This window comes from Shewanella colwelliana ATCC 39565 (assembly GCF_000518705.1).
In the GTDB taxonomy this organism is placed as follows: Bacteria; Pseudomonadota; Gammaproteobacteria; order Enterobacterales; family Shewanellaceae; genus Shewanella; species Shewanella colwelliana.
Genome location: NZ_JAEC01000008.1, coordinates 115,344 through 173,014 on the forward strand (window position 1 = coordinate 115,344; position 57,671 = coordinate 173,014).

The 57,671-nt window shown below is 44.6% G+C and carries 51 protein-coding genes and 1 pseudogene (2 of these 52 cut by a window edge); 25 read left to right on the plus strand and 27 right to left on the minus strand.

All coding sequences use genetic code 11. The features are described 5' to 3' along the window. The 3 genes in view from spoT to gmk are tightly spaced (at most 59 nt apart) and all read right to left on the minus strand, a layout consistent with a single transcriptional unit that may run on beyond the window. Positions 1-1,421 carry the 5' portion of a bifunctional GTP diphosphokinase/guanosine-3',5'-bis pyrophosphate 3'-pyrophosphohydrolase gene (gene spoT, locus L876_RS0106210; protein ID WP_028763008.1) on the minus strand. Its footprint begins 685 nt before the window's first position, so 1,421 of the gene's 2,106 nt are visible here — the first part of the coding sequence; its start codon is at positions 1,419-1,421; its stop codon lies beyond the left edge, outside the window. A gap of 13 nt (positions 1,422-1,434) precedes the next feature. Continuing rightward, a complete protein-coding gene (gene rpoZ / locus L876_RS0106215; protein WP_028763009.1) occupies positions 1,435-1,716 on the minus strand; it encodes a DNA-directed RNA polymerase subunit omega in 282 nt (93 codons plus the stop codon). A 59-nt stretch (positions 1,717-1,775) separates the two neighbouring features. Further along, positions 1,776-2,399, minus strand: coding sequence for a guanylate kinase (gene gmk, locus L876_RS0106220; RefSeq protein WP_028763010.1), 624 nt, complete (start codon positions 2,397-2,399; stop codon positions 1,776-1,778). A 215-nt stretch (positions 2,400-2,614) separates the two neighbouring features. Between gmk and L876_RS0106225 the strand changes: the two genes are divergently transcribed. From L876_RS0106225 to L876_RS0106235, 3 genes are all read left to right on the plus strand, one after another. After that, positions 2,615-3,697, plus strand: coding sequence for a hypothetical protein (locus tag L876_RS0106225; RefSeq protein WP_028763011.1), 1,083 nt, complete (start codon positions 2,615-2,617; stop codon positions 3,695-3,697). Positions 3,698-3,789: 92 nt separating this feature from the next. Further along, the gene (locus L876_RS0106230; RefSeq protein WP_051412967.1) at positions 3,790-4,725 is read left to right on the plus strand and encodes an NTP transferase domain-containing protein; all 936 of its coding nucleotides are present in this window, start codon (positions 3,790-3,792) and stop codon (positions 4,723-4,725) included. Further along, the gene (locus tag L876_RS0106235; RefSeq protein WP_028763013.1) at positions 4,718-5,782 is read left to right on the plus strand and encodes a phosphotransferase enzyme family protein; all 1,065 of its coding nucleotides are present in this window, start codon (positions 4,718-4,720) and stop codon (positions 5,780-5,782) included. The genes L876_RS0106230 and L876_RS0106235 overlap by 8 nt, the downstream gene beginning before the upstream one ends. Before the next feature lie 103 nt (positions 5,783-5,885). Here L876_RS0106235 and L876_RS0106240 read toward each other — a convergent pair whose 3' ends face one another. The 6 genes from L876_RS0106240 to L876_RS0106265 all read right to left on the minus strand — a co-directional run bounded on the left by L876_RS0106240 (position 5,886) and on the right by L876_RS0106265 (position 13,203). Then, positions 5,886-6,338, minus strand: coding sequence for a hypothetical protein (locus L876_RS0106240; protein WP_028763014.1), 453 nt, complete (start codon positions 6,336-6,338; stop codon positions 5,886-5,888). A 30-nt stretch (positions 6,339-6,368) separates the two neighbouring features. Continuing rightward, on the minus strand, positions 6,369-7,028 hold the full coding sequence (locus L876_RS0106245) for a TorD/DmsD family molecular chaperone (protein WP_028763015.1): 660 nt from the start codon (positions 7,026-7,028) through the stop codon (positions 6,369-6,371). Between the two features lie 81 nt (positions 7,029-7,109). Beyond that, entirely contained in the window at positions 7,110-7,745 is a 636-nt protein-coding gene (locus L876_RS0106250; protein ID WP_028763016.1) for a DMSO/selenate family reductase complex B subunit, read from the minus strand. A 12-nt stretch (positions 7,746-7,757) separates the two neighbouring features. Further along, complete coding sequence (locus L876_RS0106255) at positions 7,758-10,187, minus strand: DMSO/selenate family reductase complex A subunit (protein WP_028763017.1); 2,430 nt, start codon at positions 10,185-10,187, stop codon at positions 7,758-7,760. A gap of 40 nt (positions 10,188-10,227) precedes the next feature. After that, entirely contained in the window at positions 10,228-12,234 is a 2,007-nt protein-coding gene (locus tag L876_RS0106260; RefSeq protein WP_028763018.1) for an MtrB/PioB family decaheme-associated outer membrane protein, read from the minus strand. A gap of 15 nt (positions 12,235-12,249) precedes the next feature. Continuing rightward, positions 12,250-13,203 carry a DmsE family decaheme c-type cytochrome gene (locus tag L876_RS0106265; RefSeq protein ID WP_028763019.1) on the minus strand — a complete coding sequence of 318 codons (954 nt, stop codon included), beginning with the start codon at positions 13,201-13,203 and terminating at the stop codon, positions 12,250-12,252. Positions 13,204-14,008: 805 nt separating this feature from the next. Between L876_RS0106265 and L876_RS0106270 the strand changes: the two genes are divergently transcribed. Next, positions 14,009-15,295, plus strand: a complete 1,287-nt coding sequence (locus L876_RS0106270; RefSeq protein WP_028763020.1) for an acetyl-CoA hydrolase/transferase family protein — start codon at positions 14,009-14,011, stop codon at positions 15,293-15,295. Positions 15,296-15,472: 177 nt separating this feature from the next. On the opposite strand, the gene L876_RS22705 is transcribed toward L876_RS0106270, so the two are convergent. Beyond that, positions 15,473-16,807: an HNH endonuclease gene (locus tag L876_RS22705; protein WP_028763021.1), complete on the minus strand. Its 1,335-nt coding sequence runs from the start codon at positions 16,805-16,807 to the stop codon at positions 15,473-15,475. 209 nt (positions 16,808-17,016) lie between these two features. Here L876_RS22705 and L876_RS0106280 point away from each other — a divergent pair, with 209 nt between their 5' ends. Beyond that, entirely contained in the window at positions 17,017-17,403 is a 387-nt protein-coding gene (locus L876_RS0106280; RefSeq protein ID WP_028763022.1) for a hypothetical protein, read from the plus strand. 40 nt (positions 17,404-17,443) lie between these two features. Here L876_RS0106280 and L876_RS0106285 read toward each other — a convergent pair whose 3' ends face one another. Together L876_RS0106285 and L876_RS22890 are read right to left on the minus strand one after the other, a co-directional pair. Then, positions 17,444-19,030, minus strand: coding sequence for a hypothetical protein (locus tag L876_RS0106285; RefSeq protein ID WP_028763023.1), 1,587 nt, complete (start codon positions 19,028-19,030; stop codon positions 17,444-17,446). A 62-nt stretch (positions 19,031-19,092) separates the two neighbouring features. Continuing rightward, entirely contained in the window at positions 19,093-19,248 is a 156-nt protein-coding gene (locus tag L876_RS22890) for a hypothetical protein (RefSeq protein WP_169731090.1), read from the minus strand. Positions 19,249-19,852: 604 nt separating this feature from the next. On the opposite strand from L876_RS22890, the gene L876_RS0106295 reads away from it, so the two are divergent. From L876_RS0106295 to darG, 9 genes are all read left to right on the plus strand, one after another. After that, complete coding sequence (locus L876_RS0106295; RefSeq protein ID WP_028763024.1) at positions 19,853-20,290, plus strand: hypothetical protein; 438 nt, start codon at positions 19,853-19,855, stop codon at positions 20,288-20,290. 108 nt (positions 20,291-20,398) lie between these two features. Further along, positions 20,399-21,898, plus strand: a complete 1,500-nt coding sequence (locus tag L876_RS0106300) for a type I restriction-modification system subunit M (RefSeq protein ID WP_028763025.1) — start codon at positions 20,399-20,401, stop codon at positions 21,896-21,898. Continuing rightward, the gene (locus L876_RS0106305) at positions 21,895-22,782 is read left to right on the plus strand and encodes a hypothetical protein (protein WP_028763026.1); all 888 of its coding nucleotides are present in this window, start codon (positions 21,895-21,897) and stop codon (positions 22,780-22,782) included. Before L876_RS0106300 ends, L876_RS0106305 begins: the two co-directional genes overlap by 4 nt. Beyond that, complete coding sequence (locus tag L876_RS0106310) at positions 22,770-24,269, plus strand: type I restriction-modification system subunit M (RefSeq protein WP_037428107.1); 1,500 nt, start codon at positions 22,770-22,772, stop codon at positions 24,267-24,269. Before L876_RS0106305 ends, L876_RS0106310 begins: the two co-directional genes overlap by 13 nt. Then, on the plus strand, positions 24,270-25,415 hold the full coding sequence (locus tag L876_RS22280) for a restriction endonuclease subunit S (RefSeq protein WP_051412969.1): 1,146 nt from the start codon (positions 24,270-24,272) through the stop codon (positions 25,413-25,415). 2 nt (positions 25,416-25,417) lie between these two features. Beyond that, positions 25,418-28,480: a type I restriction endonuclease subunit R gene (locus L876_RS0106320; protein WP_028763028.1), complete on the plus strand. Its 3,063-nt coding sequence runs from the start codon at positions 25,418-25,420 to the stop codon at positions 28,478-28,480. 10 nt (positions 28,481-28,490) lie between these two features. Beyond that, the gene (locus L876_RS0106325) at positions 28,491-29,084 is read left to right on the plus strand and encodes a DarT ssDNA thymidine ADP-ribosyltransferase family protein (RefSeq protein WP_028763029.1); all 594 of its coding nucleotides are present in this window, start codon (positions 28,491-28,493) and stop codon (positions 29,082-29,084) included. Positions 29,085-29,087: 3 nt separating this feature from the next. Beyond that, positions 29,088-29,738, plus strand: a complete 651-nt coding sequence (darT, locus tag L876_RS0106330; protein WP_028763030.1) for a type II toxin-antitoxin system toxin DNA ADP-ribosyl transferase DarT — start codon at positions 29,088-29,090, stop codon at positions 29,736-29,738. Next, positions 29,735-30,796 (plus strand): type II toxin-antitoxin system antitoxin DNA ADP-ribosyl glycohydrolase DarG, encoded by a 1,062-nt coding sequence (gene darG, locus L876_RS0106335; RefSeq protein WP_028763031.1) that lies wholly within the window; start codon positions 29,735-29,737, stop codon positions 30,794-30,796. The genes darT and darG overlap by 4 nt, the downstream gene beginning before the upstream one ends. A 78-nt stretch (positions 30,797-30,874) precedes the next feature. On the opposite strand, the gene L876_RS0106340 is transcribed toward darG, so the two are convergent. From L876_RS0106340 to L876_RS21250, 4 genes are all read right to left on the minus strand, one after another. Then, the gene (locus L876_RS0106340) at positions 30,875-32,362 is read right to left on the minus strand and encodes a hypothetical protein (RefSeq protein ID WP_028763032.1); all 1,488 of its coding nucleotides are present in this window, start codon (positions 32,360-32,362) and stop codon (positions 30,875-30,877) included. Continuing rightward, entirely contained in the window at positions 32,359-33,054 is a 696-nt protein-coding gene (locus L876_RS0106345) for a hypothetical protein (protein ID WP_028763033.1), read from the minus strand. The genes L876_RS0106340 and L876_RS0106345 overlap by 4 nt, the downstream gene beginning before the upstream one ends. A 45-nt stretch (positions 33,055-33,099) precedes the next feature. Further along, complete coding sequence (locus L876_RS21245; protein WP_051412970.1) at positions 33,100-33,924, minus strand: YagK/YfjJ domain-containing protein; 825 nt, start codon at positions 33,922-33,924, stop codon at positions 33,100-33,102. 476 nt (positions 33,925-34,400) lie between these two features. Next, a complete protein-coding gene (locus L876_RS21250; protein ID WP_037428109.1) occupies positions 34,401-34,646 on the minus strand; it encodes a helix-turn-helix transcriptional regulator in 246 nt (81 codons plus the stop codon). A gap of 783 nt (positions 34,647-35,429) precedes the next feature. On the opposite strand from L876_RS21250, the gene L876_RS0106370 reads away from it, so the two are divergent. Together L876_RS0106370 and L876_RS0106375 are read left to right on the plus strand one after the other, a co-directional pair. After that, entirely contained in the window at positions 35,430-35,843 is a 414-nt protein-coding gene (locus tag L876_RS0106370) for a hypothetical protein (protein ID WP_028763035.1), read from the plus strand. A 113-nt stretch (positions 35,844-35,956) separates the two neighbouring features. Then, positions 35,957-36,532, plus strand: coding sequence for a hypothetical protein (locus L876_RS0106375; RefSeq protein WP_037428110.1), 576 nt, complete (start codon positions 35,957-35,959; stop codon positions 36,530-36,532). Positions 36,533-36,730: 198 nt separating this feature from the next. On the opposite strand, the gene L876_RS0106380 is transcribed toward L876_RS0106375, so the two are convergent. The 3 genes from L876_RS0106380 to L876_RS0106390 form a co-directional block, all read right to left on the minus strand. Further along, entirely contained in the window at positions 36,731-37,456 is a 726-nt protein-coding gene (locus L876_RS0106380; RefSeq protein WP_028763037.1) for a hypothetical protein, read from the minus strand. 17 nt (positions 37,457-37,473) lie between these two features. Next, entirely contained in the window at positions 37,474-38,754 is a 1,281-nt protein-coding gene (locus tag L876_RS0106385) for a tyrosine-type recombinase/integrase (RefSeq protein WP_028763038.1), read from the minus strand. Positions 38,755-38,957: 203 nt separating this feature from the next. Then, a complete protein-coding gene (locus L876_RS0106390; RefSeq protein ID WP_028763039.1) occupies positions 38,958-39,821 on the minus strand; it encodes a YicC/YloC family endoribonuclease in 864 nt (287 codons plus the stop codon). A gap of 181 nt (positions 39,822-40,002) precedes the next feature. On the opposite strand from L876_RS0106390, the gene rph reads away from it, so the two are divergent. Continuing rightward, complete coding sequence (rph, locus tag L876_RS0106395; protein WP_028763040.1) at positions 40,003-40,716, plus strand: ribonuclease PH; 714 nt, start codon at positions 40,003-40,005, stop codon at positions 40,714-40,716. A 94-nt stretch (positions 40,717-40,810) separates the two neighbouring features. Then, positions 40,811-41,452, plus strand: a complete 642-nt coding sequence (pyrE, locus tag L876_RS0106400; RefSeq protein ID WP_028763041.1) for an orotate phosphoribosyltransferase — start codon at positions 40,811-40,813, stop codon at positions 41,450-41,452. Positions 41,453-41,791: 339 nt separating this feature from the next. Here the strand turns inward: pyrE and folE are convergent, their stop codons facing one another. The 5 genes from folE to coaBC form a co-directional block, all read right to left on the minus strand. Then, positions 41,792-42,436 (minus strand): GTP cyclohydrolase I FolE, encoded by a 645-nt coding sequence (folE, locus tag L876_RS0106405; RefSeq protein ID WP_028763042.1) that lies wholly within the window; start codon positions 42,434-42,436, stop codon positions 41,792-41,794. A gap of 222 nt (positions 42,437-42,658) precedes the next feature. Continuing rightward, the gene (locus L876_RS0106410) at positions 42,659-44,623 is read right to left on the minus strand and encodes an alpha/beta hydrolase family protein (protein WP_028763043.1); all 1,965 of its coding nucleotides are present in this window, start codon (positions 44,621-44,623) and stop codon (positions 42,659-42,661) included. 140 nt (positions 44,624-44,763) lie between these two features. Next, positions 44,764-45,357, minus strand: coding sequence for a nucleoid occlusion factor SlmA (gene slmA / locus L876_RS0106415; RefSeq protein ID WP_028763044.1), 594 nt, complete (start codon positions 45,355-45,357; stop codon positions 44,764-44,766). A gap of 81 nt (positions 45,358-45,438) precedes the next feature. Further along, positions 45,439-45,897: a dUTP diphosphatase gene (gene dut, locus L876_RS0106420; RefSeq protein ID WP_028763045.1), complete on the minus strand. Its 459-nt coding sequence runs from the start codon at positions 45,895-45,897 to the stop codon at positions 45,439-45,441. Continuing rightward, positions 45,894-47,090, minus strand: a complete 1,197-nt coding sequence (gene coaBC, locus L876_RS0106425; RefSeq protein WP_028763046.1) for a bifunctional phosphopantothenoylcysteine decarboxylase/phosphopantothenate--cysteine ligase CoaBC — start codon at positions 47,088-47,090, stop codon at positions 45,894-45,896. Before coaBC ends, dut begins: the two co-directional genes overlap by 4 nt. Positions 47,091-47,234: 144 nt before the next feature. On the opposite strand from coaBC, the gene radC reads away from it, so the two are divergent. The 5 genes from radC to L876_RS0106450 all read left to right on the plus strand — a co-directional run bounded on the left by radC (position 47,235) and on the right by L876_RS0106450 (position 50,827). Then, positions 47,235-47,912 carry a RadC family protein gene (radC, locus tag L876_RS0106430; RefSeq protein ID WP_028763047.1) on the plus strand — a complete coding sequence of 226 codons (678 nt, stop codon included), beginning with the start codon at positions 47,235-47,237 and terminating at the stop codon, positions 47,910-47,912. Positions 47,913-48,035: 123 nt separating this feature from the next. Beyond that, positions 48,036-48,272 carry a 50S ribosomal protein L28 gene (gene rpmB, locus L876_RS0106435; protein WP_028763048.1) on the plus strand — a complete coding sequence of 79 codons (237 nt, stop codon included), beginning with the start codon at positions 48,036-48,038 and terminating at the stop codon, positions 48,270-48,272. A 6-nt stretch (positions 48,273-48,278) separates the two neighbouring features. Beyond that, complete coding sequence (gene rpmG / locus L876_RS0106440) at positions 48,279-48,452, plus strand: 50S ribosomal protein L33 (protein ID WP_028763049.1); 174 nt, start codon at positions 48,279-48,281, stop codon at positions 48,450-48,452. Between the two features lie 327 nt (positions 48,453-48,779). Next, the gene (argA, locus tag L876_RS0106445) at positions 48,780-50,099 is read left to right on the plus strand and encodes an amino-acid N-acetyltransferase (protein ID WP_028763050.1); all 1,320 of its coding nucleotides are present in this window, start codon (positions 48,780-48,782) and stop codon (positions 50,097-50,099) included. A gap of 188 nt (positions 50,100-50,287) precedes the next feature. Then, positions 50,288-50,827 carry a hypothetical protein gene (locus L876_RS0106450; protein WP_028763051.1) on the plus strand — a complete coding sequence of 180 codons (540 nt, stop codon included), beginning with the start codon at positions 50,288-50,290 and terminating at the stop codon, positions 50,825-50,827. Here L876_RS0106450 and rarD read toward each other — a convergent pair. Both rarD and L876_RS0106460 read right to left on the minus strand, forming a co-directional pair. Continuing rightward, positions 50,798-51,691, minus strand: coding sequence for an EamA family transporter RarD (gene rarD / locus L876_RS0106455; protein ID WP_028763052.1), 894 nt, complete (start codon positions 51,689-51,691; stop codon positions 50,798-50,800). The genes L876_RS0106450 and rarD overlap by 30 nt on opposite strands. An 87-nt stretch (positions 51,692-51,778) precedes the next feature. After that, positions 51,779-52,243 (minus strand): thioesterase family protein, encoded by a 465-nt coding sequence (locus L876_RS0106460; protein WP_028763053.1) that lies wholly within the window; start codon positions 52,241-52,243, stop codon positions 51,779-51,781. 197 nt (positions 52,244-52,440) lie between these two features. Here L876_RS0106460 and recQ point away from each other — a divergent pair. Next, positions 52,441-54,276 (plus strand): annotated as a pseudogene (gene recQ, locus L876_RS21255) (DNA helicase RecQ). A gap of 126 nt (positions 54,277-54,402) precedes the next feature. Here recQ and L876_RS0106475 read toward each other — a convergent pair. Then, positions 54,403-56,025: a tetratricopeptide repeat protein gene (locus L876_RS0106475; protein WP_028763054.1), complete on the minus strand. Its 1,623-nt coding sequence runs from the start codon at positions 56,023-56,025 to the stop codon at positions 54,403-54,405. A gap of 518 nt (positions 56,026-56,543) precedes the next feature. Between L876_RS0106475 and leuA the strand changes: the two genes are divergently transcribed. Beyond that, positions 56,544-57,671, plus strand: the 5' portion of a protein-coding gene (gene leuA, locus L876_RS0106480; protein ID WP_028763055.1) for a 2-isopropylmalate synthase. Its footprint extends 444 nt past the window's final position; the window shows 1,128 of its 1,572 coding nt (coding positions 1-1,128); the start codon lies at positions 56,544-56,546; the stop codon falls past the right edge of the window.

Consider the following 57,671-nt stretch of genomic DNA (forward strand, 5'->3'; position numbering starts at 1 on the left):
TGTCTGATTTTTGAACGTGCCTTACCTGTTACCACAAAGTTGAGCCAAGCCGCGTTAGGTCTTGCGCCTTTCGCTGTGATAATTTCAATGGTTTGCCCTGAGATCAGCGGTTGGCTGAGAGGGTATGCTTGACGATTGACGCGTGCGCCAACACAGGTGTTACCTACGTCAGTATGCACCTCATAGGCAAAGTCGACGGCCGTGGCGCCAACTGGCAGTTCAAGAATACGTCCTTCAGGCGTGAAGACGTAAATCTCTTCAGGGAATAGTTCGGTTTTAAAGTTCTCAACAAATTCGAAAGAGGTACTGGCACTTTGTTGCAATTCGAGCAAGCTTTGCATCCACTTGCGCGCCCGCACTTGAGTGGTCGTTCCCTGTTGTTGAGTCCCTGCACCTTTATAGAGCCAGTGTGCTGCAACCCCTTTATCAGCCATTTGATCCATATCCTCAGTACGGATTTGGATCTCGACGGGGACTCCGTGTGGACCAAATAGTGAGGTATGCAAAGACTGATAGCCGTTAGCTTTGGGGATGGCAATATAATCTTTAAAGCGACCTGGGCGAGGCTTATAAAGGCCATGCATGGCGCCCATGACACGATAACAGGTATCAATGGAGTCAACGATAACGCGGAAGGCGTAAATATCCATGACTTCTTGAAATTGGAGCTCTTTATTGCGCATCTTGTTGTAGATGGAATAAAGATTTTTTTCGCGGCCTTTTACAGTGCCTTTCAGCCCTGTATCTTCCAAGCGAGTTTCAACGGCAGCTTCGATGCTTTGAATGAGCTCTTTGCGATTACCGCGAGCAGCCTTGACTACCTCTTTAAGTACGCGATAGCGCATCGGGTAATAGGCTTGAAAACCTAAGTCTTCAAGTTCTATCTTAATATTATGGATACCAAGACGGTTCGCAATTGGAGCGTAAATTTCTAGCGTTTCGCGAGCAATACGACGACGTTTATCTGGTCGTAACGCACCAAGCGTACGCATATTATGGGTACGATCGGCAAGCTTGATAAGAATGACACGAATATCCTGGGTCATCGCCATCATCATCTTGCGGAAGTTTTCGGCTTGGGCTTCTTTTTTGTCGCGGAATTTGAGCTTGTCGAGTTTAGAGACACCTTCGACGAGTTCACCAATGGATTCACTGAATAACTCAGTAAGCTCCTCTTTGGTCACGGGGGTATCTTCAATCGTATCGTGCAGCAAAGCCGCCATAAGCGTCTCATGATCGAGACGCATATCGGCCAGGATGCGGGCAACCGCAACCGGATGGGTAATATAAGGTTCGCCACTGGTACGCATTTGCCCTTCATGGGCGTCGCGCGCCACCTGATAGGCCTGCTTGAGTAATTCTACTTGCGCCGGTTCTAAATAACTGGACGCAGACTCCTTGAGACCTTCAAACAGATACAAGTGGCAATACTCCTTATAGTGCGTTGCGGCCTTCAGCGATGGCAGCAACAGCAGCAATTTCAGCTGCTTCACGTTCGCGAACAGTTTGACGCTCATCGGCGTCTAACGTGTCAGCGGTGACTAGGCCTAGTTCGATTTCGCGCAATGCGATAACGGTTGGCTTGTCGTTCTCTTCTTCAACCATAGGGTCTTTGCCCTGCACAGCGATTTGGCGAGCACGACGCGCTGCAACCAGGATCATATCAAAACGGTTGCCGATTTGGTTTACGGCGTCTTCTACAGTTACGCGAGCCATGTGTTGAAACTCCAGTGATTATGGGTGAAAAAATGACGCAAAATTATACATTATGACAGTTAGTCTGCCAACAGATCATTAAGCATATCATTTTGAGCATGAATTTGACCAGCGCGAGTAAGGCGTTGGCTACGAATAATTGCTTTTAAATCGATTTGAGCTTGCTCAAAGTCGTCATTCACTATGATGAAGTCATATTCACCATAGTGAGAAATTTCTGATGTTGCTTGTGCCATACGTCCAGCGATGACTTCGGCACTGTCTTGACCGCGGCCAGTTAAGCGGCGCTCAAGCTCCGCTTTTGATGGCGGTAAAATAAACACACCAATAGCTTCAGGCATCATCTGTTTAACTTGCTGAGCCCCTTGCCAATCGATGTCGAGAAATACATCGATACCTTTCTCTAGCATCACTTCAATGGCTTCGCGAGAGGTGCCATAATAATTGCCAAATACTTCCGCCCATTCGAAAAAGGCTTGTTTTTCAATTAGCGCTTTAAACTCATCAACAGCAACAAAGTGATAATGCTCACCGTTTACTTCGCCTACACGTGGTTGGCGAGTCGTGTGCGACACTGACACCTTCATATCGGCGGGGTTATCCTGCAAAATAGCAGAAAGAAGAGAAGATTTGCCGGCACCACTAGGCGCTGAAATGATAAATAGGTTTCCGCGAGCGGTCATTTGTTTGCTATCCAAAGGCTAAATTGATTCAGGTAGCCAGCCATTATACAACCTAGTGTTAAATTTAGGCTAGCGGTTTACGCTTGTGGAGCGATAACTGGGCGATTAAGGCGACTTTTTATGGCTTTAAGGGTCTAATTTAAGGTCTGTCTCGTAGGCATGAGATAGACTATGGCCATGTTTTTGAGTTACTCGTTGCTTTGTGGGAATTTGTTATGCCGTTGAAACCCCTTTTTTGCCGCCAAGGCGTAGACAGTAGTTATCGACTTTTAGGGCTGACTGCGGCCGCTTTTTTTGCCGTGTTTCTTTTGTATCTGCTCATTGGTAGTCATCTCTTTGTCGTTATCGTGTCATTAATATTAGCCGCCATCGTTGGCCTAAGTGGTTATCGTCGACTACAAGGCCAAAAAGCTATGTTATCAGTGCTTCCCGCTGCGAGTGTGGCACTGTTTGCGCTAGGGTTAAATTATCTAGAGGGAGTCTGGCTGCCAACCTTAGCTATAGTCCTTGCTGTGGCAGGAACGATAGCCGTAGTGATTCGGCCTCAGGTTAAAGTGGCCAACTTTGACGCCTTTGGCTACAGTGGGCCTTTGGCTGCGGTGTCTTCAAAACGTCGGCGGGTTGAACCTATTTTGGTCGATGGCGCACTGGATGATGATGTGCAGTGGCGGCAAGAACCGCTCGATGAGCAAGGGGACGCACAAGTTCATCACCAAGAGGCCGCTGTAAGTCCAGCGTTGATAATTAATGAGCGTTTGAAGCAGATTGCGCTGTGGGGTAGACCTATTATCACGCAGTTACAAGGTCGTCCTAAAGCAGTAATGTTACTGGTGCTGAGTACATTGTTAGTGGTGGGAATCGCTGTTTTTTGGCCTGTATCGAGTGAACTAGATGTTGAAGACAGTTTGGCGAGTGCGGCCGCAGAGCCTGTAATAGCACCTCAGTATCTTGAGGCGCAGATGCCAGATGGCTTTAAAGTGATGCTTGATGGTGATGCGCTGTTAATCAGTTGGTTAGGAGAGCGCGGTGAGCCTGAATTAATTTGGTCTATCGCTACCGCCAAAGGAGATGTGAGTTGTCGCAATATCACATTTAACAACGGTGCACAGTACCGGCCTCTTGAAGTACATTTAATGGCAGACTCATCGACATTGGCGCGTTTTTCTCCGCTCGATACACAAGCCATAGTGAACGATATAGCCATGAGGGGAAGTTTAACCTTGTGTGGCTATGAGTTTAGCCTAAAAGGCAGCCAAGCTGCACTGAGCAAACAGGCGGCGTTTCGGCCTTATCTCTAGCTTAACGCTGGTATTCGTTTTATTTTCTCATTAGACTGCTTTTTTGCGAATTTAGGCCGTGCTAGCGCGGCCTTGCGACTGTTTATTTGAAAATGCCAACACTCCTAAATTGTAATAATACTGACGAGTCACCTTTTAGCCTTACCTTGGTCATTATGGCTGCGGGGTTAGGTAGCCGTTTTGGCGGTGACAAACAACTTGCTGAGCTTGGGCCGCAGGGTGAAACCATGCTGGAACTCTCGCTGGCTAGTGCGATTAAAGCGGGGTTTACTGCTGCGGTTATCATCACCCGTGACAATCTAATCGAGCCACTTGAGGCTTTGTTAGCCGACAAACTACCTTGTGGTTTTAAGCTCGATTTATGTATTCAGCAGATGGATGATTTACCCAGTGGCTGGCAAACTGTCATCGCTAATACGGATCATCGCGTTAAACCTTGGGGAACGGCTCATGCGCTATGGAGCGCAAGAGCGCTGGTTAAGGGCCCCATGGTGGTGATCAATGCCGATGATTATTACGGTGATAGTGCCTTTCAACTAATGGCTGATGGGTTTGAACAGGTCAATAGTCGTTGGCAGATGGTGGCGTATCCATTGAAAGAGACGCTATCAGAGAATGGCGGGGTTAACCGCGGTATTTGTTTGGTGCAGGACGATTTACTCCACTCGGTTGTCGAATGGACCGATATAGGCTGGCGTGATGGTCAGTTAATGGGGTATTGTGGAGGGCTATTAGCGCCCGTCAGCGCAAGAGTCCCGGTCTCGATGACATGTTGGGGCTTTTGCCCCGATATTTTTGAGATCCTGGAGCAGGCGTTAAATCGATTTATTGCAACACAGGGAAGCGATGCCAAGAGTGAGTGCTATTTGCCAACTGTTGTGCAATCGGTATTAGATTCAGAAAACTCGGCATCAACAATAAGAAAAACAGTTTATGTCAGCACCGCATATGAGCCATGGCTTGGGGTGACTTACCCGCAAGATAGTACGTGGGTAAAACAGAAATTAATGGAGTTATTGGGTGATTGATTTAATTCGGCAGCAGGTGCTGCCACACTTTGGTATTGTAAGTTCAGCCAAAGTGACTCCCCTTGGGAATGGTCATATTAATGATACCTTTTTGGTGCGTTGGGAAAACGGTGAACTGGTATTACAGCGTATCAACACAGACGTATTTAACACACCTAACGCATTAGTTCATAACGCCGATAAAATTGCTCAGCATCTGCATAAGAAAGTGGCTCAGGGGGAATATCAACTCAGTGTTGTCGAGCCTGTGAAGACCTTGGATAACGCTCTTGCACTGGATTTAGGCGAACAGGGCTATTGGCGAGCCATCAACTATCTGGCTCACAGCCACAGCATCGAAGTGGTGACCAGTGAGCATGAGGCCGAATCCGCAGCGAAGGCTTTTGGTCATTTCTCCTGTGCATTAAGTGATTTAGATGCCACAGATTTAGAGGATGTTATTCCACAGTTTCACTACCTTCCAGGGCGTATTAAACAGCTCAAAGCCGCGGCTGCCGAAGATGCCGCCGGGCGACTATCTGAGTGCAGTGTGTGGGTCGACTTTGCACTAACCCAGCAGAGTCTGTTGCAAGAACTTGAGCAAGCCTCAACCCAGTTGCCACTACGAACTTGCCACAATGATACCAAAATCAATAACATGCTTTATGATAAGCGAGATATGAGTAGCCTGGCTATTATCGACTTAGATACCTGTATGAAAGGGCATTTGATGTATGATTTTGGCGATATGGTACGCACGTTTACCTCGCCAGAAGAGGAAGATTCTACCAATCTCGATAAGGTTGAAGTACGCGAGTCGATATTTGCTGCTATCTGTCGTGGTTACTTAGCTGAACTAGGGGATGTATTGACCCTTGATGAGAAGCAAAGTCTGTGGCTTGGGGCACGAGTGATCTGCCTAATGATTGGTGTACGCTTTTTGACGGATCATCTTAATGGCGATGTCTATTTCCATGTACACCATGAAAATCATAATCTACAACGTGCCGCCAATCAGTTTACCTTGTACCAAAGCCTTTTAGCGCAGCAAGATAAGTTGTTAGCCTACCTTAAGTGATTAAAAGGTGCTTGAGTGGTGACTGAAAACGTCCGACGCTTTTAAAGCCTCGGGCGTTTTTATTTTGTTTACCGCATCGGTATTGAGTGCTGTTAACTTACCGTCACATATTGCGTTTCTGATATCGTCTTTGTTCATCGAGCTCATCGACTTGTGCGGCCAGTTTTAGGAGCTGATTTTGTAGCCGCTGATATTGAGCAATATCTGGCTGTTCTTCATGTGTCGTGTGCCACGCTTTTTTTGCCCAAATTTTCGCAAGCGCAATGATCAGGTGCTCTGCCTGGTTCAGGTTGTCATGCTCAATCTGTTTGATCATCAGTAACCGAAAGCAGTCGAACAAAATGGTGAGCATAAACTCATTGGAGAGCGGTTGCGTTTGTGCTTGATTTTCGGGCTCACGAAAGCCGATGGCTGCAATCAGGTTCGAGACGGTGGCAACTGTGGTGGCACCAACAAAGAGGGAGTGAATTTCGCTTTCTTGCAACAATGTCTGCTCAAGTTGTTGGGCCAATTTGCCTTTATTCCACTGTGCCCCAAGCGCTTTGATAAATGTCATGAGAATCCACCCATTCTTGAACCTTGTCTGTTAACGATATAGGCGTGCCGTCATCGGTACTAGATTTAACCTTTGGATTAGCCCTGCTAAGAAGGCTTGTGTTAGCTGTGCGATACCGCGATAAAAGTCGGTTTTGGCGTGTTCAGTCATGAGTTCGAGGCAGCGCCCCGACCATGGCAGCAAGTGCTGCTGTAGCAGTATCATGCAGCTGCGCTCTATCGCTTCGCTATCTTCAGTCTTAGCCCATTGGGTAAGCATCTGATCCAATACGGCGAAAATCAGGCCGATATGATCGACAGGCTGATTAGTATCGAGCTCAAAGCTGATCCCTTGTTCCTGATAAAATGCTTTCAGTGCCAGTGTCGTTTTGTCATTGAGGAGCTGTCTCTCGCTCAGGTAGACCGAACCCCAAGGCACAGCGTTTGGCTCACCCGGACCATAGAAGAGTTGGGCATAGTCTAGTTTTAAGCTTTGTTGTTGTTTATTAGTCCACTGGCCAAGATAATTAGACAGCAACTCGCGACCACTCGACTCTTGGGCTGACCCGGTAAACTCAGGCCAACTTTGAGCCACATTGTGTTCGATAAACTTTTGGATCAACTCGGGTGTCGGATCGTTAAAGAGTACATTGTGAAGAATTCGCGCAATACCTTGATATTCGATGAGTTCATGTTCGGTAAGGGATGACATACTGACCTCGTTTGTTGAACTAAGCGCTTCGCAATTAACAGGAAAAAGGTGCCATTCAAAAGGAATGGCACCAAACAGGGGCTAAACTTCTGAGTAGTTCAACACTTCGCCGTCGGTAGCGCCGCTTGGGCGAGAGTGACGGTTAGGCGTGATGAGTAAGTTTGGCGTCGTTACACTGCTTTCTGGCAGCGGGGCAACATCGGGTGAGATAGCCCCTGGGTACTTAGCCTTTAACTCATCCATTGGGCCGAAATCGATGGCACGCATAGGGCAAGACTCGACACATGAGGGCTGTTTACCTTCGGCCAAGCGCTCATAACAACCATCACACTTGGTCATCACCTTACGATCTTTATCTATTTGAGGTGCATCGTATGGACAGGCTCTTGCACAGCTTTCACAACCGATACAGAGATCTGCCGCTACATGGACTAAGCCATCTTCGCGGCGCTTGTGCATCGCGCCAGTTGGACAGGCTTTTACACATACAGGCTCCGAACAGTGGTTACAGCCGATAGACATGTAGTAGGCGAATACATTTTGGCTTACTGTGCCATCGCCATTTTCTGTCCACTGTCCGCCACCATATTCATAGACTCGGCGCCAGTTGATGCCAACTGGAAGGTCTTTACGATCCTTACACGATACCTGACAGGTTTTGCAGCCAGTACATTTGCTTGCGTCGACATGAAAGCCGTATTGGATATTATTGCTCATTGTTAACTCCTATCAGACCTTACGGATTTCAACCAGGTTAGTGTGCTGAGGATTACCCTTAGTTACAGGTGTCGTGCGTTGTGTGGTGAGGACGTTCAAACAGCCGCCCTTATCCACATCGCCGCCAGGTTGGAACCATGCGCCCTGACCCAGTGCTGTTACGCCGACCATGATGCGTGGCGTTACCTTAACTTCAACTTCGATGGTGCCTCGGTCGTTAAAGATATGGACCTTATCGCCAGTCTTGAGTCCGCGCTGGTTAGCGTCGAGCGGGTTCATCCATACGGCATCTTGTACGACTTCACGTAGCCAAGGGACGTTGTGATAACTCGAATGCGCGCGGCCTTTGGTGTGGTAGCCAGTAAGTTGCAGTGGATACTTCTTTTTGGTCTCAGTATCTTCATAACCTTCCCAGGTCGGCACATATTTAGGCAGTGCAGAGATCACATCACCCTCTTTGAGCTTCCAGGTGCGGGCTTTGTCTGCCAGACGTGAAGAGTAGATTTCGATCTTGCCCGATGGCGTGCCCAGTGGATTGGCGTCAGGATCGGTACGGAAATCTTCCAGTACGATATAGCCCCCGTCAGGCAAGTATTTACGATAGATACCTTGCTTGAGCATCACTTCTTTATCCGGTAGTCCAGGCGTTGCGGCTTTAGACTCGGCATAGAACTGATCCAGCCAGTCTTTGCGGCTCTTACCTTCGGTAAACTCGGCTTCGACGCCCATACGTTTAGCAAGGTCAACACAGACCTCATAGATAGGACGGCTCTCGAACATAGGATCGACGCCGCTACTCATTTGCACTAAGGTGGCGGTGTCGCCAGCAGCATAGCTTTGATAGATAAGATCTTCCGATTCTAACCAAGTCACATCTGGCAACAAGATATCGGCAAACTTGGCACTTGGTGTCATCCAATTGTCGACGACCAGAATAAACTCACACTTAGATTCATCTTGCAGGAGTTTCTCTGTCTTACGCACTTCAGAGTGTTGGTTAATCAGGGCATTACCACCGTAGTTGATGATCGCCTTGATGTCTGTGTCCAGCTTTCCGTCACCGTCATCATCAAGGTCGACGCCCTGCACACCATCGGCCAGTACTGTCATATTTTTACCGTCTTCAATGGCTTGAGTGAAGGTAAAGAATGAGATGGCTTTTTTAACTGGGTTTGCCCCTGTTGGCATAAAGGGCGCGTGTAGGAATGATCCCTTACACAGGCCACCACAGTTAGTACCTGGCAGACCCAGTTGACCTAACAGGATAGGTAACATGTAGCCTGCGCGGGTGTTGTTTTCCCCTGCGGCTTGACGGTTCAGCGAGGCGGCAATTTGAATAAATGGCGCTCGAGCGGCTGCCAGCTCTCGAGCTAACTCGACAATAATGTGAGCTTCGATACCTGTGATGCGTGCGGCCCACTCAGGCGTTTTAGCATTAACACCAGGGGTAGGGTCACCAACCGTAGCGTTATCGAGAATATAAGCTTTGTAGCTTTCTTCGTAGCCAACGCCGGCAGGCATAGTTTTTTCATCATAGCCAACGCAGTATTTATCTAGGAAGGCTTGATTGACCTTATTGGTCGTGATCCACTCATAGGCAAGGGCTTCGAACAGTGCCGCATCGGTACCTGGGCGGATAGCGATCCACTGATCTTCTTTGCCTACGGCTGAGTCGGTATAGCGTGGGTCGATTAAAATGGTCTTAAAATTGTTCTTTTGCTTTTGCATCAGGAAGTCATAGGCTTCGCCAGACCCGCTCATGCGGATCTCGGATGGGTTGTAACCGACCATCAGCACTAAGTCTGAGTTTTGCATCTCTGACACGCTACTGCCTTGCCAGCCAGGGCCTGCTGAGCCGTAGGTTTGTCCCGCTGCTTCATAAATTTGTGACCAGCTATAGTCGCCATAGGCGTTAAGGTAACCGCCTTTAAGGTTCATTAAGCGATAAAGACACTGCTTACCCGAGAAGTGGTAACGCGCACCTGAGTTATAGGTGAAGTGAATCGATTCGTTACCGTATTGGTCTATAGTGCCCTGCAGTTTTTCGGCGACGAGATCCAAGGCTTCGTCCCAAGTGATACGTTCAAACTGGCCGCTACCGCGAGGGCCCACACGTTTCATTGGGTATTTCAGGCGATCGGGCGCATAGACGCGCTTTCTCAATGATCGGCCACGAAGACAGGCCCGCACATCATGGTCGCCATATTTATCGGTTGTCGTAAACTCTGATTCTACGCGGGTGATCACCCCATCAGTGGAGTAGACCTGTACTGGGCAGTTAGAGCCACAGTTAACCAGGCAAGCCGACCAGTTAAGGTTTTCACCAGCAACAGGTGGCTTAGGCGGTACCACTTCAACATCTTTTGAGCTTGAGTTACAGCCGGAAACCGTCGCTGCGCAACTAAGTGCGGCACTCATTTTTAAGAAACTTCTGCGTTCCATTATTTTATCCTCATTGCAGTTATGGTTAGCACTGTTTGCATTAGCGCAGTTGGTAGCTAAACGACAACATCACTTGGTGCGCGTTATAGTTATGGTTCAGGTCGCCTAAGGTGGTGAGTCCCGGAACGGTATCGACATCAATTTGCGCGTGATCGGTGTCGTAGTAGCGCTCATACTGGTAAGCCAGTTTTAACGCCATCTCTTCACTCAATGCATACTTCGCATGTAGCTTGAGGCTATGGTTGAAAGAGGTGTAATCCCCCTGCGGCGTGGTGACGTCGTAGATGATTAACGTGTCGCTGGTGGAGTTTGCGAACAGATAGTCACCGCCCAAGCTGAGCTTGTCTTCCATTAGCCCGGTATAGGTGAAACCAGCGCCAAGGTTGATAAACTCATCTTGGATATCGGCGGACCAATCTGGGGTTGAGAAGCTCTGACTGCCAGCTTGGTTGGAGTCGATCCACTGCTGACCAGCAAAGGCATAACCTGACAGATGCTCATTGAACTGAAGCCCAAGGTTGATGTCATAGCCGTAATCTTCTGATTCGGTCAGACCCAGTTGCGTTTCGTCATAATCATCTTTGGCGTAGCGAGCGGTCATATCTAGACTGAGCCACGAAGTTGGAGTGTGATTAAACTTGGCTTCGAAGGCGGTACGCTTTCTGTCAGCCAGATAATATTTCCGTAGCAAGGGGTTAGATTCAGATGACGTCAGTTCGCTGGTTTGATATTCGCTGCCGCCACGATTACCCAGGCTGGCTTTAAACTTAAGCTTGATATCATCCAATGCACGCACATTGAGTTTCGCCCATAAGACGTCATCATGGGTCTGCTCTCGGTCGCCATGACTGCGCTCTATCTCTTTGCGGTCAAAGCCGGCTTGCAGGCGATAGTCGCTGTTGAAGCGATAACTGGCATTAACTTTGACGCCGCGACGCTCGGTGTCCAGAGGTACATTTTGCTTAAATGCGCCCGTGATGCCGTTAACTTCAAATTGTGCGAACTCCCATACCGAGCCTTTGTTGTCGCGCTTGCTGTAATCGACACTGCCGCCGAGTCTAAACTTGTTACTCAACAGCGAGGTGACTGACAGCTTGCCATCTAAAGTCTCGACCTCTCCATCCCAGTTTTGTATTGGATTACCAGACATCTGGATCAAATCATCGTCCTGTATCATCTTACCTGATGCCAGACGGCCACTTACGACGGTGCGGCTCACCTGATATTGACTCGACAGGCTAATTTGATGAGCCTGATTGTCAGGCGCTGGCGAAAAGACGTCATACAGATAGGGAAGGCTCAAAGCAGCGATATCGTTTTTGTACTGACTGACGAAATAATTCAGGTTTGTAGTCCAACTATCGCCTGAGAATGACAGCCCCGCGGTGAGGTTATCTGTGTTGGCATCGACAGGCAGACCGAAATTAACTGGACGCGGCGTGACCATACTGCTGCTCTGATAACCGGTTTTATTCTCGTGGTCATAACGCACATAAGCTTGATAGAAATCCCGGCCATAACTCAGACCCAAGCCAGCTTTGTTTCTCTGCAGGGAGAGCTCCTGGGTCTGAGTATGTTCACTCGGTGTTAGTACGCCATCTTGGTACCATAACTGACTGAGTGCATCGCCTGACTGATAACTGGTCAGTTGTTGATAATCGGCTGTTATCTCATAGCGGCCGGATTTGCCCGCTTCTAGGTGAGCGAAGCCGTTATCCAGACCTAGCTGGTGTGCCTGAAACTTAGCCTTATAGCCTGCTCCATCTTGATAATTGAGGTCGGCATCCACACTGGCATTAGCGCCGTCGTTGTCGGTACCGAACGCATTACCGGAGTGAATGTCATCGCTTTCGATATAGGCGGCGTTGAATCCGATTGTGCCGGTATAGCCCTCGACTTGCGGGCAGCGCTTGCACTGAAATACTTCCAGTCTAACGGTACTGGTATTGGCCTTGTTCACGCCAAAGTCAGCCGCCACTGCAGTGCCTGTTACCGCGCCTGATATCGCGAGAAGTGATAACGTGATGAGGTTAAATTTGAATCTCATTTGAATTACTCCTTGTTAGCGCTGCAGCTTGCTGCCAGCTGGATGATTGGAGCCATGGATCTGGCTATGGCAGTTGAGACAACTCTTACCGCCGCCAAAGGCGTCACTTCCACCTTGCTGCACGACACGACTTGCATGGCCATCATCCATATGGCATTGCTGACACAGCTGCGGCGCTCTATGGGTAAGCATGGCTTCATTCACGCTGCCATGGGGGTTATGGCAGTTAGCACAATTTTCAGTGACTGGGGCATGCTCCCATAAAACAGGGCCGCGCTTCTCACCATGGCAGCTATAGCAGGTGTCATTGACAGTGGTGTGATTCAGCGCGCTTTCACTCATAGAGCCATGTGGGTTATGGCAATCTATACAGGTCATTCGATCCCATTTCATCGGATGAGATGAGCGCTTATTCATGTCAGATTTTTGCTGAGAGTGACAGGCGGTGCAGGTGTCGTTGACCGTGAGTCGATTCATGACTGGATCTTTGCCTGCGTGGATATTATGACAATCGCTGCAGGCCACTTCGTCTAAATTATGGCTACTGCTATGCCATGCTATCTGCTTAGAATCGTTATGACACCCAAGACAGACGCTGTTCTGACTCTGGGCGGGCAGCTTGCTCTCTTGACCAAAGGCGATCATCGGTTCCTTGCCGCCTTTATTGTGTTTACCTAGCGGGCCATGACAGGCTTCGCACTGCAAGCCCGCCATAGGCGAATCCGGTTGGCTGGGATTGCCGTGTGCACCATCGAATATTGCCATGACCTTGTCATTTTTCTTATGACACATCAGGCAGGAGTCGGCCCCTTTTTTGGAGTATTGACCCTGGGCAAATTTCTCCGCCAGTTGCTGCTCCAGTTGCTCACCAGTGAGTTGGTTCCAGGGGGCCGCCTGAACTGAGAGAGATAGGCACGCGAAAGCGAATATCCCACAAAGTAACTTAGTGATAATACATTTGTTCATCATCTTGGCCTTACGGTTATTTATTTTATGGTTCGGTGGTATTTGTGTTAATTAATTCACCTTTAAATTGTAGGGTGATAATTGGAATGTAGAAAGGTATTACTAAAGAGGTATTTGTGGAATTGTGGTTGTTATTTTAAAAAAAAGTTAAATGTGATCGAGATCTTTGTTTTTAGCCTACTTATTTAGTTGGCTTTAATGTATTTTGTAACCTGCTTGTGTTTGCGTAATTAATTGTTTTTGTTTGGTTTGTTTTTTGTTTTTTCTGGTGGGTATAATTGGATTTATTATTTTTAGGTATAAATGATAACCTTTTGAGTTTGTGGTTTTTTATTAACGTATTCTATGGCTATTAATATTTATTAATTGCTTTATCGCTCCCGTTAATATATTTTCACTTTTTGTTAATTAAATTGTTTATTTTTTCATGTTCTTTAATATATATTTTAATTAGTTTTTTAATTTCAGGTTTAAATTGCTGTTATGTTAGTTGGTCGCCAATGAACCATTATAGCTATCGCGGCTCTAAACCTGAGTTGTAAACGCGCTATGATAGTTAGCCAGGGCTAGTGCGAAGCTGCTCAGCAGATGCATGCCCTTGTTAACTAGCCATAACTGCACGGAAAAAAGCAATGGCAAGCAGAATAATTACGTGACGGAGGCGTTGGTTGAGCTGTGGTTGTCTGTAGCGGCAAGGGGCGAGGTTTGCTCAAGATCAACTTAGGGGCTACTCATCTTCGCTACCGCTATCAAAGCGTTGCAATAGCCCTTACACTGCTTACAGATTCATTACATTGGATAACCTTTGATGGCACCCATTATCTGTAACACGGCTCTAGAAGCTGTGTCGTTAATCGAAAGTGGCGAGACCTTATGGACTCACTCTATGGGCGCGACGCCTAAGCTGTTGCTCGATGCGTTAGCCCAACATGCCTTAACTATTCAAGATTTGACCCTGTTACAACTGCATACTGAGTGTGCAGAGTCTCTGAGTGATCCAAGATTAAAAGGTCACATTCGTCACCGTTGTTTCTTCGGCGGCTTACCCACACGCCTTCTGCTACAGCAAGGTGATGCCGACTACGTACCAATATTCCTATCTGAGGTGCCAAAGTTGTTTCGGTCTGGCGAGCAACCAATCGATACCGCGATCGTCCAAGTCTCACCACCTGACAAGCATGGTATTTGTTCATTAGGGATCTCAGTTGAGGCCACTTTAGCCGCGTGCCAGATGGCGAAAAAGATCATCGCTCACATCAACCCTATGATGCCGCGCACCCATGGTGATGGTTTTATTCATTACAACAAGTTTGCTGCGGTTTATGAGCAGAGTATGCCGTTGCCACAACATCCACTCGCTGCGAGCGATGCCACTAGTCTGGCGATAGGTCAAAATGTGGCAAAACTAGTGCGTGATGGCGACTGTCTACAGATGGGAATAGGTGCGATTCCCGACGCCGTGCTTTCTTGTTTAACTGAGCATAAAGATCTTGGTATTCATACAGAGCTGTTTTCCGATGGCGTATTGAATCTGGTCGAACTTGGGGTGATCAACAATAGCCGCAAGAAAGTGCATCCAGGCAAGTTGGTCACTGGGTTCGCGCTAGGAAGTCAGCGTCTTTATGACTATGTGGATGACAACCCATCGGTGATATTTATGGATATTGAACAGGTTAATGACACCTCGATTATCCGAAAAAACCCCAATGTGATGGCAATTAACTCGGCGCTGCAAGTGGACATCTCTGGGCAGATCTGTGCCGACTCGCTCGGTACGCGCATCTATTCTGGCGTGGGGGGCCAAATGGACTTTATTCGTGGTGCAGGCCTCTCTGAAGGCGGCCGCTCGGTGATTGCACTGCCAAGCACCGCTGCGCGGGGAAGTGTCTCACGTATCACAACCGTCTTATCACCCGGTGCCGGCGTGGTGACCACAAGGGTCCATGTGCATTACATCGTCACCGAATATGGCATCGCCAACTTGCGTGGTAAATCACTGCGAGAGCGTGCCCGCGCGCTAATCGACATCGCACACCCTGATTTCAGAGAGCAGCTTTGCCAAGAGACCTTCGATATGTGGGGGCTCACGGTGTAGCTTTACTGCATCTAAAACGAAAAAAGCCTCAATATGAGGCTTTTTTACTAAGAGTAGAGGGTTACTCAACGTTCTGGATCTGAATGTTGGTGTAAATGCTATTACCCTATTAAATTAGTATCTTATGGTGTATGTCAGTGGCCTGGCATTTAGTTTGGTCACCAATTTGGTCACCACTTAGTCTGTGTCTTTAACCTGCTTCTTATGGAATATCTGTCTATGGTGTTCCATATAAGTCTGCTGTCTATTAGTTAGGTAGTAAGTCTTCTTGATATCGATCCCCCATGACTCTATAACGGAGTCGCTCAAAGAGGCAGATACTAAGATTTTTCCCTGCTTAGAAAAAGTAATAAGGTGACGATCAAATAACTTATCGATATGGGGTGATAGCAGTAAGCCATTATGGCCATCAAGTTTTTCATCATCATTAGACTCTTTCCAGGACTTGGTATGGCTTGCTATCAGTATCTTTGGCTCATGATCTTCGACACCGGTTACAACACACTTACCGCCGCAAACTTTTGAGAGCTGGTCTCTGTAATATGATTGGCCATACCTAACTTCAGTTGTTGCTGTTCCAGTTGTCTTTGATGGTTTATTTCGGTAACCAGGACCAGGTTTTGGATATACAGCTAACTTCTCGTTGGACGTCATTGTCGATAAAATAAAATGACCTTTTTCATCTGCAATTTTTTCGAACCAAAGAGTATCTTCATCGACTGATAACTTCTTAAGTGCCAGGGCAGCCTTAACTGTGTAAAGCTGTAATACATGCCTGCCGTCGGGCTTATGCTTTAAAGTACCAGATTCCAGCTTACCGTTTATATGGATGGTTATAGGTTTACTTTCACCTTTTGGAATTTTATCTTCTGAAAAGAACCCGGTGATCTCTTTCGGTATCCCAGTTGAAGCTTCTAACTGCAATGTCTTATCAACTGTTTTTATAGCGACATCGTCACTTCTACATTCCCAGCTATTGCCTGCCAAAAATGGGTAATCATTAGTAGTGCTGCTATCGGGTGTTGCTTGAGGCTTGGTTAATTCTCTGCCTTGCTCCATGCCTGGAAGGCTAAGCAGGAATTTACCTGCATCACTAGGAAGTGAAATAGCATATTGCTGACAAAAATCTAGATTCTTGTTAAGAAGTTTTGGGGTACAGTTACTATTGAACTGTTCAAAAAATTCATGCTTGAAGCTGCTTGCCGGTATATTCTTTGAGAGTTTGATAACATCAACCTCTACGAGGTTTCCTTTGTTCTTCCATTGATCAAACTTACGGCTCTTAGGGCGAGGTGATGGTGATGCGTCTGATGTTGCTATAGCAATGTATATGATATTTTGGTTTCGATTGCAGAAAATGATATCTCCGCGCTTTATATTTGGTACTTCAAGCCAGCCTGCACTTTTTTTGAGAGTGCCTTGCTCGTCATGGTACGGTTGTGGCGCCCACAAGATCCCTTGCTCAAGGACTTCTTTGTAAGAAATACCCACATTCACCCAATAAAAACTCATTCTTACCTCCCTTTATGTCCTTATAAACCTGTCCATGAATACATGACGATGAACCGGACAGGTAAGATGGCTATAACATGATATCTGTGTTATTAAAAAGACTATAACATCCCTTTTAAAGTAATTTCATCAAGTGGTTAGTTGTATTGAGTGTTATTGGGGTTTTTGTGTCATTCATTGGGGCATACTAGGTTGAGGAGCTTTTTTAGGTGGAAATTATTAAAGTATCAATGTTTGCTAAGGGTGGGTTTGAAGTATTTGAAGTGACGTTAGAATCAATAGCGCCTGTTCTTGCTTTTGAAAAGCGGTTGCAAGCTCCTTGTATCGTAAGAGTTACCCCTGAAGAACTTTATGAATCTCTTAAACTGGTCTGTAATGGACAAACTCTCTTTGGGCATATTCCCTACTGCGCAAACTCTATGGATATGATTGCCACTCCGGTAAATATGCTTAACTTTCTACAAAGCCAAGGATATGAAGTGCGTGTATCGCCAGAATATGAGCAATGTAAAGTTGCAGATGAAATGCCCTTAACACAAGAACAAAAACGTGAAAAATTAGCTTTTGAGGCTGAACATGCTGGCGTGGTTTATTAATCTTAGAAGTTAGCCAAGGGGAGTAACCCAGGCTAGGTAATTAAAGTTGTGCATAGCGTGCATGTTTTAAAAACATGTACGCGGTTTTAAGAGGCTCATCGGATTCATCTACACCTCGATACCAACGCACTTCAATACCTAGGTAATTTGCCCAAGCAATACCCCTCTTAAAATCTTTCCATTTATTATTTTTAGCACAGGATTCAACATACTGATTTACCAGTTTATATTGACTATTACCTGCTGAGTATTTTCCACTTTCGAATGCTTTCAAATAGAAAGGGAATGCGAGGTCATCTTCTTCCCGTCGATAGTGATACGTTGCCCATATCCAGTTAGTTACCCAGTCGAGGTAACACTCGAGGTTAGCTTCATTAACTTGTTTTATATACTGTTTAATATCACGAGGGAGAGTATTACCATTTTTTCGCAGCGCTAGACCTTCCAATAAAAGCTCTAAAAACAATTTTGGAGCCATAGCTATCGTATTGTCTTTGGCTTGCTCTAGTAGAGGGGATAAAGCAAATGGATTCATTCTCTGTAAAAAAAATCGTAAATCTTTTCGGTTGAAACCACTGTTATATCTTTCTCTAAATTTAGCATCTATAGCTCTTGAACCTTGTATCATATGTTCTGATTGCAACTGCCAGAATTCTTGTGTGTTCTCGTACCAAATCCTATCAATGATGGCTGTTTTTGGGATGTTATTGACGGCGATAGCTTTTGATAAGCTAGCTTTAAAACTCTGGTGAACTTTGCTTAATCGACGGTCTTGCCTTCTAAGTTGCATGGTGATGTCGACAATAAAATCCCTTCCAAACTGTCGTTCCAGCTCAATAAAAATAGAGGTGGAAAACCTCGCAATGAACAATATGGTTTTGAAATTTTGTTGTGTTTTAGCATCAACAACCACTTTGTACATTGTCGATTTTGTTTGCTCCATTGCAACTATCGAGTCATTGATATTTTGTAATAGATTTGGCCAGCTAGGTGTGTTTTTTCCATTTGCCCAGCGAGAAGCATTTTCAAGATTTTGAGATAAACGATAATTGTCTATAGAGCCAAAATCAGGGAAATGGAAATGTGTTTGATTGGTTTCGCAAACGGTATACATCCATTTCATTGCTTTGGCCAGGGGCCATTGAGTCGACTGATTAGTAAAATCGGGAAGCCACCAATAGGTATCAGAAGGGCTTATAAGGTTAGATGCTGACAGATTAAATTTTAAAGCATTTTTTTGATACGAAAGAATTGTGCGATCAACTAACTTAGTCCTGATTAACCACTTCACCGCTTCAGGCTTTGATAGAAATGTACCGTCACCTCTTACAAGATCTTTGTATTGATTTAATACATCTTCAATAGAGTCCATACAAACATTGGTGACTCTAGAATCAGCTGTCGCTTTTTGGATAAATGCTGCTAATAAATTTAATAAGTCGATCAAGTTATTTTCCAGCTCACTTTCTTCTTTTGCTAAGCGTCTAAGCTGTGTTTGGATTTTCTTCTTAGTTTTTTCATCTTCGATTACACCAGTGCTGTCATTCTTTTGAGGCAACACTCCAGCGTGGTCTAGAAGTGCCTTTGTAATGTCTCCAAGGCTGGGCAACTGTGGTCTTATCATCATGATTTTTATTTATATTGGTTAAAAAGGTAGCTTTCATTAAAGCTACCTCATTTAAGTGGATATTACTTGCCTTTAGCCGGTGCATTACCTCTTAGGCCACCAGATTTACCACCAGTAGTGCTCGGCCAGTTACCACCTGGTCCAGGGTGGCTTGAAGGGCCACGTCCACCACTTTTTGCTCCGCCATTACCTGATTGTCCGTTATTACCTTTCGCCATGATACATCTCCTTTAGATCTTGTTAAATTTGAAGAGCATTAGCGTATGCCCATGCTCTTCGTTGAGTACATGGTTAAAGTTACTCTTACAGTAAATGAAAGGCTTCCTGCATTTTGGCTACGGTAATTTTTTGCGGTTTAATTGGATATCACCGAGCTTAAAGTACATCTACATATCTCAACATTGGGACTTAACCTTATAAGCTAATTGGATTTTATAGCCTGTTATAACGAATGTTGACAGGTTCGGTTCAGTTTGCTGAGGAAAATCATCTGGTTAGCTCGATGACCAGTAGCTTTATTAGGCTGATTAGTTAATCGCATGCATAACGTCCTTGTTTGAGGAACAAGGCGTTCATCATATTCATTCTTATCTTTCTGACGACCATGATAATCACATATGGTATTTGGCTAACAGCTACCCAGAAGCAAGCTGGCGAGAGAGGCCTTTAGCTTCACCTTCTGCTTTTATAGGTCGGTGATAAAATAATTTGGAATTATTTCTATTTACTTCTGTATGCTTATTGCCAACAGCTAGCAATTGTGTAAATTGCTAGCTGTTTTTAGTACGAGTTGAGTAACTCTAAAGCAAGTTAGGACCCTTTATGCATGTCAAAATGAGAGAAAATTTTGGAAAGTTCATTGGTGAAATAAGTACTATTGCAGAGGATACAAGCCAAGAGCATATAGATGAGTTGAAAAAGGGGAGCGCTAGGGCAATAGATGCTGAACTTGTTGAAGACAGATATGCCTCTGATGCTGATTTTTCTTTTATCGTTGAAGAGATGCAAAAGCTCGAGCAAAATGAGAAGCTGTTGTTTGAAAGGACGAGTTTTGAACAGATTATGGCTGAATGGGAGTTTTCCGGTATTTCAGATGGGACAGCTATAGTTGTTTTGACATTCTTAGAGCATAGTGGTCTATTCCCTTTAGTTTTTAGGACGTTAAGTTATTTGGGGAGGGAAGGTGATCAGGACAAGTTTGATTTGGTGGACTTAATGGGACATCGAAAACTAGATCGGCATTTTTTTTGCTGGAGATGAAATCTACAGGCGAACATCTAGCAGCAATTGAGAACCAAATGAGTTAATCATTTTAGCAATTAGTGTACACTCCAAGTAAGCAAAGTACCTTAGTTTACTTGGATTTACATGACACTAATACAACTCAAAGACTTAGAAGCGCACCTTTGGCATGCGGCCCATATAATCACCGGTCCAATTGATGCTTCAGACTACAAAACCTACATCTTCCCAATCCTATTCTTTAAGCGTATCTGTGATGTTTACGATGAAGAGTTCGAAGAGGCGATGGAGCAAGTGGGTGACGAAGAGCTTGCTAAAGGCGACATGTTCCACCGCATTCAAATTCCACCAGCATGCCATTGGAGAGATGTGTTCGCTGATACTAAAGATATCGGCCAAGCGCTGAAGGACTCTTTCCGTGGTATTGAGCTAGCTAACCCCCAGCTACATGGTATTTTTGGTGACGCGAGTTGGACCAACAAAGAGCGTCTATCAGATGAACTGCTATCGACACTACTCAACCATTTCAACAAGGTTAACCTTGGCGTATCGAGTGTGCGTAATGATGATATGGGTCGTGCTTATGAATACCTCATCAAGCGCTTTGCTGATAAAGCAAACAAGAAAGCAGGTGAGTTCTATACGCCACGTACCATTGTTCGTCTTATGGTCAATATTCTAGACCCACAAGCGAATGAAAGTGTTTATGACCCGGCTTGTGGTACAGGCGGTATGCTGCTTGAAACCATTCACCATGTTAAAGAGAACGGTGGTGACCCACGTCTCCTTAAAATCAAAGGTCAAGAGAAGAACCTAACCACCGAAGCCATTGCTCGCATGAACTTGTTCCTACACGGGCAAGAAGACTTTGAAATCGTTCGTGGTGATACACTTCGTGATCCTAAGTTTCTGAAAAATGACCAACTAGAAAACTTTGACTGCGTAATCGCAAACCCACCATTTAGCTTAAAAGAGTGGGGTTATGACTATTGGACAAGTGATCCATACGGTCGTGCAAGCTTTGGCTTAGCACCAAAAACCAACGGGGATTTCGCTTGGGTGCAGCATATGTTTGCTTCATTGAATGATAAAGGGCGCATGGCGGTAGTACTGCCACATGGCGTGCTTTTCCGTGGCGGAGCAGAGGGTAAAATCAGAACCAAGCTATTAAAAGAAAACCGCATCGTGGCGGTAATCGGCGTGGCATCAAACCTGTTCTACGGCACAGGTATCCCGGCTTGTATTCTCGTGTTGCGTAAAGCCAGGCCAGAAGAGCATAAAGACCATGTTCTGATAGTGAATGCGGAAGAGTTCTTCACTAAAGGCCGAGCGCAAAACACCTTGTCAGAGCCTCAAGCTGATGAAATCTATGACATCTATCAGAATATGCGCACCAAAGGGCCCAAGGCTGATGACATTGAAGGTGTCGCACGTTGGGTGCCACATAGCGAGATTGAAGAGAACGATTTCAATTTGAACATTGCTCGTTATGTGCAAAAGCCTTTGGAAGAAGAAACGATAACTGTTGAAGAAGCCTTAAAAGACTTTCAACACAAATTGGCTGCATTGGATATAGCAGAGCAAGAGCTTGAAGCCTTGCTGATAAAAGAGGGATTTGAAATATGACACTAGATAAAGCCTTATCACTTGAAACAAATACCCTAGTTACGGCAAGTAAAGCTGATGAACTGTATAAAAAGAGTATTTTTTCCAAATTCCAATTCGAATGTCCAGATCCAAAATGCGATGCGCAAGTAACTTGTGCGAACTTGGACAAGAAAAAGGAAAAACGTAAACGTGACCCTTATTTTAAGGTCGTTGGTTCGCATTCAGAAAAGTGTCTAATTGCAGAAGATCAAGAAGAGGTAGGTAAAACTAAGCGAAAGGTTGGTGACATCTATAGTGATAGTGATGAGTATTTTGATAATGCAGTCCGCTTTAATCTTCAAGAACCAAGTACCGCAAAGCCAGTAGGTGATGTCCCAGAAACTTCTGACGGAGATGGACGTTTAGTACGCCCTAAACCACGCGATGAGGATGAGCATCAAAAACGAAAAATTCAAAGAAGCAAAACATTAAGTTCTATGGTGGATGCTTATCAGAAAGGTGAAAACTTTGATGTGCAGCTTCCTGGTGTGGGACTTATTAAGTTACAAGATTTATTCGTTGAGCTTGATGGTGATCAAATTAGCGATTTTGAGGACGAGTACAGAGTCTACTTTGCAAAAGCATACATCAATAAGCGTGATGGAGGAGACTTCTCTGTAAACTACCTTACTCATATTAAAGATGATGAAGCTGAAAAAAAGCTGTCATTTTTACTCACTAATGATGTTGTAAATGACTATCCACTAAAAAAATATCAGCGTTCAGCATTAGAGAAGTTAGCAAATAATTATCAGAAGACAATATACATTTTGTCTGAAACAGGCCCATTTATTAATAATCGCAATAGTGAATATGCCAACTTTTGGATTGAAAGCCTTATGTTTATGGAATGTCGATTTTGAGTAATGCAAAACTAGAAGATCTACTTTGGGGCGCAGCAGAGTTTCTGCGTGGGCAAATTGATGCCTCAGACTACAAGCAATACGTGTTCCCATTGCTATTTTTCAAACGTCTGTCAGATGTTTACCTAGAAGAGTTTAACGAAGCCTTAGAACTGCACGAAGGTGATGCAGAATACGCTGCGATGTCTATGTTCCACCGTTTTGATATCCCAGAAGAAGCAAGCTGGGAGAAGGTACGTAATACCAGCAAAGACATTGGCGAAGCCATTCAAAACGCACTTCGTGTGATTGAGGCAAAGAATGAACGACTACATGGTGTATTTGGTGATGCCCAGTGGACCAATAAAGAGCGTCTACCAGATCACCTACTCGCTGACCTTATTCAACATTTCAGCAAAATTCCATTGGGGATTAAGTCAGTTGCTCAAGATGACTTGGGTGAAGCTTACGAGTACCTAATTAAAAAGTTTGCTGATGATTCTGGTCATACAGCTGCAGAGTTCTATACCAACCGAACCGTAGTGCATTTAATGACTCGCATCATGCAGTTAAAGCCTGGTGAAACGGCTTATGACCCAACCTGTGGTACGGGCGGTATGCTGCTTAACGCAGTAATGGATTTACGTTCGCAAGGAGAAGAGTGGAGGTCGGTTCATTTACATGGTCAAGAGGTTAACCTACTGACTTCTGCAATTGCACGTATGAACATGTTTCTGCATGACATCGAAGAGTTCGATGTTATGCGTGGCGATACCTTAGGCGACCCGAAGTTTATTGAGAACGACCAACTCAAACAGTTCGATGTTATTTTCGCTAACCCGCCGTACTCCATCAAAAAGTGGAATCGTGAAAAGTTTGCAGCGGACCCGTATGGCCGCAATATGTACGGCGTGCCACCGCAAGGTTGTGCTGATTACGGCTTCTATACCCATATCATCAAAAGTTTAAAACCCGATACCGGCCGTGCGGCCATGCTCTGGCCGCATGGTGTGCTGTTCCGTGACTCTGAGCATGCGATCCGTAAAAAGGTGATTGAATCTGACATCATCGAAGCAGTGATCGGGTTAGGAAAGAACCTATTCTATAACTCACCTATGGAGTCGTGCGTGGTCGTACTTAACTGCAATAAGCCAGTTGAGCGTAAAAACAAGATTCTCTTCATCAATGGTGTAGAACATGTTACCCGAGAGCGTACACACAGCCATTTATCTGAGGAAGACTTAGCGGTGTTGTGTGAAGCTTACAGTAACCCTGAAGCTCAAAGTGACATAGCAGTATTGGCAAGTCTCGACCTCATTAGGGAAAACCTCTACAACCTTTCGATTCCATTGTATGTACAAGCTAAAGGCAATGGCGATGAATATGATGTTGAGCATTGTATTGAGGAGTGGAAAGTAACTCGTATTCAGCTACAAAAGCAGACAAATAAACTACTTCAAAGCCTTGAAGAGCTTGGTTACGACATCGAAAACGAGGTGGCAAAGTAAATGACTGTTCAAAATTTACCGAAAGGTTGGAAATTGATTAAGTTTGGCGATGTTGCCGAACATATATCTGTAAGAGTGAATCCTACGGCTGGTGATGAGAAAAACTATATTGGTTTGGAGCACTTAGATAGTGGTTATTTACAAGTTAAGCGCTGGGGAAGTGAGGTCGTACTGAAGGGGCAAAAACTTGAAATGAAAAAAGGCGATATTCTATTCGCAAAACGGAACGCCTATCTGAAGCGTGTAGCATTAGCCCCGTTTGATGGGATATTTTCTGCTCACGGTATGGTTATTCGACCATTAGGTGGTGATGTTCTCCCCGAATATCTACCTTACTTCATGCAGTCGGATGCGTTTATGGATCGTGCAGTGTCCATATCTGAGGGCTCTCTATCTCCTACGATTAAATGGAATACCTTGGCAAGGCAATTATTCGCTCTTCCTTCACTAGAAGAACAGAAAAAGCTACTTCTTACTTTGGAAAAACTTGATCAGGTATTGGAGTTAAAAAAGAATCTTCAGAGTTCGGTTTTGGATCTTAAAAGAATTTTTATTTCTAAGTTTTTTTCAAAAAAATTCTCAGAGAGTCATGGTGCTGAAAAAGTTACTTTTTCAAAAACATTGGATATTGTGAGTGGGCAAGTTGACCCAACTTCTGAAGAGTACAAGCATTTTCCGCATATAGCACCGGATAATATGGAGAAAAGACTAGCAATTCTTTTACCTTATAACACTGCGGAAGTAGATAATGTCAAAAGTGGTAAGTACCTATTTGACGAAGAGCACGTCCTCTATAGCAAAATTCGTCCTAATTTAAGGAAGGTCGTATTCCCTAGGATAAAAGGTGTATGTAGCGCGGATGTATATCCGTTGAAAGGAAAATGCGGACTTCAAACTGACTATCTATTTTATCTATTGCAATCTGAACATTTTAATAAGTATGCAATAGGAACATCAATGCGAACTGGTATGCCTAAGATCAATCGCCAGGATTTGTGTGCTTACTCGTTTTACCTCCCTAATAAGGAATTGCAGTGTTTAATAGTTAAAAGGCTAAAAGCACTAGATGGAGAGTATTCAGAAATTACAAAGGCATTGACTAGCGCATACAATTTGAAAAATGCATATTTAAATATGGTGAGATAGGTATGTTTAACGAACAAACTGTAACAGAAAATGGAATTATTGACCGTTTGAAGAGCTTAAGCGGAGTTAAGTGGAATTACTGCCATGGTGAGAGTTTGCCGAAGCAAACACACGATATCTTCGTTGATACCTGGCTCAAAGATGCGCTTTGTTCGTTAAACCCGGATATTGGCAACAATCCTGATTATGCTGATGAAGTGATCTACAAACTTCGTGGCTTGATGTTGGAAGCCAAACACACAGGCTTAGTCAAAGCTAACGAGAATTTTCATGAATGGTTGATGGCAGAAAAAAGCCTGCCGTTTGGTGAGTGCGGCGACCACATCACTATCAAGCTGATTGACTTTGATACTCCTAAAAACAATCACTTTGTTGTTGCGCAGCAGGTTCACTTCATTGCCGCGACAGAGGTGTTTTTCGATATCGTTCTGTATGTGAACGGTATCCCACTGGTGGTGGGGGAAGTAAAATCTGCTACTCGTCCAAGTGTCACCTGGCAAGATGGCGCAGCCGATTTTATGGGCGGGCAAAAGCACTATTGGAAAAATGTTGAACCGTTCTTCGTGCCAAACCTTCTGTGTTTTGCTTCTGAAGGTCGCACCTTTGCTTATGGTGCAATTAATGCGCGAGTGAAAGATTGGGGGCCATGGCATAAAACCGAACAGCGAGATGAGATTCCAGCTAGCTTAGCTACCGTACTTGATAGCTGTGAAGGCTTGCTGAATCCAGAAACCTTGCTGCAAATGCTAGAGTCTTTTGCGCTGTTTTCAACGGTGAAGACAGGTAAAGACACGCCTCCTAAACGCATTAAAATTCTACCGCGTTATCCGCAATTTGAAGCCGCAAAGCAAATTGTTGAGCGTGTAAAAAAAGGCTATCCGAAAAAAGGGCTTATCTGGCACTTCCAAGGTTCTGGTAAGTCTTTGCTTATGCTCTATGCCGCTCGTATGCTCCGTGCGGATAACAAGTTGAAAAATCCAACCGTGTTGATTGTGGTAGACCGCCGAGATCTCGATAGCCAAATTAATGAAACCTTCGGTGGGGCAGATGTTAAAAACCTCATCAAAGTACAAAGCTGTAGAAAGCTTGGTGAGCACATAGAACAAGATAGTCGCGGCATTTTGATCACCACAGTCTTCAAGTTCAAAGATGTCGAAATCGATGAGAGCAATGAAAACGGCCTAAATAGTCGTGACAACATTATCGTGCTGGTGGATGAAGCGCACCGTACTCAAGAAGGCTCCCTCGGCGATAAAATGCGCTGGGCGCTACCTAATGCTCACTTCTATGGTTTAACAGGTACGCCGATTTCTGGTATCGACCGCAATACCTTTAAACTCTTTGGTGCTGAAGAAGATGAAGGGCGTTACATGAACCGCTACAGCTATAAGCAATCCATACGAGATAAAGCGACCAATGCAGTGAAGTTTGAGCCTCGTTTGGCTGAGCTTCGTGTGGATCGTGCAGCGATTGATGAAGCTTTTGAACAAATGGTCAAAGACAACGACCTGGATGATGATGAGAAAATGGCATTGTCTAAACGTGCTGGCCGCTTAGCGATTATGTTGAAGGCGCCAAAACGCATGGCAGCAGTAAGTGAAGATATTGCCAATCACTTTGTAAGCCATGTAAAGCCGAAGCAGATGAAAGGCATGGTTGTGGTGTATGACCGAGACGCCTGCGTTCAGATGTATTACTTACTTGGTAAGAAACTAGGCTTCGATGCGGTTGAAGTGGTTATGAATGTCGACCAAGCACCAATCAAAGATGAAGATGCAAGTAAGAGAGGCAAGGTTAACAAGGACTGGCGTAAATGGAAGCAAGACCTTGAGCTGCCTATCAAAGAGTCCGACTTTGAACGTTGGCAAGAGATTGATGGTAATGACCAAAAGCAGAAGAGCCTGATTGAGGATTACAAAGATCCAAAACAACCACTTCAATTGCTGATCGTGACCGCAAAACTGTTGACTGGCTTTGATGCGCCTATTTGTTACTGCATGTACTTAGATAAGCCATTACGTGACCACACCTTGTTGCAAGCAATGTGTCGTACTAACCGTTTGTACGAGACGGATAATGTTAGTAAGCAAATGGGCCTCATCATTGATTACTTAGGCGTGTTTGAGAACTTGCGTACCGCACTCGCATACGATCCTGAAGAAATCGACGGTGTTGTAGAAGGCATTGAGGCCTTTAAGGAGCTCTTGCCAGCTCAGTTAGACAAGTGTTTAAGCTTCTTCCCTAATGTCGACAGAACCATCGATGGTTTTGAAGGCATTATGGCAGCGCAAGCTTGCTTACCGACTAACGAAAAGCGCGATGAATTTGCAGCCTCTTTCGGTGTATTAGCTAAGCTATGGTCTGCGATTAACCCAGATGCTTTCTTAACTCCTTATCGAGCTGATTATAAGTGGTTGGTACAAATCTATGAATCAGTCCGCCCAGTAGGGCAAACAGGCTCTCTCGTGTGGGCAGCGTTAGGTCCAGAAACCATTAAGATGATTCATGAGCATACAGATATCAATCGTATTCGTGATGACATCGATGAGCTGGTTATGGATGAGCACGCTATCTTCACTTTGACTGAGAAAGAACAAGAGAAGCGCGCAAGCCAGTTAGAAATCGATCTAATGGGTCGCCTAAGAGGTAGTGGTAACCCTCAGTTCGTAGCATTAGGTGAGCGCTTAGAGAAGCTTCGCCAGGATTATGAAGCAGGTGTAATCAAAGCAATCGACTGGCTGAAAGGGCTACTTGATACAGCTAAAGATACCGTTCAAGCCGAGCGTGAAACGGGTGACTCACCTGTAACGAAGGAAGATAACAAGCAGGCGTTAACAGAATTGTTTTTAGAAACACGCCCTGAAAGCACACCTAAGGTAATTGGTGATGTCGTCGAGCAGATAGACAAGATTGTAAAAGCCAAGCGCTTTAAAGGCTGGCAGAGCTCCAACAGTGGCCCAAGAGAGATTCAAAAGGCACTGCTACTGACTCTTGCCCAGTTTGGTTTAGGAAAAGACAAAGAGCTGTTCGCCAAGGCGTACGGTTATATTGAAGAGCACTACTAAGGAAAGTAACATGCAAAAACAAAGGACTAACATTAAAAATCAATCTCTGATTTATCACATTACAGATCTAGCTAATCTAGGGGCTATTTTGAAAGAAGGCATAAAATCACGCAGCGAATTAAATCCGCGTCTTTTTTCTGATGTCGCGGATAGGCAAATTCTGGAAGGGCGCGAAGCCCATAATCTACATAAAATGGTTCCTTTTCATTTCTTCGCAAGGAACCCATTTGATGGAAGTGTACAAGAAAGGAACCCTGATATTGAGTTTGTTATTTTAACTGTTCACAGAAGGCTTGCTGCTCAAGAGAATTGGAAAATTATTCCTCGGCACCCATTAGCTATTGGCAAGTTTCAAATATTGGAATATGCAGAAGGCATGGACGCAATAGACTGGGAGCTTATGAGCAAACGTGAATATCATGATCCAGAGTGCAAATCGGTTTGTATGGCTGAGTGCTTATCTCCAACAACAGTTCCATCAAGTAATATTTTTAGTATATATACGCGCAATGGTAAGGTTGCAGAAGAAGTTGGCATGTTATGTAATAGATACAATCTAACACCCCATATCAATGTACAAACAGCATTTTTTATAAATGGTTGATTAATGAGTTATCAGGCAGGTTTAAATCCGGAAAAAGCATTGATATGGCGCATTGTTCATAGAGATAACGTCGAATGGATTTTGCAGAACGGTCTTCATGCTGGCAATAGTAATGTGCGAGCTAAAACATGGGTAGATATTGGAAATTCGGAGCTAATATCTAAGCGAGCAACACACCCTGTGCCGATTGCACCAGGAGGAACGCTTAATGATTATGTGCCCTTTTACTTTACTCCATTCTCTCCTATGTTAAAAAATATTCATAGTGGTTGGGGAGGGGTTAAGAGGCGTGGAAATAGTGAAATCGTCATCTTAGTATCTAGTTTAAGGGAACTAGAAAAGCGCAGTGTTCCATTTATTTATACTGACAGTCATGCTTACTATATGTGGTCTAATTTTTATGATGACTTAGCTAATTTGGATAAAATTGACTGGAATATTATTCAGAAGAGGGATTTTAAGCGTGATGCTGATGATCCTGCTAAGTTTGAACGATATCAAGCAGAAGCTTTAGTTCATAGCCATGTGCCCGTAGAGGCGTTGGTTGGAATAGTGTGCTTTTCAGATGATGTTAAGCAATACTTAGAAAAGACAATTAAAAAATCTGGTCACAACTTGCAAGTTGTTACACGGCCAGGATGGTATTTTTCATGATTCACTACACAACAGGTAATTTACTAGAATCCGACACCGAAGCCCTAGTTAATACAGTTAATACTGTAGGTGTGATGGGTAAAGGTATTGCGTTAATGTTTAAAGAGCGATTCTCTTTAAACATGAGTTTATATGTTAAAGCTTGTAAGGATAAAGAAGTTCAGACTGGCAAGATGTTTGTTACTGCAACTAATGAACTTGGTAACCCTCAGTGGATTGTGAACTTTCCAACGAAACAGCATTGGCGCTCATCTTCTAAAATGGAATGGATAGTTGATGGTCTGAAAGACTTGAGAAGCTGGATCGTAGCTAATGATATCAAATCAATAGCTATTCCTCCGCTTGGTGCGGGTAATGGAGGCTTGAATTGGTCAGATGTTAAACCAGAAATTGAAACCGCTCTATCATCATTAGAAAATGTAGATATCTATGTATATGAACCTATTGCTAAATATCAGAATGTAACGAAAACAAAAGGAGTTGAGACGTTAACTCCTGCTAGGGCTATGGTTGCCGAACTCGTAAGACGTTACTGGATTCTTGGCATGGAATGTAGTTTGCTTGAGATCCAAAAACTAGCTTGGTTGTTATCTCGTGAACTGGAGAAAGAGGGGTTAAATGACATCCTTAAACTTAAATTCCAAGCGAAAAATTATGGACCTTACGCACACAATTTAACTCATTTACTAAATGCACTAGATGGAAGTTACCTTTGCTCTGATAAGCGCATTCCAGATAGTGACCCATTAGATGTCATACGTTTCAATGACATGAAAAAAGAGAAGTTGCAAGCTTACTTGAAGACGGAAGCTAAAGCATATTTGCCAGTTTTAGAAAGAACTTCAAAGTTAATTGAAGGATTTGAGTCACCATACGGAATGGAATTGCTAGCAACCGTCGATTGGTTAATTAGTAAAGATAAGTGTAGCAATAACATCGAGTCGATTAAGCAAGGCTTGGGTTATTGGGAAGGAGGACCTAAGTGGGCTGAACGTAAGCTATCTTTGTTCCAAGATCGACATATAAGCTTTGCTATTGAGAGGTTAGGGTCCGTTTAAAATTCCTATAATTTGATTTATTATAAAATTTCAAGCACGCGCGCGCGGTGTTTCACCGCGTTTAATTTTAGACAGACTCTAACTCATCCATGGGTTTATAGCCTTTTCTCGCTCTGATTCAGCCTCGGTGATTTTTGTTGATATGGGCTGTGGATTGGCCAAAAACATAAAACAATAGGTGTCGGATCTATCTGGAGATTTTATGTTGTGCTTCTCTCGCATCTCCTTCTTTGAGCATACAACCCATTGACCGAGCTCATTGAGGTGGACAGGTAAACGGGATATCTGGCTTTTAGTAAGTTCCGAGCCATCAATCTGCATTCGTCCGGTTTTTATCGCATCACGCATCATGATATGGCTATATGCCCGTTGGTTGATGAAGCGACTTTTCTCCCCACGATTAAAGACAGGTTTCCCCCATCTGATTTCTTGAACGTTTAAACCGAGTTCTAAGGCGATTTTTACAGTAGAGAAGCCAACGCCATCACCGTCAATTAAAATGCTGATATTTTGGCTCACATAGGGCTCTACGTGCCTTTTTATCTCGTAAGCAAAGTCTATAGGATCTATGTCTGCGCGCATTTCGATAATGGAATGGGAGACGACCAGCCGAGTATCCTCAGGCTCTAAAGATACCTTGCAAATATTGATCACCGACTTGTCTCTGCCATTACCTACATCGCATGCAGCTACCCAGCCCCATTGACCATCAATGAGTGCTGGTGAACTGCTTGCTGCTCGCTCGCAATCTATTCTGCTTAGTAAGTAGCCATCCAAATTGTCGGGAAAGCTTCCCAATACTTTTATTTGGTATTCTGGCGAGTCTTCACCACCGTAAGATATGAGTTTTTCACCGATAAACTCAGGCGTCACCAAAGGCGATTCTTCAGAGTTTAAAGTGATTGCATCCCAGATCCCGTTAGGATTATCGGTTGTTTTAGCTAGCCGATGGTGAGTATCGTAAAAGAAGCCTGATGTGCGGGTAGGTTGACTGAGTAAGCACATATTGTTGTTGGCTTCGGTTAGCGCTGAGCTCAATACGTTTAGCGCTTTGTCTGATAGACCACTGGCTTCATCAACGACCACTAGGTAGGTATGACAATGCTTACCCGCTAATGCTTCTTCATTGCCCTGGCGAGCAGATTTGGTAATACAACTCCATATGCCTTTATAACCGATAGCGTAGAACTCTCGTTCATTTAAATCGAAGTAGCGTTCTATCCAAGGAGTGTTACTACAGAGAGCTTTGAAGTTGATTTTTAGGTACTTCCAAATGACATTGCGTACTTGAGCTGCGTTATTGGCAACCACTACCACTCTGCTTTCTGGGTTTAAGATAATAAAGGCCAAGATGATAATGCTGGTCATATCGCTTTTGCCTGTACCATGACCGCTAGATACAGACACTCTTGCGCCTTGCTTTTGAATTGCTGATATTATCTGTCTTTGCTGCCAGGTAGGACTTTTTCCCACTAATACTGAGGCAAAGCCAATCCAGTCGTGCTGGAACATGGCTAAGAGTTCTATATATCGAGGATCTGCTAAAACCGTTTTTAGCTTTTTCAATTATTGTCCTCGCTAGGTTTAGAGTTAGTAAACAGCTGCTGGTTAATTCTTTGCTTCTCTCTCGATACAGCCTGTTGACGCAATTTGATCTGCTCTTCTTCCGCCGCAATAGTGGTTTTGTAGTCTTCTAGTTTTTCAAATATTTGCTCACGACTTAGGTTGTCGTGAGCAGTATCGGTTTGTTGTGCTGTTAGCTCATTAGAGAGCATTTTTTGCACGTACCCAGGTAACTCTCCTAGCTGGTGGATCTCAAAATGATATGCGACATCACTAGCTAAGCACTTGCCTTTGTAAAGCTTATTAAGCCATTGCTTGCGCGTCTTAATTACCTGAGGGGAGTCTGCTTGAGCAAGTGAACAGTCGAGCACTTTATGAATTTGTGGGACAAGCTTGGCGGATCTATCGGCACATGAAAGTACAACGCTAAGGGCTGCGGAGTCATCCCCTTCAGTGATTAGCCTTGTTATAACCTCATGTCCCAGGAGAGTGACATTGGATAATTGACCTTTTAAAACTCCAAGTTCAAAACCAAGGTCGTTATCCAATATTGAGCCAACCAATACTTCCGGTATATTGTTAGAGAAACCACCATGAATAAGGGCTGCACGGTTGTTATCTTTAAACTTTGAGCGTCGGGTTTTGGGATCAATGATGTAGTCTTTGTTCTCTTTAGCTTGCTTTGCTTTTTTCATTTCCCACATCCATTGCAAAGTGCAGTAATTGAGCCTAAGTGTTTATCACTCTTTTGGTGTGATTTGGCCGTGTTTGAAAGCTAGTTGATGATTGTCTTCAGTTTGAGCATTTGAGTGAGTTATGGCGTGGAGAGATACCGGTAACTCGCTCATTTTGAGCCAGCCATGCTTTTGGCTTGTTTTGTTATGATTTTTACTTAACTGATGACAGGTTTTAATGAATAGGAGCTTTTTATAATTTTTAGTGAATGTAGTTTGAGGATCTACAAGCAACAGCTCATCATGTTTATGAATAGCTAATTTTGGCTTTAGCCTACTACTAATGAAGTTTCTTGCTATACCATTGAGCTCCTTAGAGTGCTCTTTGGTCAAGTAGCTAATACGATAGATAATAGGGTCGATAGAAGCTTTATTGCCTCTTGTCATGGTGCCGTAACTGCGTTTTACCTTCCTCAGCGTCCCTCCAGAAAATTCTTGCCAAGAAATTGAAAGTGAATCAACTAGTCTACTGGCATGCTGAATTTTATGACCACTCAGCATAAAGACTACATGGTAGTGCTCGATAGATGATGATACTTGTTCTCTGGTGCAAAAATAGGCGACTTTACAGTTGTACAGTTTTTGTAGTTTTGCTTTTTCAGCCTGGAGGTATAAACCAATACCTTTATTGGTTGGTGAATATTGTCTGGGGTGAAGATCAACTCTTACTACAAACACTCTTTGATAATGGCTCAGCATTGTTTCACACAATATAAATACCCTATTTAATGCATTTTTTAAGTGTTTTTTAACTTTCGGCTTGTAGATCTGATAACAGTGATTTTTGTATACATAAGTAAGGCTGTTATGTTTGGTGATGATGAATGACATAATATTTTTTTCTGTAGGTTGTATTTGTTAGCTGATGACCATGGCGGTTTTAATTTATATTATTTAAATACCGCCATGATTAACCATTATTTTAGGTGTTTTTTATAGGCTGATTTCGTAGCCTTTCGTAAAGAACTTCTGTTAGTTGAATGTAGTAATTGGTTATATTCCTAAGTATCTCGACCTCTATATCTTGATCGATTAACTGTTTGGTTAGTTCTCTGATTCTATTTTCTTCAGTGTTCATTAGTTAACTCCGAATCTGTGAGGGTTGTAATTTATGAATGTTAATTAGATGATCGATATCTTTGAGTAACCAGCATTTATGTCTGCCTTTTTTAACTGTTGGTGGTGGGAATTTTCCCTGTTTAATTTTAAGCGCGAGTGAAGATCGACTCGCTTTTTCTTTAATAGCGCTTAACAACTCTTTCCTGTTAATAATTCTTGTATCTTCAAAGAAAAACCTCCGGTCATCATTAATGGTTTGTATCGGCATTGTTTCCCCCAATGTTTTTAACTTTTCTGGATTCTATCCAGTTATTCAATTCTATAAGGGACCAGGCAACCTCACTACCACCCGGGATGAGCTCTCTACGCTTGGGAAATAGGCCTTTTCGCTCAAGGGACCATGCTGTAGTTCTTGATATACCGGTAATATGTTTTCTTTCACTTTCACGAACGAGCCTATCGTAAGGCAATGGGTTATCTGTTTGAGAATTCATTAACTACCTCTAAGAATTATTGAGTTGTCATTTGGGTTCGAGGCCATCTTGCGCTGTTTGTGGGGGAGGAAAAATAGCAAACGCTAGCGAAACTATAGTTTCGCTAGCGGTCGGGTAGTTTATTGGGGGGGCGAGCTTATCTTGCTTGTTTATACATCAAAGCTTGCTAGCACTCGGCTAGTGAATAGCTAGCTTACAGACGAGTTGCCCTACAAACTCTCATCTCTTTGCTTAATGTTTGACCTCACCGTAAATCGCCCAACAATGTATGGGTATACATTCGTATTTAAATTCAGATGTTTGGAGGTGATTTGAACACAAAATCAGTGCGTGTTAATTCAATCGGAAATAATTAAATAAAATCAGACAACTATATTTCCAGGCCATTTAATTAATAGGTTTGAAAAACGCGCATGAGTACTAATAAAATATTCTTGACCTGCGGTAGACAATTTTAAGCAAAACAGAAGTGATAATTTAGTCTAGCCAATGGAATAGATAGCGCTAAATGCGATGGAAGAAACGCCTTTTCTATGATAGTTTGAAGGCACTTGCCTGGACTCGTAAAGCGAAGCCTTTAAGAGATCTGTAATTGACTTTATGTAAAGAAGCGATGCTTCCGTAACGCCGAAGGGAGGCCTCAAAGTCGCCCCAAGGGCATCGACTATAAACTCACGGATTGAGTAGCGAAAAACTCCTCTCTCCGAATTAAAGAACAATCTGTTTCACGAGACCTACGGCTCGTGAACATCGGTCATTCGGCGAGAAAAAGGAGATATAGATATGGGTGCTAAGGAAGAGTTGCTATCATCCTTGGTCGCAAAGGACACTAGCGGTGGCATTCAGCTAATACATGACAAACTTGTTCGCCATGAACTGAAATGGAAAGGGCCGAGCAATAGCCAAACATTGCTATATTTTTTTCGGAAAAACGGGAAAGAGATTGGTGTGGCGGCAATGCGTCAAGGCATTTTCTCTTTTCCTGCTCCATTTTGGCGTACTCGGGATACGTTTCTCCGTGAAGCGTTGAATCGTGTCGCAAGTTATTCTCTTATAGGGACAGAGCCTGCGATTTCATCTAGCCAGTATTCGGCTGGACAAATCAGGATTAATCAATCAACGATCGACTCAATCGAGTCAATAATAGAAGAAATCATTCTTCCTGAATCGAGAGCGGCAGGTGCAACCATCACCTAACAAGGCCGTAAACTCGCTCGCATTTTTCGTTCGCTGCGCTCTATACAAAGCGCCAGTTAAGACTGACGTTATGACTCATAGAATTTAAAGGTCAGTTCATTAAAGAGGTCAAGTTGAATTACAAAGAAAGATTTATTAAAGCTGTTCTAGCTACTAAGGAACTTGGGCTTAAAGTCGATAAGGAACCCCTGCCGATAGAGAAAGCTTTATCCAAGAGTAAGCTTCAGAGTATTCAATTGCTCTGTTTTGAAGTGTTGAAATTTAGAGGATACAGCTACTCTTCAGACCTCGCGCAAAAATGCATCCCAGTTCATTTGGATTTGAAACACTTTTTGAAGCTATATCTAGATGTTGATAGCTATATTACTGTTGGCGATCGATATTGGGACGATTATGTTTACTGTGAAATGTCTTATGAAAGTATAAAGGACGAACTAGCTAACCCTGGGCGGGGGGACTTAAAAGCCCATGTATGGTTAACATTAAGTGACGGGACCTTATTGGATTGCACCGCTGAGGCTCATGCAGATTTGATTTTTGGTAGGCCCGAGTATCCTATTGAACAGTGCATTATGTTAATAAAACCAACAGAAGTTAATGATGCAAAGAAAGGGTTTCACAGGCCGTATTTGGTTGGTATTGATTTTCTCGAAAAGTCTGGGGCTTGCAGGGTAGATTTCTCATTATAGCGGTCATAACAAGAGTCATCAGGCTGTTCGGCCTACGGCCGACCCGCTGTTACTGGCGTTAGCCCATAGATATATTACTCTGAAACTTACATAGTAGAGCAAAAGTCCTAATGCAGAAATGTCCTAAAACGACTTAATTGTGCAAGAGTTCTACTTGCTTAGTCTTCCTTTCTAGTTCCTGAAGTTAAAGCATAGAAGTTAGCCAAACAATTTGGAATATTTCCTAAGTATGAGCTCTTGCACTATGTCTTTACATGGAACTTCCTTATCAGGTCGCCCACCAGCCTTTGCTTGCGCAGGCACATACTCGAAGATCTGTTTTTTGATTAGCCCTTCAGATACTGAAACTTTTTTATGGTCTCTAATGAGTTGTTTAATTGCTCTGGCCACAAAGGCATATTTTACTGTTTGGTGCTCAGGTTGCTGGAAAAAGTCTTGTGCTATTTTTATGGCTATTTCGCGATACTGGTTGTTCTTCTCGCTAACTGCTACCCCTCCCTTAGTTACATCCATCTTTGCTTTTTCACCATAGGTCATAGCATGGTTTGTTTGAGCCGCTGTATTGTGGATACCTATTTCATAGTTAAGTGAGCCAAATTTTAGCAGTAGCTTGTCAAGTTGCTGGTGGTCAGTTGTTGGTAAACTTGCTTTGAATAACTTTAGCTCTTGCTGAAAGCTATCGACTTTAGATTGGATACTGGCAAGAGATTCAAGCTCTTCAGTCTCGCTGATGTTCACACCAAGCTTACTCTCAATATACTCTAGCGATAAACCTGCGTGATCGCAGATTGATTCAGGAGTTAGGTCTTTCTGTTGCAGTGCGCGAAGTTCATTGATCTTGCTTATAGTGAGCTCGCCATCAGTTAAGTGGTTTGCTATATCGTCTATCCAAATCTGACAGTCTAGATTTATGTCAAAACCCATATTTCACCTTATTTACATTAAGCTCGTTGTGAGAATGGTGTTACGTTGGTTTCATTGTTGACCATAGGTGCAACCATTGATGCCAGCTTATCAAGGGCAACAGCTCTCTCTTTTAGATAGTTATACTGATCGTAAGTACCTTCAATTTTTTTTCTTTTGTGGTTCAAGCATCTTTCAGCGATGTCGTTGGGGATACCAATCTCTGCCAATAAACTTCTGCATGTACGTCTTAAATCATGAATAACAAAATACTCAACCCCTGCCTTACCTAAGAGATTTGAGCTTGCTACCTTTCCACTATCAACTTTCTTACCGAAAGCCTTTGCCAATGCATGGTTTAGAGTGTCGTTAGATATGTGTCCTCTTGGTTCATCGTTTTTTTGTTTTGAGACCCGTCTAGATGGGAATAGGAATTCTGAACCGTTAGCCTTCACGTGAAGCTCTTTGAACCAGGGAATAATATGGTCGGATAGAGGGATTATAATTGCGGCTTTTGTTTTTGTTCTCTCTGCAGGGAGGTGCCACTCATTATTATCAAAGTCAAACTCCTCCCATTTGGCTTGAGTTAGCTCCCCCTTTCTGACACCAAGGCAAACCAATAGAGCAATAGCTAGATAATTGTCTCTGATAAATGAATGATCGTTGTTACTCAGTACTCTGAACGTTGAGCGAAGCTCTGTGAATGTAAGTCGTCTAGTTCTACTTGATTCAGTTCCACCAGCATCTGCAGCAGTAAATGCACTTGCTGGGTTAGCGGGTATCAAATCTAGTTTGCAAGCATGGGTAAATAGCTTCTTACAACATAATAGGACTTTATTGGATACCGAGTCTCTTCCGCTTGCGGCAACTTTACTTATAATTGATCTGATATCTCGAGCATTTACATCACTGATTTTTAGTTGTCCGATACTAGGTTTAATGTCAGTAGTGTATTGTCGTTTAGGGATCTCAGGGTGCTTCAGCTTACTGGCATAATGTAAATACCAATCTTCAAAAAGGTCATCAACAGTTACTATAGTCTCCTCTTTAGCTCTATCTCTCTCCGCTAGAGGATCTGCACCTTGCTTTGCTTGGTGAATGAGTACCGCGGCAGTCACTTTGGCATCAGCTAAGCTCATTTGTGGGTATGTGCCACCGCTAATGGTCATGGTGCGACGTTTACCATTTACGGTGTACCTGAGCTCCCAGTACCCTATTCCAGTGCCTCTAGAGCGAATATATAACCCACTACAACCAACAATAGCTTTTCGTTCTACAGTCTTACTTTTTAAAAATGCCTTTATCTGTTTGTCATTCATGGAGTTACCTCAAAAGTGGTGACCAAAGGTCATTTTTTGATGATTTTGATGAATTTAAGGTTTTTTAACGTATTTGGTCACCATTTTGGTCACCACTTATGCTGAATAATAGCAAACAATCTAGGATATGTAAAAACATAGAAACCCTGTTATAACAAGCGTTATAACAGGGTTTTAGGTAGGCTTGATGGGGTTGCTGAACTCTATTCCACGTTCTGGATCTGTTCGCGCATCTGTTCGATAAGCACTTTTAGTTCGACTGCTGCGGCGGTGACTTCAGCGCTGATGGATTTAGAGGCGAGGGTGTTAGATTCGCGGTTAAACTCTTGCATCATAAAGTCGAGGCGACGACCTTGAGAGCCGCCTTTTTTAAGGATACGACGCGTCTCTGCAACGTGTGCGTCGAGTCGATCCATCTCTTCGGCAACATCCATCTTTTGTGCAAGAATTACCATCTCTTGCTCCATACGGGCGGGATCAAGTTCGCCTTGAATTTCGCTCAAGCGATTGGTTATTTTGTCGCGTTGCCATTGCATAACGCTTGGCATGTGTTCACGTACGATAGTGACTTGCTCGACAATTTGATCAAGGCGAGTTTGCAGCATGGTGTTGATGGCATCACCTTCGCGACCTCGGGCTTCGATGAACTGCGCAACGGCATCATCAAAGGCGACGAGCAATTCTTTGCTGATCGCGTCCATATCTTGTTCACTACCTGACATAACGCCTGGCCAGCGCAATACATCGACGACATTAATTTCGCCTTGTCCTGCTTCTTGTTTTACCCAATTAGCCGCTTGGATAATCTGGGCTGCTAAGGCTTGGTTAAGCTGTAGGTCGCTGTCTTTGTTTTCACCTAGGTCATAACGTAGGTTGACTTCGATTTTGCCACGATTTAAACGTTTGCGTAGACGGTCTCTCAGCACAGGTTCTAGGCTGCGAAGTTGCTCTGGTAGGCGTAGGTAGGTTTCTAGATAACGCTGATTGACCGAGCGGATCTCCCAAGAGGCGGTGCCCCATTGTGCTTTGTGCTCGATACGAGCGTAGGCTGTCATGCTTTGGATCATGGGTTATTCCAATTGTTTAAATCGATTAATTGAGCTTGGATTATAGTCTGATGATGCAAAGGGTTAAAGCAAACTCTGCCGCCTTTACGCTTTGGCGCATGAATATCATGGCATCAATCGCCGCTAGCCCCTATAATATGCAGCCAAATTTGCTTTCTCTTTATCTAAACAGGAATTTCCTATGCGCCCAAGTGACAGAACGCCCGCTCAATCTCGTCCAGTAACGATTACTCGACAGTTTACCGCTCACGCAGAAGGTTCTGTTTTGGTTGAATTTGGTGAGACTAAAGTACTTTGTACTGCTAGCTTCACTGAAGGCGTACCACGCTTTCTTAAGGGGCAAGGCCAAGGTTGGGTAACAGCTGAGTACGGTATGTTGCCACGTTCAACTCATAGTCGTATGGACCGTGAAGCAGCTCGTGGTAAGCAATCGGGTCGTACACAAGAGATCCAGCGTCTTATCGGTCGAGCGCTACGTGCTGCGGTTGATATGAAAGCGTTAGGTGAAAACACTATCGTTATCGATTGTGACGTGATTCAGGCTGATGGTGGCACGCGTACTGCGGCTATCACTGGTGCGTGTGTGGCATTGGTTGACGCGCTCAACTGGGCTCGTGGTAAGGGGATCATCAAGAGCAACCCGCTTAAGTTCCTTATCGCTGCGGTTAGCGTGGGTATCTATAAAGGCGAGCCGATTTGTGATCTTGAGTATATTGAAGACAGCGCCGCTGAAACTGATATGAACGTGGTTATGACAGAAACGGGCAAGATCATTGAGATTCAAGGCACCGCAGAAGGTGAGCCGTTCAGCCATGAAGAGCTACTTAGTTTACTGGAGTTGGCCAAGCACGGTATTCGTGAAATCGTCGATGTGCAGAAGGCCGCATTGAGCTAATTTGTTTTATTGTTATGTAAGGGCCCTACGGGGTCCTTTTTGTACCTTAATATCCAAACTATAAGTACTACCCCTACATTTTTAAGGAGAGATTGTGAAAGCCTATCAACGTGAGTTTATTGAGTTTGCCCTTGAGCGTAATGTATTAAGATTTGGCGAATTTACGTTAAAGTCAGGCCGCACTAGCCCTTACTTCTTTAATGCGGGTTTGTTTAATACCGGTCGTGATTTGGCGCGCCTTGGCCGTTTTTATGCTGCGGCGTTAGTCGATTCTGGCATTGAGTATGATTTACTATTTGGCCCTGCATACAAAGGTATTCCGATTGCGACCACGACAGCGGTTGCACTTTGCGATCATCACGACATCGACATGCCTTATTGCTTTAACCGTAAAGAGAAGAAAGACCACGGTGAAGGTGGCAGTCTAGTCGGTAGCGAGTTAACGGGTCGTGTGATGTTGGTGGATGATGTGATCACTGCGGGCACTGCAATCCGTGAGTCGATGGAGATTATTGAAGCCCATAAAGCCCTACTTGCTGGTGTATTGATTGCGCTGGATCGTCAAGAAAAAGGCAAGGGTGAACTCTCGGCGATTCAAGAAGTTGAGCGCGACTTTGGCTGTGAAATCGTGTCGATTATTAAGCTTGAAGATCTGATTAACTACTTGTCTGAAAAACCAGGTATGGAAGCGCAGCTAACATCAGTAAGTGCTTATCGTGACCAGTACGGGATTTAGAGCTTACGGATAACGGAACGTTCGCTTACGGAAAAGATAAATGCCGCGATTATAGTTAACTATAATCGCGGCATTTTTTTATGATTTTTTATCGTCAGCGAACGTTCCGTCTATAGTAGTGAAGCGTTCGAATCTGCTCTTAATTTCCGAGAGGACGAAGGCCGTTCTGTTATCCGTAACGAGCATGCGAGTGTTCCGTTTTCGGGCTCTTTCTTTTACTTAGCCTGAAACGAAAAAACGCTGCGTTAATAATGCAGCGTTTTTATTTTTGGTTTCTGCTTTTCCTAGCAGGTCGAAGACCGCCCTCGTAGTGAAGCGTTCTAGAACCTTCTTTTAAAACTAATTACTCAGAAACTCGGCGCGCGTAGCAGGGTTAGATTTAAAAATACCGCCGAGCGCTGTAGTGGTGGTTGAACTGGTTGAGTCCATTACGCCACGCGATTTTACGCAGTAGTGGACGGCATCCATCTTAACGGCCACATCTTGGGTTTCTAGCAAGGTTTGCAATGCCACCAGAACCTGTTGAGTCAGGCGTTCTTGCACCTGAGGGCGCTGAGCAAAGAAACGCACGATACGATTGATTTTAGACAGGCCTATGATGTTTTTACGTGGTAGGTAGGCCACGGTAGCAACGCCATCTATGGTCACCAAATGGTGCTCACAGGTGCTGGTGAGGCTGATGTCGTTGACCTTAACCATCTCATCGAAGCCCATCTTGTTCTCGATAACGGTGATCTTGGGAAAGTTAGCGTAATCCAGGCCAGAGAAGATCTCGTCGACATACATCTTGGCGATACGCTTAGGGGTTTCGATCAGGCTGTCATCACGAAGATCCAGTGACATTAAGGTCAAGATCTCGCGCATATGGTGCTCAATCTTTTCCTTGCGCGCTTCGCTGCTTAGTCCGCACGGGACCATAGGCGTCTCAAGACCACGCTCTAATAATGCGGTTTGCACCTGCTGTGCTGCTTCACTTAATGCCATTGTATCCTCCACCATAAATAGTGGTCTGTTCAGTAAGATTAATTTGCTAATAATGTTAAGAAATTAACCCATAAGGTATTCATTATAGCCCGCCCTGTGACAGTTAACATAGGGGATCGGGTCAGGGAGGATACCCTGAATTGCGGGTAATTTATACCCAGAATTAATAAGGGAATAACAAAAAAGCCGATTGCGGTAATCGGCTTTTAAGGTTTCAAGAAATTAAAGCTTCAGGTTCTCTTTGAGGAAGCTCATCATCTGACGGTAATATTTGGCCCTATGCTCGTCGTTATAGAAGCCGTGGCCTTCATCGTCCATTACCAGCTTCTCATAAGGGTAGTTATGCTTCTTGAGCCCCTCTTCCAGCGCTTCTAGCTGTTCGATTGGCGCTCTATCATCTTCACCGCCATGCACCAAAAGCAAGTTGACCTTAAGCTTATCGACGTTTTTGCTAGGAGACATCTGGGTCAGCATGGCTTGGCTTTCACCCAGTACCTGCTTGAGATAACGCTCACCCGCGCGGCGACCTTGTACGTCCCCTTCGCTGAACATCAAATCAAGATCATAGACACCGGCGAAACCTATGGCGCATTTAAACAGATCGGGCGCCAGGATAGGGCTCTGCAGTGCTGAATAGCCACCGAAGCTGCCACCTACGATGCAGATCCTCTCTTTGTCGACTATGCCTTGTTCGATGACATACTTAGTGGCATCGATAATGTCGTATTGGATCTCTGTGCCCCATTTCTGGTGCCCGGCATGTTCAAACGCCTTGCCGTAACCGCCCGAACCGCGAAAGTTCACTTGCAACACGGCAGCGCCTTGACTGGCGATCAATTGGTTTTGGTCGTCAAAGCCCCACCAGTCCCTTGGACCGTGTGGACCGCCGTGAGGATTGACCACAAGCGGAAGGTTCTTGGCTTCTTTGCCATAAGGTAATGTAAGGTAACCGTTGATCACTTTGCCGTCTCTTGCGGTAAAGCTGATTGGCTTCATTTCGGCCATCTTATCGGGGTCTAACCATTTCTTTTGTGACACTAAGTATTCGAGCTTTTTGTTGTCGGCATCGAAGATGTAGTAGTCACCAGGATTTCTATCGTTGAAGGCCTTGATAATCAGCTTACTCATGTCATTGGTTTGGCTGACGAGATGAACTTGATGGCCAGGTAATGCTCCCAATAATTGTTTCAGCGTCTTGGAAAGCGCTTCTTCTTTGTCGACAAATTCATAAGTGGGGTAGCCATTTTCATACTCTACCGCATAAAGTTTTTTGTTGACGCGGTTTATCCATACGTTACTTGGGTCAACAGCTTTGTCTTGGCTAATGAGGCGCTTAGTTCCACTTTTGATGTCCACTAAATAAACACCTTTTGGCTGACCATTTTCGCTGCCTAGCACATAGACGCTGTTCTCATCATCGCCAAAGGCGATAGGGCTCATATCGTCGAGGTTTAGGTTAAGTTTGTCTGTGTCTACCCACTCGTTGTCTTTACGGTAGTAGAGGCTCGATGAAATATAGTCGCGAGTGCCACTAACGAAGCGAATTTCACCATCGTGATCGGGGAGGAAGCGGGCGTAAGAGATTGGTGCCGTGGCTATCTTCTTGCGTGTGCCTTTGTAGACATCGACACGATAAACCTGCTGCAGATTTTCCATCATATTTGAGCCACGAGAACCCCAAGGTAGAGCATTGACCAGCATATAACGATCATCCTCTGGCATTGGGTCTAAGATGTATGCGGTAGCTTCTATAGGCGTATTTTTCTTGATGCGTGAACCCGTTTGCTGTTCGCCGCCCTTGTAGCCAAATAGGTACGTTGGCTGCGATCCGTCAGCATTGACGGCCATTAACTCACCATAATAGATTGGGTGATCACTCCACCCCTTCAAATACTCCTTGGCCAACACGATTCGCTCATTGTTAACCCATACGTATTGTCCAACCTGAGCATTATCTGGAAAGCGCACAACATTTGTCGGCTTTTTAGTTTTGGCATCGAGGATCATCAGCATATGCTTGCCATCTTTAGATGTTATTGTGCTGAGATAGTCACCGTCGGGAGAGATTTGGACATTGGAAAACTCTTCAGAGCGACTAAATAACCATGCGGAGTCTTTATCGGCGGCAAAGAGATGGCTGCTCAAGAGGTATAAGCAGGCTAAACTAAACGACTGAATTAGTTTCATAGAACTTCCTTGTAACATAATTTTTTATCAGGTTTTATATTTTTGTTGCGGTATGAGGGTAAAACAAAGGTTGTATAAGTGCAATACTTGGACAGGAGGTCGTAGGCAGCGATTTTTTGCTGCCTACATTAAAATTAGTGTTAACTTTGTAGTAGCTGTTGCTGAATAAAACTCCACTGTTCGGCAAAGTGTTCGGTGGGTTTCTGTTTAAAGTCGCTGCGTACAAATTGCGCTATGCGGCCTTCGGCGACTGCCAGTAATAAGTTAGCTAAAATGGCTTCGTCTAAGTTAAAGCCTTTGCCTTCGCGCAGCGTCTTTTCACGTAAAATTTGCTTAAGATGAGTTTCGACTTTCGAGAATATTTGGCTGGTTCGGCTGCGTAGACGCTCATTTTCCCCAAGCAGGGCATCACCATTAAGGACTCGCGAGATCCCAGGGTTGCGCTCGGCAAAAACGAGCAGCAGTTGCAGCAGTAATTGGCACCGTTTCATGGTGTCTTTTTCATCATCCATGATGAGGTTAATACGTGACAGTAAGGATTCTTCGATAAAGTCGATAAGCCCTTCAAACATCCTTGCTTTACTCGGAAAGTGACGATACAAAGCCGCTTCCGATACACCGACTTCTGCTGCGAGTTTGGCTGTGGTGATGCGTTGTCCTGGACTCGTTTCTAACATGGTGGCTAAGCACTGAAGGATATGTTCACGACGATTAATTTTAGGGCTTGCAGCCATTTAAGTTTCCTTTACTCAATTACTACAGGAGCCGATGGGCCGAACACTGCCCATGACTCTCTAATTTTTTAGATAGGTTGGTTATCGAGTGCCTGAGTGGCCGAAACCACCTTCACCTCTGTCGGAGCTATCAAATTCATCGACTAACTTAAACTCGGCTTGCACTACAGGGACAAAAACCAGTTGGGCTAAACGATCGCCAATCTCTAATGTGAAAGGTGCATTGCTACGGTTCCAGCATGAGACCATGAGTGGACCTTGGTAATCGGAGTCGATAAGCCCGACTAGGTTACCTAAGACGATTCCTTGTTTGTGACCAAGGCCTGAACGCGGCAATATCACTGCCGCGAGACTGGGGTCGGCAACGTGTACTGCAATACCTGTTGGGATCAATTGAGTTTCGCTGGGGCCAATGGTCATGGTGGTGTCTATCATGGCGCGAAGATCCATTCCTGCACTGCCTGGTGTGGCATAAGCGGGTAACGGAAATTGCGTACCGATACGTGAATCGAGAATCTTAAGTTCTATTGGCGTTTTCATGCTGGCTTCATCTGTTTCGCTATTAAGGTAAGTAATTGTCTTGCCAAGGTTAGCTTGTCGGTTGCGGGCAACTCAAACTGGCCATTTGCCCAGTAGACTTTCAGTGCATTGTCGTCACTATTGAAACCTAAAGCTGGGTCAGAGACGTCATTGGCGGCAATCATATCAAGCTTTTTACGCTTTAGCTTATCTTTCGCATAATGCTCTACATCTTGGGTTTCGGCGGCAAACCCCACGGTAAAAGGGCGCTGTTTATGCGCGGAAACCGTGGCTAAGATATCAGGGTTGCGCACGAGTGCAAGGGCCATCTCTTCGGCTGATTTCTTTATTTTGTCGTTGGCAATATCGGCTACGCGGTAGTCACACACGGCGGCACAACCAATAAAAATGTCACTGTGGTGGACTTGCTCCATTACGGCATCAAGCATCTCTTGGGTAGACTTCACATTAACGCGATTGACGTTGAGTGGCGTATCAAGATTCACTGGGCCAGCCACTATGGTGACCTTAGCCCCCATTTCTGCAGCGGCTTTGGCAATGGCAAAGCCCATCTTGCCTGAGCTGTGGTTAGAGATATAACGCACAGGATCAATCGCTTCACGAGTGGGACCTGCAGTCAGTAGCAGGGACATACCTTGTAAGATTTTTGGCGCAAAGAATTGTTCAACGCGTTCGGCAATGACCAGAGGTTCTTCCATGCGTCCAGGTCCCACCTCACCACAGGCTTGGTTGCCAGAGGCTGGCCCCCAAATTGTAATGTTTCTGCTGCGCAAAGAATCCAAATTGGCTTGGGTTGCGGGGTTGCGATACATCTGCTGATTCATAGCAGGGCAGAGCACGACAGGAGCCTCAGTGGCTAGGCAAGTGGTGGTGATCAGCTCGTCAGCCATGCCCGCATTGATACGAGCGATGAGGTTGGCTGTTGCTGGCGCGATGATCACTAAATCGGCCCAGCGGGCTAATTCAATATGCCCCATGGCCGCTTCAGCTGCGGTGTCGAGCAGATCTGTAGCAATAGGATGGCCTGATAAGGCTTGCAGTGTTAGTGGGGTAATAAACTCTTGGGCGCTTTGGCTCATGACCACCCGGACATCGGCACCGCGTTCTTTTAGACGGCGAACTAAATCAGCGGATTTATACGCTGCAATACCGCCTCCTATCCCTAGCAATATCTTTTTATTTGTCAGACTCATCTTCATCACTAATCGTATCAAGGTTGCCCTAATTGGCGTGGGCTAACCATATCACAATCCCACAGGGCTTGAGGATACAAGTTTTTAAAAACTAGACCATACTCTAATCGTTTAACGGCAAAATTGTCTCAACAGGGAGGTGGTATGACAATTAGGGATTGGCCCGATGGTGAGGGGCCGCGAGAAAAACTGTTACGTGATGGGGCTTGCCAACTATCTGATGCCGAGTTGTTGGCTGTGCTGCTCAGAAACGGCCTTAGAGGGCAAAGTGCGGTGTCGTTGGCGCGAGCCATGATTAGTCACTTTGGTGGTCTTAGAGCGCTAATGACAGCGAGTGAGAGTGAAGTTTGTCATATTCAGGGAGTCGGGCCAGTAAAGTACGCGCAATTACAGGCAGCAATGGAACTTAGCAAGCGAATTTCGAAAGAAAATCTACAAAGAGGCAAGATTTTAACAGATCCTGATTTAACTCGGGACTATTTAATGAGACAATTAGCGGATCGTGCCTATGAAGTGTTTGCCATCTTATTGCTTGATAGCCAACATCGAGTGATTCAGTTCGTTGAACTGTTTCGAGGTACCATAGATTCAGCCTCGGTTTATCCACGTGAAGTGGTGAGTCTAGTGCTTGAGAAAAAAGCCGCGGCTGTCATTGTTTGCCACAACCATCCTTCGGGGGTTGCGGAGCCAAGTCATGCTGATCGGCGAATTACTGAGCGATTAAAATACGCGTTGGCAACTATAGATGTTTCGCTGCTAGACCATATGGTTGTGGGCGATCGTGAGATAGTTTCGTTTGCAGAGAGGGGATGGATAGATTGAATATCCCTTGATCTTTGATTTTAGATCCTGTATAAAATGCGCCCTCTTTGTGTGCCTCGGGCGACGGCCATATTCGAGGTACATTAGTGCTCGAGCGTTAAATTGTTTTTGGAGAAGATTGACATGTCAAGAGTATGCCAAGTTACTGGCAAGAAGCCTATGGTTGGTAACAACCGTTCGCACGCAAAAAACGCGACTCGTCGTCGTTTTTTACCTAACCTACAGAACCACCGTTTCTGGTTAGAAAACGAAAAGCGTTTCGTTAAGCTACGTATCTCTACTAAAGGTATGCGTATTATCGATAAGAAAGGTATCGAAGTTGTTGTTGCAGAACTTCGTGCCCGCGGCGAGAAGGTGTAATAAACCATGGCTAAAGCTAAAGGTAACCGTGAGAAGATCAAGCTAGTTTCTAGCGCTAAAACTGGTCATTTCTACACGACTGAGAAAAACAAACGTAACATGCCTGAAAAAATGGAAATCAAGAAATTTGATCCAGTTATTCGTCAGCACGTTATGTATAAAGAATCTAAAATCAAGTAATTCTTGATTGAACTTCTTTGAAAAGCCCCTATTCGTAGGGGCTTTTTTTTGGCCTTTTTATAGTTAAACTTCAGTGTCGCTGTGCTGGTATCTTTATACTGATTGGTATCGACTTCAACAGTAAATCAGGGGGTGAGTTCGCGTCCATTTTTGTCGTACTAACTTTTACTGTATTACTCATATCTCGTCTTAGTTCCCCTATTGCGATTTAATCTCTCCATAATGAAAATAAATGCTTTTAAAGTGAATTTAAATGCAATATTATTGGTTGGTTATTCTTATTGCAGCCAGTGCTGCACATATTTATTGTGATTAGGGGTTACGCGCGTGCGCACTACTGAGTTAGTCGACGGTTTTCGTCATTCAGCGTCCTATGTCAATGCACATAGGGGAAAAACATTTGTGGTGATGTTAGGTGGTGAGGCGCTGGCACAAAGTCAGTTTCGCTCTATTATCAATGACATTGCGCTATTGCATAGCTTAGGGATTAAGATAGTCCTTGTGCATGGGGCTAGGCCGCAGATTGATGAGGCCCTTGCTCAACGCCAATTGGTGCCAGAGTATTATAATGGCGTGCGGATCACCGATGAAGAGTCGTTTAAGGTGATTAAGCAAGTTGTCGGTGGATTGCAGTTAGACATTACTGCACGCTTATCGATGAGCTTGAGCAATACTCCAATGCAAGGCGCACAAATCAACGTGGTCAGTGGAAACTTTGTTATTGCCCAGCCACTGGGTATCGATAATGGGGTCGATTTCAGTCTTAGCGGTAAAGTAAGACGTATAGATGTGCAAGGCCTAAAGCGGCAGTTAGATAGTCACGGTATTGTATTACTTGGCCCGGTGGCGGCGTCGGTGACGGGTGAGAGTTTTAACCTTACTGCCGAAGAAGTGGCGACCCAGATTGCGGTTAAGCTTAAAGCTGACAAGATGATCGGCTTTAGCGCTCAAAAAGGGATACTCGACAGTGCTGGCGAAGTGTTGGCAGAACTCATGCCAACCGATGCACAACGCATTTTGTCAGAGGTGACCGACGAAGATAATTGGTGTGTAGGCACGCGTGCTTTTCTGCAGGCAAGTATCGATGCCTGCCGTAACGGTGTTGCTCGGTGTCACTTTGTCAGCTACTTAGATGACGGTGCTTTGTTGCAGGAGCTCTTTTCACGCGACGGTATTGGTACCCAAATTGTCACCGAGAGCGCAGAGCGACTGCGCCGTGCAAGCATTACCGATATTGGTGGTGTGCTTGATCTGATTCGTCCACTGGAAGAGGCGGGAATCCTCGTCAGACGTTCTCGTGAACAGTTAGAGATGGAGATAGAGCAGTTTATGCTTATTGAGCGTGACGGACTGGTCATTGGTTGTGCGGCGCTATATCCGTTTGAGGAAGACAATGCCGGTGAGTTTGCTTGCTTGGTGGTGCATCCTGACTATCGCGATGCCGATAGAGGTAGCATACTGCTGAAGAATATTATTGGGCAAGCCAAGGTGCGAGGTTACTCTCGCTTGTTTGCACTAACAACGCGTAGTATCCATTGGTTCCTTGAGCATGGTTTTGAAATCGTTGATGTTGATGCATTACCTGATATGAAAAAGCAGCTGTATAACTATCAACGTAAATCCAAAATTCTCGCGTTAGATCTCTAGTAAAAGCTCACTTAGAAGACCACGTTAAGGCGTGGTCTTTTTGCTTGTGTTGGGCGTTATGCACTATTTGACATAATATGTCGTGCGGTGCATAGTGAGGCTATTCAATTTGAGGATGAGCCACCGCTCAATCTTATATCGTGGGGCTCAACAGAGACCTCAGTGACATTTAAATAGGGTGCTTGAACATGGATACTCAAGTCTTTCTGCTAACGGCTTTCGATGCTGCAACGAGTGCGACATTTGTCTCTTTACTGGTCGGCATCGGCTTCATTTTAATTCTGCTAAAGATAAAACCATTACCCAAAGGCGCTAAATTTGCTGCGCTGGGTATGGTGATCGCGGTATTGGGTCTATTATCTTGGGTGTTTTTCAAGGCCCATGATGCCAATATTCGTGTCACCCCGACATCGATGACGGTCGATATTCCTTTGTATCGCACTGAATTGCCTTTGGAGAGTCTTTTAATTTCGCAGGCACGTATTGTTAGCTTGGATGACGCTGATGCGCCACAGCTGAGTTATAGAAGTAATGGCGTGGGGTTGCCCGGCTATAGACTGGGATGGTTCAAGTTAAAAGATACCATCGCCAATAGCGATAGAGCCCTATTGTCCGTTACCAATAGCAATCATGTACTGGTGTTGCCAACGACAGAGGGCTATCTGCTGATATTGAGTGTTGAGCGGGCAGAGTCGTTACTAGCCCTGTTGCTTGCGTCGACGCTTTAACGCCATATCAAGCGTAAATATCACCAACGCACTCCAGATAAACGCAAAGGTGATGCCTTTTTCAAGATCAAAAGGCTCTTTGTATAAACTGACCGCCAGAATAAACATAATACTGGGGCCGATGTATTGAAAGAAACCAAGCATAGACAGCGGGATACGTGTCGCTGCGCCTGCAAAGCAGAGTAAGGGTACCGAGGTCACAACGCCTGCTGCAATAAGTAATAAGTTCATATTAATCTCATTGGTAAACATATTCGCAGTGGCTGAGTCGAGTGTGACAAACAGGTAGATAATGGCGACAGGAAGTAGCAAGGCTGTTTCGACCAATAGGCCTGTTTTAGCGTCGACATTAACTTTTTTACGCAGTAAACCATAAAAGCCAAACGATGAGGCCAGTGCCAATGACACCAAAGGGATAGAACCAAAAGAGATTAATTGAACGAACACTCCAGCACAGGCAAGGCTTACGGCAAACCACTGTAGCTTACGTAACCGTTCACCAAGAAATATCATACCAAGCAAGACGTTAAGTAATGGATTAATAAAATAACCTAAGCTAGCATCGAGCATGTGATCATTATTGACGGCCCAGATAAACAGTAGCCAGTTACCTGCAATCAGCACCGAGGTGATCGTTAGTACACCTAACTGCTTGGGTTGACGAAACAGTTGGCGTAACTTAGCGAAGCCCCCAATAAACTTCATCAGTATGATCATGAAAACAAACGACCAAATTACCCGATGAACCAAAATTTCCGCCGCTGATACCTGATGTAAAAGTTTGAAGTATAACGGGGCAAAGCCCCAAAGGCAGTAGGCACAAATTGCTAATGCAACGCCTTTGCGGTATTCGGTATCGACCATAGGTTCGGGATTCTAGTCATTGAGAAGGAGTGGCATTGTAGGGTGCAACAGTTCTAGACTCAAGCGCTGTTATGAATAACTCATGGGCTAACCGACCATGTAGGTTCCGGTACCAAAGGCGATGTGTGAGCCCTGTTCATTATGTAACTCCATACGGCAAACCGATACACGGTTGCCAGCACGGATCACTGTGCCTGTGCCGGTAAATACTTGGCCGCGACCAGGCCGAAGGTAGTCAACGCGTAAATCTATGGTGCCAAGGGTTTGTAGCCGAGTCTGCAGATCTTCTAGGCTCCAATCATCCCGACTGGCCACTAATCCTGAAAACGCAGTTAGCCCGCCAACAACATCTAGCACCGTGGCCGTTACGCCACCGTGCAATATTTGCTGGTGGATATTACCGATCAGTTGCGGCTTCATGCTCACTACAACCTCGACACCGTCAGTGTCGTAACGTTTGATGTCCATGCCAAGTAAGTTGTGGAACGGCACTTTGCTATCGAATATTTCGGCAACGCTGGCTAAAATTTGTGCTTGGATTGCGGTGGTCATTAAGGCTGATCTCCATCATCACTTCATTCCTTTAGAGTAATTAATCTATCCCTTAATAATCATAGGGGCAAGTCTTAGATGGATTTTTAGCCGATTTGATGGCGGAAGAAATTAAATCAACTTTAAGTACTCACAGTCGAGACAAGCAGGCGCAGCTTGCCTTAGAATAGGCGGCCGATTAACAACTATGATGACAGATGGACGCCGCTGCTAATTTAGTCGACACCACCGACACCGATCCGCTCTCACACTGCCTGCAGGCGGTATTTGGTTACCGTACCTTTAGACAAGGTCAGCGGGAAGTGATTGAGCAGGCCTGTCAGGCACAAGACAGTTTAGTGATAATGCCAACAGGTGGCGGTAAGAGCCTTTGTTATCAACTGCCAGCACTACTGCTACCGGGTTTGACGTTAGTTGTGTCACCTTTGATCTCCTTGATGAAAGATCAAGTCGATAGTCTTAGTCAAATGGGCGTTGCGGCAGCTTATCTAAATTCATCTTTATCGAGAGAAGCCTCGTTACAGATTTTTCAGCAACTACATCGCGGTGAGTTAAAGCTACTGTATGTATCGCCTGAGCGCTTGTTAATGCCGAGTTTCATCGAACGGATGCAAGGTTTGAATATCTCGCTATTTGCTGTCGATGAGGCCCATTGTATTTCGCAGTGGGGGCATGATTTTAGGCCTGAATACGCACTGCTTGGTAAACTTAAGCAGTTGTTCCCGTCAGTGCCTGTTATGGCATTAACCGCTACCGCCGACCACGCTACCCGTCACGATATCTGTCAGCGCTTGGGGATCACTCCGCATGTGTTGTTGACCAGTTTTGACAGGCCGAATATTCGTTATACCGTGGCCGAAAAGCTCAATGCGGCTAATCAATTGCGCCAATTTATCCAAGCTCAAAATGGCAACAGTGGCATTATTTACTGTAGCAGTCGCCGCCGTGTTGATGAAGTGGCTGAACGCTTAAGGTTGCAAGGGTATAAATCTGATGGCTACCACGCGGGTAAGACACAAGAGGAGCGCGCTGACATTCAAGAGCGCTTTCTAAAAGACCAGCTTGAAATTGTCGTCGCCACCGTTGCATTTGGTATGGGAATAAACAAGTCGAATGTTCGTTTTGTGGTGCATTATGACATACCTAAAAGCGTTGAAGCTTATTATCAGGAGACCGGACGTGCCGGGCGTGACGGTTTAGATGCAGAAGCACTGCTGTTGTTTGACCCTGCAGACATTGGCCGAGTACGCCACCTGATTGAACAACAAGAGCCTGGTCCACAACAGCAGGTTGAGTTTCATAAACTCAATACAATGGCTGCATTTGCTGAAGCGCAAACGTGCCGTCGACAAGTGTTACTGCACTACTTTGACGAGAGTGCATCAGAGCCTTGTGGTAACTGCGATATCTGCTTAGACCCACCAAAACGCTATGACGGTGTGCAAGATGCATAGAAAGTGCTCTCCTGTATTTTTCGCTTGCAGCAAAAGTTTGGTATCAACCATCTCATTGAGGTTCTAAGGGGCTCTAAATCCGCTAGCGTTGTCGATCGTGGGCATGACAAGTTGTCAACCTGGGGAATAGGTAAAGATAAAAGTCATGAGTTCTGGTTGAGTATTATTCGGCAGATCATTCATCTTGGTTACGCCAGCCAAGATATTACCCGCGGATCATCGGTTAAGCTCAATTCACAAGCTCGCGCGGTACTCAAAGGCGAGGTGCCTTTGCAGTTAGCGGAGCCGCGAATTGCATTGACCACGAATGTGAAGCGACGCGGAGCCAGTAGCCGTGCACCATTAAATTATGATCGCAAATTGTTTGCCCGTTTAAAATTGTTGAGACGAAGTTTAGCTGAAGAGCTGGACGTACCGCCATACCTGGTCTTTAACGATGCCACATTAGCTGAGATGGCCGCTATGTTGCCAACGAGTCCTGGCGAGATGTTAGCGGTCAATGGCGTTGGAGAAACTAAACTGAATCGTTTCGGTAACGAGTTTTTAGATGAGATCAGCGACTATCTGACGCAGGGGTAACAGGGTTACAGTTAATGTGCTAAGTGTTCATTGTGCTTACTTAGTTGATCAATACTTGCCCGTTTAATCAGCGTATTCAAGGTATCATGGTGACGCATCACCGCAATGCCAATGGCCACTCTGCCATTACTTTGCAAGGGTTCTATTGCTGCTTCTAATTGTTGCGATATCTGCATTGCGCCTTCTAGATGAGTAAAGGGCAACATGATCAGCATCTTTATTAAATAGCATATCTTGTTGGCGCAACTTGTCACAAATTCTCGCTGATAATAGCTTCATATCCGCACGATAAAAGTGACTTGGATTGATCAATAAAATCGTGATCGGAAATCCTATCTGCTTAGCACTTGCCAAAAGAGCCTCCATTTTTTCGAGCGGGGCCATCGGCTCAAAACCTTGCATCTCTTGCTTGGGAGGTTTTTGACCCCTAAGTCTCGAGAAGATGAGTAACAGTGTTAGCAGTAGGAACAGTAAAATGATCCCGAACAATCCATAGTTGTTGCCCAGATGAGTATCGAGTTTTAAGGTGTTTGTTTTTTTGCTCTGGGCTAACTGTTGGTAGCGAGCCAGTCGCGCTTTGATTTGAAGGAGACGGGTATCTTTGAGGTACTCGTAGCTATGTTTAGCTGTGTCGAATCTGAGGCGCTGGTATTGGTTGGCTTGCTGGTAATTGCCCACACTGGCAAAATAATCGCTTAATACCTGATAGCAAATAACGAGCTGATAAAATTGATTGGTTCGTTCAGCTATACCGATAGCCTTTTTCATTAAATCTAGGCCAGCGGCTTCGTTGCCGTTTGCTAGCTCTATCTCTGCCAGCAGTTTATGGGCATGTAGACTATCGCTGATTTTTTTCTGCTGTTCAAAAGTATTAATAGCTATATTAAGTAGCTGGATTGCACTTTTATCATTACCACGCAGAAACTCTATTTCCGCAAGTTGGTTGTAACTTTCTGCGAGTTCTGTGGCGGTTGCCAGTTCTGGTATTAAAATTTTCGCTTCTAATATCATGTCGTCGCGAAATTTTACTTCTTGGTTTTTATGAGCAATTTTGGCGAGATTGAGTAGCAGGTTGATTCTGACTTTCCCCGTTGATTGCTCATTGTCCAATGTGGCTCTGGCGGTATTGAAGGCCTGATTAAAGAGTCCTTTTTGGCTGAGGAGTTCGGCCATAGCCAATTGAATGTAAGGGAATGGTGGCACGATCCAGTGGGGTTGTTGGTTGAGTGTTTCTGGATAAATATCCTGTGCGAGCCGCAGATCTTCGAGGGCACTGCTTTCACTTTCGATCTGGATATCGACTCGACCACGCAAGAGTAATCCGTTGACTAATGATTGAGGTTGCTTTAGTTCTCGAGAGTGATAAATCGATGCATCCAGCAGAGTCAGCGCTTGGCGCAAATCACCGTAGTCTATATAGGCACCAGCCATGCAATTAAGAAAATAGGGGCGCGCCGACTCTATTTGCATCGCCTTTGCCTTGGCGTCACTCATTCGACCTAAATTAATTGCCGCTTCATTTTCACCTAGCTGCACAAAGGTCTCACATTTTAACAATGCCAGACGTAGCCGTAATATTGGGGTTAATTTATCTTGGTCGAGCGCACTCTCTAATGCTTCAATTTTGCTTAGTGCTTCGTTGGGATATTGATAAACCGTATCGGCTAAATCATTTAGATCGCTCTCTATACTTGCCCATGCTGGAAACAGCCAAAGGCTGAAGCATAATGCTAGTAGGCGAAAATCCATTTATAAAACTCCAACGAGAGACGATTAATATGAGTAGATTGAGCCGCATTATACTGATTTTTTATAAGCAATTGCATAAAAAATAACTTTTACGTCACAATCTAGCAGATTGATGATTTTGCGCGCAGCCATATTGAATTTGTTACATTAATGGCGCATATCATCAGCTGTGATTGTCAAATTGTGCACTCATTCTGCAATTTTGCTGGTCTAATCTGTATAGCATGAAAAAAATGGGGTTGACTATTAGCGCTACACACGTTAAAAATTAACCGCTCTTATAAAAAATAATGAATAAATAACTAATATTGTTGAATACAAAATAGATGACTACTAACCGTGCACTACTCAGCCTCCTTATTCTCTTTCTCGCAGACTCTGCGCGGAGAATGTAGTGTTGCACGCTTAATAACACACCCAGCATTCATAAACCCCGCGCCCAACACCGCGGGGTTTTTTTGTTTATGGATTTGATTAAAACGAAAAGATAGAACATAGACGTTCCATGGAGAAACTAGATGTCTAACCGAGTGATAATATTTGATACGACCTTACGTGACGGTGAGCAAGCATTAGCGGCAAGTTTAACGGTTAAGGAAAAATTGCAGATCGCATTATCACTGGAACGACTTGGTGTTGATGTGATGGAGGTTGGTTTCCCTGTCTCGTCTCCGGGGGATTTCGACTCGGTTCAGACGATTGCACGTACTGTTAAAAATAGCCGTGTTTGTGCATTGGCCAGAGCGCTTGAGAAAGATATCGATGCGGCAGCGCAATCTTTATCAGTGGCTGATCAGTTTCGTATTCACACCTTCATCTCTACTTCAACCATTCATGTTGAAAGTAAACTAAAGCGATCTTTCGACCAAGTGTTAGAGATGGCGGTTGGTGCGGTGAAATATGCGCGCCGTTTTACTGACGATGTGGAGTTCTCTTGTGAAGATGCGGGCCGAACTCCCATTGACAACTTATGCCGCATGGTCGAAGCCGCAATCAAAGCTGGTGCTAAAACCATTAATATACCCGATACCGTGGGTTATACCGTACCGAGTGAGTTTGGCTCAATTATTCAAACTTTATTTAATCGTGTTCCTAATATCGATCAAGCGATTATCTCTGTGCATTGCCATGATGATTTAGGTTTATCGGTGGCAAACTCTATCACCGCCGTACAGCATGGGGCGCGCCAGATTGAGTGCACTGTCAATGGTATTGGTGAACGAGCGGGTAACTGCTCGCTGGAAGAGATCGCCATGATCTTGTCAACGCGTAAAGCAGCCTTAGGCTTAGAGACGGGCATTAACGCCAAAGAGATTCACCGCACCTCTAATTTAGTCAGCCAGCTTTGTAATATGCCTGTGCAAGCTAACAAGGCTATTGTGGGGGCTAATGCCTTTACCCACTCTTCGGGTATTCACCAAGATGGCATGTTGAAGGCGCAAAATACCTACGAGATCATGACGCCAGAAAGCATTGGTTTAAATCGCAGCAATTTGAATATGACCTCTCGTTCCGGTCGTCATGTAATTAAGCATCGCATGCAGGAGATGGGGTACGCCGAACAAGATTATGATATGGACGTGTTGTACGAGGCGTTTCTGAAATTAGCCGACAAGAAAGGCCAAGTGTTCGATTACGATCTTGAG

Excerpts from the sequence above, each read along its gene's own strand:
- rpoZ (WP_028763009.1), bottom strand. The coding sequence starts at position 1,716 with ATGGCTCGCGTAACTGTAGAAGACGCCGTAAACCAAATCGGCAACCGT.
- gmk (WP_028763010.1), bottom strand. The coding sequence starts at position 2,399 with ATGACCGCTCGCGGAAACCTATTTATCATTTCAGCGCCTAGTGGTGCC.
- L876_RS0106225 (WP_028763011.1), top strand. The coding sequence starts at position 2,615 with ATGCCGTTGAAACCCCTTTTTTGCCGCCAAGGCGTAGACAGTAGTTAT.
- L876_RS0106230 (WP_051412967.1), top strand. The coding sequence starts at position 3,790 with ATGCCAACACTCCTAAATTGTAATAATACTGACGAGTCACCTTTTAGC.
- L876_RS0106240 (WP_028763014.1), bottom strand. The coding sequence starts at position 6,338 with ATGACATTTATCAAAGCGCTTGGGGCACAGTGGAATAAAGGCAAATTG.
- L876_RS0106245 (WP_028763015.1), bottom strand. The coding sequence starts at position 7,028 with ATGTCATCCCTTACCGAACATGAACTCATCGAATATCAAGGTATTGCG.
- L876_RS0106250 (WP_028763016.1), bottom strand. The coding sequence starts at position 7,745 with ATGAGCAATAATATCCAATACGGCTTTCATGTCGACGCAAGCAAATGT.
- L876_RS0106255 (WP_028763017.1), bottom strand. The coding sequence starts at position 10,187 with ATGGAACGCAGAAGTTTCTTAAAAATGAGTGCCGCACTTAGTTGCGCA.
- L876_RS0106260 (WP_028763018.1), bottom strand. The coding sequence starts at position 12,234 with ATGAGATTCAAATTTAACCTCATCACGTTATCACTTCTCGCGATATCA.
- L876_RS0106265 (WP_028763019.1), bottom strand. The coding sequence starts at position 13,203 with ATGATGAACAAATGTATTATCACTAAGTTACTTTGTGGGATATTCGCT.
- L876_RS0106270 (WP_028763020.1), top strand. The coding sequence starts at position 14,009 with ATGGCACCCATTATCTGTAACACGGCTCTAGAAGCTGTGTCGTTAATC.
- L876_RS22705 (WP_028763021.1), bottom strand. The coding sequence starts at position 16,807 with ATGAGTTTTTATTGGGTGAATGTGGGTATTTCTTACAAAGAAGTCCTT.
- L876_RS0106285 (WP_028763023.1), bottom strand. The coding sequence starts at position 19,030 with ATGATGATAAGACCACAGTTGCCCAGCCTTGGAGACATTACAAAGGCA.
- L876_RS22890 (WP_169731090.1), bottom strand. The coding sequence starts at position 19,248 with ATGGCGAAAGGTAATAACGGACAATCAGGTAATGGCGGAGCAAAAAGT.
- L876_RS0106295 (WP_028763024.1), top strand. The coding sequence starts at position 19,853 with ATGCATGTCAAAATGAGAGAAAATTTTGGAAAGTTCATTGGTGAAATA.
- L876_RS0106300 (WP_028763025.1), top strand. The coding sequence starts at position 20,399 with ATGACACTAATACAACTCAAAGACTTAGAAGCGCACCTTTGGCATGCG.
- L876_RS0106305 (WP_028763026.1), top strand. The coding sequence starts at position 21,895 with ATGACACTAGATAAAGCCTTATCACTTGAAACAAATACCCTAGTTACG.
- L876_RS0106310 (WP_037428107.1), top strand. The coding sequence starts at position 22,770 with ATGTCGATTTTGAGTAATGCAAAACTAGAAGATCTACTTTGGGGCGCA.
- L876_RS22280 (WP_051412969.1), top strand. The coding sequence starts at position 24,270 with ATGACTGTTCAAAATTTACCGAAAGGTTGGAAATTGATTAAGTTTGGC.
- L876_RS0106320 (WP_028763028.1), top strand. The coding sequence starts at position 25,418 with ATGTTTAACGAACAAACTGTAACAGAAAATGGAATTATTGACCGTTTG.
- L876_RS0106325 (WP_028763029.1), top strand. The coding sequence starts at position 28,491 with ATGCAAAAACAAAGGACTAACATTAAAAATCAATCTCTGATTTATCAC.
- darT (WP_028763030.1), top strand. The coding sequence starts at position 29,088 with ATGAGTTATCAGGCAGGTTTAAATCCGGAAAAAGCATTGATATGGCGC.
- darG (WP_028763031.1), top strand. The coding sequence starts at position 29,735 with ATGATTCACTACACAACAGGTAATTTACTAGAATCCGACACCGAAGCC.
- L876_RS0106345 (WP_028763033.1), bottom strand. The coding sequence starts at position 33,054 with ATGAAAAAAGCAAAGCAAGCTAAAGAGAACAAAGACTACATCATTGAT.
- L876_RS21245 (WP_051412970.1), bottom strand. The coding sequence starts at position 33,924 with ATGTCATTCATCATCACCAAACATAACAGCCTTACTTATGTATACAAA.
- L876_RS21250 (WP_037428109.1), bottom strand. The coding sequence starts at position 34,646 with ATGAATTCTCAAACAGATAACCCATTGCCTTACGATAGGCTCGTTCGT.
- L876_RS0106370 (WP_028763035.1), top strand. The coding sequence starts at position 35,430 with ATGGGTGCTAAGGAAGAGTTGCTATCATCCTTGGTCGCAAAGGACACT.
- L876_RS0106380 (WP_028763037.1), bottom strand. The coding sequence starts at position 37,456 with ATGGGTTTTGACATAAATCTAGACTGTCAGATTTGGATAGACGATATA.
- L876_RS0106385 (WP_028763038.1), bottom strand. The coding sequence starts at position 38,754 with ATGAATGACAAACAGATAAAGGCATTTTTAAAAAGTAAGACTGTAGAA.
- L876_RS0106390 (WP_028763039.1), bottom strand. The coding sequence starts at position 39,821 with ATGATCCAAAGCATGACAGCCTACGCTCGTATCGAGCACAAAGCACAA.
- rph (WP_028763040.1), top strand. The coding sequence starts at position 40,003 with ATGCGCCCAAGTGACAGAACGCCCGCTCAATCTCGTCCAGTAACGATT.
- folE (WP_028763042.1), bottom strand. The coding sequence starts at position 42,436 with ATGGCATTAAGTGAAGCAGCACAGCAGGTGCAAACCGCATTATTAGAG.
- L876_RS0106410 (WP_028763043.1), bottom strand. The coding sequence starts at position 44,623 with ATGAAACTAATTCAGTCGTTTAGTTTAGCCTGCTTATACCTCTTGAGC.
- slmA (WP_028763044.1), bottom strand. The coding sequence starts at position 45,357 with ATGGCTGCAAGCCCTAAAATTAATCGTCGTGAACATATCCTTCAGTGC.
- dut (WP_028763045.1), bottom strand. The coding sequence starts at position 45,897 with ATGAAAACGCCAATAGAACTTAAGATTCTCGATTCACGTATCGGTACG.
- coaBC (WP_028763046.1), bottom strand. The coding sequence starts at position 47,090 with ATGAGTCTGACAAATAAAAAGATATTGCTAGGGATAGGAGGCGGTATT.
- radC (WP_028763047.1), top strand. The coding sequence starts at position 47,235 with ATGACAATTAGGGATTGGCCCGATGGTGAGGGGCCGCGAGAAAAACTG.
- rpmB (WP_028763048.1), top strand. The coding sequence starts at position 48,036 with ATGTCAAGAGTATGCCAAGTTACTGGCAAGAAGCCTATGGTTGGTAAC.
- rpmG (WP_028763049.1), top strand. The coding sequence starts at position 48,279 with ATGGCTAAAGCTAAAGGTAACCGTGAGAAGATCAAGCTAGTTTCTAGC.
- L876_RS0106450 (WP_028763051.1), top strand. The coding sequence starts at position 50,288 with ATGGATACTCAAGTCTTTCTGCTAACGGCTTTCGATGCTGCAACGAGT.
- rarD (WP_028763052.1), bottom strand. The coding sequence starts at position 51,691 with ATGGTCGATACCGAATACCGCAAAGGCGTTGCATTAGCAATTTGTGCC.
- L876_RS0106460 (WP_028763053.1), bottom strand. The coding sequence starts at position 52,243 with ATGACCACCGCAATCCAAGCACAAATTTTAGCCAGCGTTGCCGAAATA.
- L876_RS0106475 (WP_028763054.1), bottom strand. The coding sequence starts at position 56,025 with ATGGATTTTCGCCTACTAGCATTATGCTTCAGCCTTTGGCTGTTTCCA.